Genomic DNA, 57,671 nt, shown 5'->3' on the forward strand with positions numbered 1-57,671 from the left:
TGTCAATGGTTCAACGGACGGCACGGCTTCAATTGTAAATGACTTAAATTGTAAAGTAATATCTTTTGAACAGCCTCTTGGTTACGATTGTGGGCGGGCGATTGGTGCTTATCATGCAAAAGGGGATGTTTTGTTATTTGTTGATGGAGACATCACAATAGCTAGTAATGAACTTCAGTCTTTTGTAGCTTCGATAAAAAATGGTGCCGATTTCGCTATAAATGATTTAAGGTGGACAATTGAACGAAAAATTAGGCCGCACCCTTCAGCTATTGCAAAGAAAGCAATTAATGACCTTTGTAGTCGAGATGATTTATCAGTAAATTCAATGGTTGCAATCCCTCATGCAATGAGTAAAAATGCATTAGAAAAAATTGGATGGTGGAACTTGGCTGACCCACCGGTAGCTTTTGTAAAGGCAATAAAAGAAGAATTGTTAATTACAGCACCAGAAAGTGTCAATGTAATTAATAGTAATAAATTTCGCCCTATCCATTCCACGAAAGATCATTTTTCCCCATTCCCTTTTCCTACAGCATCTATTATTGGCGTTCATTTAAAAGCAATAAAAGAGGAGTTAGTTCATAGTGGTGATCGTGGCAATTATATAGATAAACGTAACCGTAATTTAGTCGCGAAATACACGCCTTTCTTATGGAAAAGAAAAGTGAAACGCAGCGCAATTATTTGTGCAGAAACGAAAGTAGCTTACATTAATCATCACATAAAAGTCCTGAAAGACATTGTCGATGAAATCATTGTCGTTACAAATGGAGAAAGTAAACAAATTAATAAGTTGGCTGAACAAAAATTATGTAGAAACATAGTAGTAAAACAGCCATTAGGTCCTTTTACACAACGATCTATAGGAGCTAATTATGCAAGGGGCAAGGTTCTGCTTTTTATAGATTGTAAGACAAAGCATTCAAAAAGTAATTTATTACAATATATTCAAGAAGTAGAACGTTCTAATGGTATTGCCTTAAATAATATTGAATATATCATCGATAAAGTGCAACCGATTGATACTTTCAATACCTTGCAAATGTTTTTAAATATCGCTCTCCACCAACCAGATTTAGTCAATGCCTCAATGTATACGTATCCCCTAGTTATTCATAAAGATGCCCTAGATATTATTGGAAGAGAGCCATTAATGGTTCCTGCGCTAGCTCAAGTAATAGCAGTACTAAATGGAATTCCTATAGCTACTTCTTGTTCCACGCCTTTAGAAAAAGATGTTTTGACTGAACTTAAAAGGAATACACATTATAACTACCGAAGTGAATTAAAGAAAATTATTTTAGGAGATTTCTTAGAAGGTTTCTCATATTTGTTTCGTGAAAGAGGAACTCTAGCACAGTTTAATGATGGCAACAAAAACAGAAAACTACTAGAGGAATATAAAAAGAGGGAGCGCTAAATTTGCAGGGAATTCTTTTTCTATGTGGAATTAGTTGGAGTCATCTTTATTTTTACTGAAAGAGGAGATTATTGTGACCAAACCGATTCAAATGTTCCGCGGAGATTATTTAGAAAGTGCTCATGATATTCATGTCGCAGTCGTCGACAACACTGGGAAGCTACTTTATTCATATGGAGACCCAAATAGATTAACGTTTCCACGTTCTTCAATGAAACCCTTCCAAACTGTGCCAGTCATTGAAACAGGAACAGCACGGAAGTACCAATTCGGAGCAAAGGAGTTAGCGCTTTTTTGTGCGTCGCATGCAGGTGAAGATTATCATCGTCGGGCAGTTTTAGAGGTATTAAAGAAGGTAGATCTAAAAGAAAGTGATTTACAATGTGGCTATCACATTCCTTTTCATCATGCTAGTTATGTTGAGTTACTTAAAAGTGGTAAAGACCTTTCAGAAAGATATAGTAATTGTTCAGGCAAACATTCAGGGATGCTGGCAACGGTTGTTCATATGAAGGAAGACATTGAGACTTACCGTCTACCAGAGCATCCTGTCCAAAAACGAATCCTCCAATCTATTTCGGATATTTGTAATGTTGATATGGAAAAGATTGAACTTAGTGTTGATGGTTGTGGTGTTCCTGTGCATCGTGTTCCACTTTATAATGCTGCATTAGGTTACGCTAAGTTAGTGAAGCCAGAAGGGACAGTCTCTTCTAAGCGAGCACAGTCCTTAAAAACAATCCGTGATGCGATGATGCAACTTCCAGAAATGGTTGCTGGAACGGACCGTTTTGATACAGATGTGATGAGGTCATCCAAAGGTAACATCGTTTCAAAGGTTGGTGCGGAAGCGGTCCAATGTGTTGGTGTTCTCGATAGAGGGATAGGTATTGCAGTGAAAATAGAAGATGGCTCACAACGTGCTGAAACTGTGGCAATGATGGAAGTCTTGAAGCAACTCGGCATTGGTGATGAAACGTTTTATGCAAAAATGAGAAACTATACGTTGGCTCCAGTTTTAAACATGCGAAAAGAAAAAATAGGCGTTGTGAAAGCAAACTTCACATTAAAAAAGCATCTATAGATAAAGAAATATTTCGCTATATCATTTAGAATTGAGTTTACAGTATTTATTGAATGTTTAAACATTTCATCGCCTTTTCCTATTGATTCAGGAATCCATGATATAAGTGAGAAAAGTTGCAATAATATTCATTGACTTAGCGTAAGATAGATTGTTAGAATGGGTTTTATAATTTCATAACATAAATATATTTTCCTTCGTATATCCTCGATAATATGGTTCGAGAGTCTCTACCGGGTCACCGAAAATGACCTGACTATGAAGGCGGATGTTCTATACATTTTTTTAGTTACCTTAAGAATGCTAGAATTCTGCCTTTATGGCACAATTCTAGCATTTTTTCGTTTTATTAATGAATAAGGGGTGTCTTATATGACAGTAATGACAGATGAAATGATTTTAGTTTTAGATTTTGGTAGTCAATACAATCAATTAATTACGAGGCGTATTCGCGAGTTTGGTGTATATAGTGAACTTCATCCACATACAATTTCTGCCGATGAAGTTAAGGAACTGAATCCAAAGGGGATTATTCTTTCAGGTGGACCAAATAGCGTTTATAGTGATGATGCTTTTTCTTGTGATGAAGAAATTTTTGAGTTAGGCATTCCTATTTTAGGGATTTGTTATGGAATGCAGCTGATGACAAAACATTTCGGTGGGATTGTCAAAAGAGCAGATCATCGTGAATACGGGAAAGCGACAATTTCAGTTGAACATCAGTCTCCTTTATATACTAGGCTTCCTGAAGAACAAGTCGTATGGATGAGCCATGGTGATAAAGTCGTTGGTTTGCCGGAAGGTTTTACGATAGATGCGACGAGTAAGTCTTGTCCAATCGCGGCAATGAGCAATGTTGAAAAGAACTTTTATGGCGTGCAGTTTCACCCAGAAGTTCGTCATTCTGTACATGGCAATGACTTGTTAAAAAACTTTGTGTTTGTAGTGGCTGGCTGCAAGGAAGCTTGGTCAATGGAAAACTTTATTGAAATGGAAATTGAAAAAATTAGAGAGCAAGTTGGCGATAAGAAAGTGTTGTGTGCTTTAAGTGGTGGTGTCGACTCTTCTGTAGTAGCTGTTTTAATACATAAAGCAATTGGCGATCAGCTTACATGTATTTTTGTCGATAATGGCTTACTTCGCAAAGGAGAAGCTGAAGGTGTCATGAAAACATTCTCCGAAGGATTCAATATGAATGTTATTAAAGTTGATGCAAAAGAGCGTTTCTTGAGCAAGCTTGCAGGCGTTAGTGATCCAGAGAAAAAGCGAAAAATTATCGGGAATGAATTCATTTATGTATTCGATGATGAAGCAAGTAAACTGGAAGGTATTGACTTTTTAGCGCAAGGGACGCTTTACACAGATATCATCGAAAGCGGAACGGCAACTGCGCAAACAATTAAGTCTCACCATAATGTTGGTGGATTACCAGAAGATATGGCGTTTACGTTAATTGAACCATTAAATACACTTTTCAAAGATGAAGTTAGAGCATTAGGAACGGAGCTAGGCATGCCAGATGCAGTAGTTTGGCGTCAACCGTTTCCTGGTCCTGGACTTGGTATTCGCGTGTTAGGGGAAATAACGGAAGAAAAGCTAGAAATAGTTCGCGCATCAGATGCGATTTTAAGAGAAGAAATTAAGAATGCAGGTTTAAATCGTGACATTTGGCAATATTTCACCGTCCTTCCTGATATTCGAAGTGTAGGTGTGATGGGTGACGCGCGGACTTATGATTATACGATTGGCATTCGCGCAGTAACGTCCATTGATGGAATGACATCCGATTGGGCGCGCATCCCGTGGGATGTACTAGAGACAATTTCCACAAGAATTGTAAATGAAGTAGCTCATATAAACCGAGTTGTTTATGACATTACGAGCAAGCCGCCAGCAACGATCGAGTGGGAGTAAGCGTTTAATAGATAAAATACTAATATAAGAAAAGGGGTAGGAAGAGATGTGGGAACAGAAATTTGCTAAAGAAGGTCTAACTTTTGATGATGTACTTTTAGTCCCTGCAAAATCAAGTGTGTTACCAAAAGAGGTTCAAGTAAAGACGAAGCTAAGCGAAACATTAACGTTGAATATCCCAATTATTAGCGCAGGAATGGATACGGTAACGGAAGCAGAAATGGCAATTGCGATGGCGCGTCAAGGTGGTCTTGGAATCATTCATAAAAATATGACGATTGCCATGCAAGCTGAGCATGTTGATCGAGTGAAACGCTCGGAAAATGGCGTCATTACTAACCCATTCTCATTACAAGCGAGCCACCAAGTTTATGATGCTGAGCACTTAATGAGTAAATATCGCATCTCTGGTGTGCCAATTACAGATGAAGAAAACACGTTAGTTGGCATTTTAACTAACCGTGACTTACGCTTTATTGATGATTATTCGATTGTGATCGCTGAGGTAATGACGTCTGAAAACTTAATTACTGCACCTGTTGGCACGACACTTAAAGAAGCAGCGAGCATTTTACAAAAGCATAAAATTGAAAAGCTACCATTAGTAGATAGTGAGTTTAAGCTTAAAGGATTAATTACAATTAAGGATATTGAAAAAGCAATTCAATTTCCAAATGCCGCTAAAGATAGCAATGGAAGGTTAGTAGCTGGTGCAGCGGTAGGTGTTTCAAATGATACTGATGAACGTGTAGCTGCTTTAGTTGAATCAGGAGTTGATGTTGTCGTAATTGATACAGCGCACGGTCATTCGCAAGGTGTATTAAATACCGTTCGTCGTATTCGCAGCACGTATCCTAGTTTAAATATCATTGCAGGAAATGTCGCTACTGGCGAGGCAACGAGAGATTTAATTGAAGCAGGAGCTAACATTATTAAAGTAGGTATCGGCCCAGGTTCTATTTGTACAACGAGAATTGTAGCTGGAATTGGTGTACCACAAGTAACGGCAGTTTACGATTGCGCAACAGTTGCCAGAGAATATAACATTCCAGTTATTGCTGATGGTGGAATTAAATATTCTGGAGAAATTCCAAAGGCGATTGCAGCTGGAGCACATGCTGTAATGCTTGGAAGTTTGCTTGCTGGTGTGACAGAAAGTCCTGGTGAGTTTGAAATATTCCAAGGTCGCCGTTTTAAAGCATATCGTGGCATGGGTTCAATGGGGGCAATGCAAGCTGGAAGTAAAGATCGCTATTTCCAGGAAAATGAACAAAAGCTAGTACCTGAAGGAATTGAAGGAAGAATTCCTTATAAAGGTCCATTAGCTGATTCGTTGCATCAATTAATTGGTGGGCTACGTGCAGGTATGGGCTATTGCGGAACGGCAACTCTTGATGAACTAAGGAACGAAGGGAAATTCGTCCGCATTACAGGTGCTGGCTTAAAAGAGTCGCATCCACATGATGTGCAAATAACGAAGGAAGCACCTAACTATTCGTTAACATAATGGCAAAGAAAACCCGTTATTAAAAACAACGGGTTTTCTTTATTTTAGCTGAGGGCTCCATGGTGCAATTTCGAGAGACTGATATTTTAAGGGAATGTCTTGTCTAACTAGACCAGCCTTTTTAGCATAATAATCGAGCATGGGAAAAACAGTATGGCGATGAAAACTAGCATGAATATATTGAGGTTCGTTACGTCTACCCCAAACTATTCCGCGTAAAAAGATGTTTACACTATTTTCAAACTCTGTTCCATGCTCATTTAAGACAACATTAAAGTTAATGAATTCATTATAGCCGTCTGCAATTGCGATAACCGTTACTACTCCCAAGTCTTTATTTGGGAAGCGAGGGTCTCGTGGTACTGAAAAATTTGAAACAGCTTTTCCTTCGTTGTCCGTTAGAACATTACCGACGATTTTACCTAAGGAGTCTATAATAAGAATACGCGCTCCTTTAATAGGCGGTCGATATAAGTCATGCATGTTATATTCTTTCCAAGCCTTAACATTAATAAGTAATGTACCTGAGACATTTTTTTCTTTTTCAGCTAAAGCAAAGGAGTTAAAAATGAATACCAAAATGGTCGATAGTAGTAAAATTTTCTTCATTAGAGAACACTTCCTGCATGTTGAAGATATTCTCTATCATTTGTTTATTATATATTTCTCATGCACTATTTTGTTTTATTTATTCACTTACCGGTACTACTGCACCTTTGTATTCTTTTAAGATAAAGTCTTGGATTTCTTTTGAACGAAGTACTTCAAGTAAAGCTTTAATATCCTCACGTTTTTCATCGCCATTTCTTACTGTAATGATATTGACGTAAGGAGATTCAGCACCTTCAACTAAGATTGCATCTTCTAATGGGTTTAACCCTGCATCGATTGCGTAGTTCGTATTAATTAAGACAGCATCACCTTCGCCATTTTTGTAAACTTGCGGAAGAAGTCCTGCTTCAACATCATATTTAAAAACGAACCCTTTAGGATTGCTAGCAATGTCATCTGTTGTAGCCTTCGTTGTATCAATTCCTTCTTTTAAAGTAATTAAGCCAACATTTTGTAAAAGTGTTAAAATTCGACCGTGATCAGCAATAGAGTTACTCATAATAATTGTTGCACCTTTTGGAAGGTCTTCAATGCTATCGTATTTAGTAGAATAAACACCAATTGGTTCGATATGAACGCCACCTGCATTGACAAAGTCATAACCATGATCTGCAATTTGTGAAGCTAAATAAGGTACATGTTGAAAATAGTTAGCATCAAGTTCTTTACCTTCTAATGCTTGGTTTGGTAATACATAATCTTGGAATGTAACGATTTCTAATTCAATGCCTTGCTCAGCTAAGATAGGTTTTACTTGTTCTAAAATTTCTGCATGAGGTACGTTAGACGCACCAACAACTAATTTGTTCTCGTTATTTGAACAACCAGCGAAAGCGAAGATTACAATAATTGATAAGAATGATACTAATAATAATTTTTTCATGTTTAATTATCCCCTTTTATTTTTTATCTTTTATCTATTTTTAAAGTGACTTTGTCACCGATAAACTGAATGATGAAAACGATGAATAATATTAATATAGTTGCGACGATCGTTACGTCATTATGACTTCGTTGAAAGCCTTCTAAATATGCTAAGTTACCAAGTCCTCCAGCACCGACAACTCCGGCCATTGCGGTATAACCTACTAGTGCAATTGCTGTAACTGTAATACCGGATACTAAAGCGGGCATTGCTTCGGGAAGTAAAACTTTAAAAATAATATCCTTAAATGATGCTCCCATTGCTAGTGAAGCTTCAATTACTCCTTTGTCAATTTCACGTAGAGCAAGTTCGACCATGCGAGCGTAAAATGGTGCGGCTCCGATAATTAAAGCAGGTAATGCAGCATTTGCCCCCAGCATTGTTCCTACTAAAATCTTTGTGAGTGGAATTAGCAATATAATTAAAATGATAAATGGTATTGATCGAAAAATATTAACGAATGAAGCAATGATTCGGTGAATCGAAGCATTCTCCAATAAATTTCCCTTCGATGTTAAGAAGAGCAATAACCCTAATATGACGCCGAAGATAAATGTTGCAAGAACAGAAACTGCTGTCATGTAAAGTGTTTCAATGGTTGCATCAATTACTTTTTCCCACTTTACATGTGGAATGATGTTGCTAATCATTTGCTAATAACCTCCAGTTCAGTTCCTTTAACAAAGCTTTTAGTAGCTTGATGACGTGGCTGATGGAAGATTTGTTGGACGTTACCTTGTTCTACGATGCTTCCATTTTCCATAACAGCTACCTTTTTACATATTTTGCGAATGACATCAAACTCATGTGTAATGAGGACAATTGTTAAGCCAAGTCGCTTATTAATATCAAGTAACAACTGCAAAATGGAGTCCGTTGTTTTCGGGTCTAATGCCGATGTTGCTTCGTCACATAATAGGATACTAGGGTTGTTTGCTAATGCTCTTGCAATGCCAACACGTTGCTTTTGACCTCCGCTTAGTTGAGCTGGATAAGCATCTTCTCTACCTTCAAGTCCGACTAGTTTAATCAGTTCGGCTACTTTTGCATCGCGTTCAGCCTTTGGTACATTGGCAACTTCGAGTGGTAAGGAAATGTTTTCAGCAGCAGTTCTTGACCAAAGTAGGTTGAAGTGCTGAAAAATCATTCCAATTTTTTGTCTTGCTTGTCGTAATTGTTTCCCTCGAAGAGTAGTAAAGTCTACATTGCCTACAGTGACAGTTCCACTTGTCGGTTTTTCTAATTGATTGATCATCCGCAACAAGGTGCTTTTCCCGGCGCCACTATAACCAATGATGCCAAATATTTCTCCTTTTTCGATCGTTAAGTTAATGTTTGAAACAGCTGTTACAGCTGGGCGTTTTTTTCTGCGAAATACTTTTTCAACAGCGTTTAATTTGATCAATTTTTTAATCCCTTCTTTCTTTTTTAGTAATTTTATAGGTTTAGTCAGGATTGTAAATATGATGGTGCGACTTAAGGCCCTAAGGAAACAATAAAAAACCCTTTCCGCAAACAAGCAGAAAGGGTTATATGTAGGGTCCTTTCTCTCATCTGCCAAAGCAAAAAGCTTTGTAGGAATTGGCACCATTTCAACAAAAATCGTTGACGGTTGCCGGGTTTCATCGGGCCCAGTCCCTCCACCTCTCATGATAAGAGTTCAATCTATTTAATTGTTATTTTAGTGAATTAATACTTTAGCTCAATAAAGTTAGTGAACTATGAAAGTAACTATAGCATGGTTGTAAAAAAAGCGTCAAGCATTTTTTTAAAAACTTTTTTCGAAGTAATTTCTAGCTCTTTTTTTCAAGCATGAGATAAATAATACAACTATTTTTACGAAGTGACAACTGTTTTTATGCAGGAATTATAATTTTTTTTGCGAATACAATTTAGATACAAATATATGACAGGATGTGTGATTTATTTGATAAAGCCAAGCATAGCAAAAGAGCGAATCGATGCGATAGATATCGTCAGGGGGTTTGCGTTATTCGGCATTTTTTTAGTGAATATGCCAGCTTTCTTTTTACCATTTTTATATATTGACCAACAAAAAGCAGCAGAAACATTCTGGGATAAGGCAGTCGTTATTTTTATCGACATTGTTGCTCAGGCAAATTTTTACACGCTTTTTTCCTTTTTATTCGGGTTCGGGACTATTTTCTTTTATGAAAGATTAAAAGAAAAAGAGCTTCGTCCATTACCGTTTTTGTTGAGAAGGTTTACTTTTTTACTAGTACTTGGACTAATTCATGCAATCTTAATTTGGCATGGAGATATTTTAATTACATACGCTATTACGGCAATTATTTTAATTTTATTTTTAAGTGCTAGAGGGAAGTCACTGTTAATTCATTCCATTGCTATGATTGCTATTCCATACTTGGCGATTGGCTTGTTATTACTTATGTCTGGAACAGGTTCTCTTACTGAAAAACCGACATCAGCAAATGATATTGAAAATGTGTATCAAAGTGGTTCTTATGTTGAAATTACAATGCAAAGAATTTCAGATTATCTTTATGTACACGGCGGTTTTGGTATGGTTTTCGTTGTCATATCATTGCTACCAATGTTTTTATTAGGCGCTTATTTTGCAAAGGAAAAGCTCTTTCATCAAGCAAGCGAGCATAAGGAGAAATTAAAAAAGATTGCTATTATTACATTAGCGATCGGGATACCACTTAAAGTGCTGCCATATTTTACAGACAATCTTATCGCTTCCATGTACCAAGACGGTGTTGGCGGACCACTTATGGCGATTGGTTATGCAACGTCAATTGTCTTACTCGTTGAAGCAAAAATAGGACTTAAGGTATTAGCGCCATTACGATACATTGGACGGTTATCATTAAGTAATTATATTCTTCAGTCTGTTATTTGCACATTATTGTTTTACAGCTATGGCTTCGGATTGTATGGTTCTGTCACGAATAAAGTTGGCTTGTTGTTAACGGTAGTTATATTTATCATGCAAATTTTCATTAGTAAATGGTGGTTAGCACGTTATCAATATGGACCGTTAGAATGGCTTTGGCGGACAGTGACGTATAAAAATGTGTTAGCGATAAAAAAGAAAGTAGGATTGCAAAATAAGATAGAAGCTTAGTCTTGTATTTTATGGTAAAATATAACAAACTATAAAATTTACAATAAATAACTAATAGAGACTTAGAATAGGAGCGATGTATATGAAAAATGCAATATGGTCGGCTATTACCATTAGTATCATCATATTTATTAATTATGGAATAACTAAATCGTTGGGAGTGAGCTATTGGGACTATGCACTAATCACGGGTATAGGTATTTCAGTCGCAATATGGTTCTTAACTTCATCTGGTGGTGTACTCTCAGATTCTGTTAGATATAACACACAGTCTACGACAGGACTGAAAGTGGATAGGGAAAAAAAAGAGTTCAGTCCAAGCGTTGTATTTTATAGTTCCTTATTTTACAATGTAATCGCATTAATAGTAACTGCATATCTTTATAAAGATTATTTCTAAAGCGAAGTCTAAGTCCTCTATGATTAATTACGCTTATTTATATCAGAAACACCTATCAAATCTGATTACAACTTGATAGGTGTTTTTTTTATTTCAACTCACTCTTAGAAACGACAAGTAAAGAATGTGTGTAGTTTCATATATCCGTAAATAAGATCTGCATGACGTCCTTCAACTGTATAAGGATTAACTAGAGGTCGTAATTGTTGTATGAAAACCTGGTCACAATAGCATTTATCTCCGTAATATTGATAACATTCATCATGCATTTTGCAAGCTGCATCAACACGATTAATGGGAGCGCCAGGTCCACTACAGCCAGGACCACACCATTTATAGCCTGGGAAAATGCAGAATCTAAACATGCCTTTTACACTCCTTATAGTAAAGCAAACTTTCTATATACTATGCAGAAGCTGAAAAATGGCAAGTCCATTTGCCTAGACAATGCCTTAGAGTGAGCATCATTCATAGAAAACAAGGTTAATTATGATAAGATAGTTTTAGAATTTTGCGAATTTTGATAGGCAGAAAAGTTGGGGGCATCATTATGTTGAAAGTATTATCATTTTTAAAACCATATAAAATTCACGTGAGTGTCGCGTTATTTTTTATGTTAACTGAACTTGCAGTGGAGTTGTCACAGCCGTTACTAATGGCAAAAATAATTGATGATGGAATAGTACAAAGAGATATGAACACTGTCATTGTTTGGGGTAGTGTAATGGTTGGTATCTCACTTATTGCCTTTGCCTCGGGGATCATTAATTCTTTTTATGCCGCTCATGTAAGCCAAGGGTTAGGCTATGACTTACGAGTTAGATTATATGAAAAAATTCAGTCGTTTGCGTTTGCAAACTTTAATACATACCCAACATCTTCTTTAATTACGAGAATGACGAATGACGTCATGCAAATCCAGCAAACAATGTTCATGAGTTTACGTATTATGATGCGTGCACCACTCTTAATTATCGGTGGATTAGTTATGGCCCTACTAGTAAACAGTAAGCTTGCTATAAGTATTTTAATATCTGTCCCGCTGTTATTTTTCTTTTTAATATGGGTGCTTAGAAAAGGTAGTAAATTATATACAAGCGTGCAAAAAAGATTAGATAAAGTGAATAGTGTGATGCGTGAAAACTTGTTTGCCATTCGCCTCATAAAAGCACTTGTGACAAGAAAACATGAAGGTAAGCGATTTAACAGAGCGAATGAAGACTTAAAAGAAAAAACAGTCCGTGCCCTGCGCTTAATGGAAGCAACAACGCCGATTTTAATGGTCGTTATGAACTTCAGTATTATTGTCATTTTATGGTTTGGTAATTTTGGAGTGACAAATGGATCAATCCAAGTAGGTGAAGTAGTCGCTATCATAAATTATACGACTAGAATTACAGCGGCAATGTCCATTTTTTCATGGATTATTATGGCCTTCTCGAGAGCAAAAGCATCTTCAGCTAGAATAGTTGAAGTGATAGATGAAGAAGTCCATTTAGTAGATAAAAAATATGCAAATGATAAGTGGCAAGTTCGACACGGGAAGGTTGAATTTAGAAATGTTACCTTCCAGTATCCACAAGCTGATTCTGCGGCAATAGAAAAGTTGTCTTTTGTTGCAGAGCCTTTGCACACGGTAGCAATTTTAGGAGCGACAGGATCAGGGAAAACGTCTCTGATGCAATTAATACCACGTTTATATGATGTAAATAGTGGGGCAATTTTCATCGATGATACTTCAATAGATCGATACAAATTAAAGCATTTACGGAGCAAAGTCGGTGTTGTTCCTCAAGAAGCGATGCTCTTTTCGGGGACAATTAAAGAAAATATTGCAATGGGTAAAGAACATGCAACGTTCGAAGAAATTAGAGCAGCAGCGAAAAGTGCCCAAATACATGAAACAATTGAAAAGTTTCCGAATGGCTATGAAACAGTTCTTGGCCAAAAAGGTGTTAACTTATCAGGTGGTCAAAAGCAAAGGCTTTCGATTGCAAGAGCGCTTGTCCGTAAACCAAAAATTCTTCTACTTGATGATAGTACGAGTGCTTTAGATTTGAAAACAGAGGGAAAACTTCTCGAGGCAGTGAAGCAATACGAATGTACAACAATCATTGTTACGCAAAAAATTAGCACAGCAATGGAAGCAGATACGATTCTTCTTTTAGAAGACGGGAAATTATTAACTAGTGGTAGTCACGATGTATTAATTAGGAACTCTGAGTTATATCAGAAAATATATGCTTCACAATTTGGAGAGGAGGAATTACAACGTGCGCAAACAACTACGTGAACCTTTCCAATATGAAAAAATTCCTTTAAGTGAGATTAAATCACCAAAGAAAAAGAAGAAAAAAGCTAAAGACACGCTCGGTACTTTAAAGCGTATATGGAACTACTTATCATATAAAAAAGCTAAGTTATTTCTAGTACTTGCCATGGTAATTGTAAGTTCTGTCTTAGGTTTATTAGGCCCATTGTTAATTGGCTCAGCAATCGATAATTATATTGTTCCACAAAAAACAGATGGATTACTTTTCATCCTTTTGCTATTGGCAGGTGTTTATGTTTTTTTCGGTGTATTTGTATTACTGCAAAACTTTGTCATGATTGGCGTTGCCCAAGAGACAATTTATCGAATGCGCCGTGACTTATTTTCGCATTTACAAAAGCTATCTTTACCATTTTTTGATAAAAGGCAACATGGCGAGTTAATGAGCAGGGTAACAAATGATATTGATAACATTAGCTCGACGTTAAATAGCTCTGTAATACAAATTTTTTCTAGCATTTTGACGTTAATTGGAACAGTTTCAATTATGTTTTGGTTAAGTCCTCTGTTAACGCTAATTACTATGACTATTGTCCCGTTAATTTTTGTCGGTATAAAATGGATTACACGAAGAACACAATATATCTTTAAACAAACACAAGGCCATCTTGGAGACTTAAATGGGTTTATTGAAGAAAGTATATCTGGACAAAAAGTAATTAAGTCTTTTTCACAAGAAGAGCAAGTGATTACAACGTTTAAAGATAAAAGCAATAACTTAAAGAAAACAGCTTTTTGGGCACAAACATATTCTGGCTTTATTCCAAAAGTAATGAACTTCTTAAATAATATGAGCTTTACCATCATTGCGGCAATTGGGGGATTATTAGCAATAAAAGGTTTTGTGTCAATTGGGACGATGGTTATTTTTACTGAGTATTCACGCCAATTTACAAGGCCAATCAATGATTTAGCAAATCAGTTCAATACGCTCCTTTCCGCAGTAGCAGGGGCAGAGCGAGTATTTGATGTTCTAGATGAAAAGTGTGAGGAAGAAAAAGATGTGGCAAATGAGATACATGAACTTAAAGGTGAAGTTCACTTTCAAAATGCTTCATTCTCCTATGAAAATGGCGAAAAAACAATAAAAAATGTTAGTTTTCATGTTGCTGAAGGGGAAACAGTAGCACTTGTTGGCCCAACTGGAGCTGGGAAAACGACAATTATTAACTTACTAGCACGTTTTTATGATTTAGAAAATGGGAAAATAACCCTTGATGGTACTAATATTGTGGAATTAAAGCGTGAAAGCCTTCGTCAGCAAATGGGCTTCGTCTTACAAGAGTCATTCTTGTTTGAAGGAACAATCCGCGAAAATATTCGCTATGGGAAATTCGACGCATCGGATGAGGAGGTAATTTCCGCTGCAAAAGATGCTAATGCACATTCGTTTATTATGAAATTACCTGACAAATATGACACGATATTAAAACAAGATGGAAGTGGAATTAGCCAAGGGCAAAAGCAGCTGCTTTCCATTGCGCGGGCAATATTAGCTAATCCGTCACTACTTTTGTTGGATGAAGCAACAAGTAGTATTGATACAGTGACGGAAGTAAAGATACAAGAAGCACTAGCTCGATTAATGGAAGGGAGAACAAGCTTTGTCATTGCTCATCGCTTAAATACTGTTAGAAATGCCGACCAAATTCTCGTACTAAATAGTGGGGAAGTTATTGAGCAGGGAGCACATGATGTACTAATAAAAAATCGTGGTTTTTATGCGGATCTTTATGAAAGTCAATTTAAGAAGGAAAGGTTCGTGTAACAAAAGTGGTCATGGGTTGGAAGCAATAACATGAATATTACTTAAACAAAATAAGAGGTTAGGACAAAACAAGAAGCCTGGCACCTCACGCTACAATGAGGAGCCAGGCACTTGTGTCCCAGCCTCTTATTTTTAATACTATCCGAAAAATTTAGAATTAACGTCTGCCGCGACCACTTTGCTCACGGCGGCTTTTCCCGTCAAACTTTGGTTTGTTACGTTGCTTTTTATCGCTAATTTTTTCCTTGCCATGCGTATTGTCTTTCGGTAGTAAACTTTGATCGATTTCTCGCTTTTCCAACTCCATTTCAATACCTTCTTCGATAAGTGTCATATAATGACGGTCTTTATCTGTGAGAAATGTAATTGCTAAACCATGGTCACCAGCTCTACCCGTTCGGCCAATTCGGTGGATGTAGCTTTCGGCATCTTCAGGAATGTCATAGTTAAAGACATGCGTTACCCCTTCAACATCAAGTCCGCGAGCGGCAACATCGGTTGCAATTAAATATTGTAGATCGGCTTTACGGAAACGCTTCATCACTTGTTCACGTTTCGCTTGCGATAAATCACCGTGTAAGACGTCACAATTATAGCCAGCCGCTTTTAAAGCATCATTTAGCTTGATTGCTCTTACAATTGTTCGGCAAAAGATAACTGCTAGAAATGGATTATGTTGTTCAAGGATATGAACAAGACTTCTTTGTTTAGCTCGATCAGTCGTCTCATAGACATATTGTTCAATATCTTTCAAAGTAATGTTTTCTGTTTTCATTTTTATAACTACAGGATTTGTTAAATATCGTTTAGCAAGTGACTGTACTTGTTGCGAAAGAGTTGCAGAGAATAACATTGTTTGTCGATTTGGTCCTGTTTCAGCAAGAATGTTTTCAACATCAGGTAAAAAACCGATGTGTAGCATTTGGTCAGCTTCATCTAATACGAACATAGAAACTTGTTTTAATTGAAGCGTACCTCGTCTTAAATGATCGAGCATTCTCCCTGGTGTAGCTACGACGATATGCACGCCTCCGCTTAGCTTCTTTATTTGTCTTTCGACATCTTGACCGCCATAGATAGCAAGAACATTAATATCGTCATCTTTTATCTTTTTTAACTCGGCTGTAATTTGGATTGCAAGCTCTCTTGTAGGAGTAACGATTACTGCTTGGACAAAGCTTTCTTCTACATTTATTTTCTCAACGATTGGAAGCAAAAAAGCTAATGTTTTTCCAGTACCCGTTTGTGATTGTGCAATAACATCTTTTCCTTCTAGGATTAAGGGAATAGTTTGTTCTTGAATCGGTGTAGGTGTCACAAAGCCATTGCTTTTCATTTTATTAGTTAGTTTTTCATTAATACCTAAATGTTTAAATGTTGTCATGATGGTCCTTCTTTCTATACTTTCATTTCATTCATTATACATGATGAACGTACACAATAAAAAAAGCTCAACCAGAAGATACGGTTAAGCAATTGATTATACACTAGGGAAGGTCACTTTGACTAATGTCCCTACGCCTTTTTCACTATGAAAAGAAATTGTTCCATTATATTTTTTGATGATGTTAAAACAAATCATTAAACCAAGACCGGTTCCTTTACTTTTCAAAGAGTAAAATGGCGTGCCTAGCGCTTTTAATTCTGATTTAGTCATACCTTCACCTGTGTCTTTTATAACAATTTTTATATTCTTATGTTGCTTGCGAACTCTTATTTTTATTGTATCGCCCTGGTTTGAAGCTTCAATTGCATTCTTTAATAAGTTAATAAATACTTGCTTGAATTCAATTAAAGTACTTGAAATATAAAAATCATCATCAATATCCAATACTATCTCTACCGTATCCATTAGTGCGTATGAGTTTAATAAATCAATGACATTTAATAAAGCAGATTTCACATTCAGCAATTCTTTTTCAGCTTCACTCGGTTTAGCTAATGATAAAAAATCTGATATAACTGTTTCCGCTGTTTCAAGTTCGTTTAACATTAACGGGAAATGTTCTTTTTTCTTATCGGCAAACTCATCACCTTCATTATGAAGATGTAGTAGTCCTTTTACTACGGTAATCGGATTTCTTATTTCATGGGCTACTGCCGCAGCGAGTTCTCCGGTTGTTTTTAGACGCTCAGCTTGCTGCATTTGTTGATAGTACATTTTTTGTTGCTCAATTCTATTTTGCGAAAAGTAAAAGATAAAATAAAGCATTGATTGGCTTCCGAGAAAGTTGAAAATGGCCCCAATGATGTCATCATAAATGTATGGATATAGCGTTCCTTTATCGGTTACATATATGTAAGCAAGTAATAAGTGAAACAATACGATGTTGAACCCTAATAACCAATAAAACAATCCACGATGGTAGAATAAGATAGCAAGACCTGGAATTAAGCAGATAAAAATAAATGTTGTAAAAGTTTCGGGATAAAAAATAAAAAGCATATAAAAATAGAAAGATGAAAAAGAAACTAATGAAATTCGAACTAGTCTTGTTTCATACTTCGGGAAAATAACGAGCAAAACAGCAATTGCAAAAATAACAATAGTATGAAGAATATAAGGAAAACTTATTGTTTCTATACGTGTTGACGCAAGTATCCACCCAAGGAAAACTAAGGTTATAACAATACTAATTACAAAGTAATAACTTTTTAATTTTGGTACTTGATTAAAGTCTCTCATATTAAAATCCTTTAGTAGTCTTTTTTGTTTTTGGTGCAATTCGATATATTATTAATGATAAATTGTATTTTACAGTAAGTCTAGACAAGATTTAGGAAATTAAGAGAGGAAATAATTTGCTATAAATGGTATAATTAGAAAGTATTTTGTAACTTTGAAGGGTGATAATTGTGGATAAAAGTCAAATAATGCGTTTTTTTATAGTTGTTATAAGTATCGCAGTGGCTATCCTCTTTATATTTTCGCACCTTTCAAATGAGGAAAGAAAAATTCCGAAAGCAAAACTTGGTGTCCTAGACTTAGCCGAATGGTCATTTGCAGAAGATGGTCCAATTAATTTATACGGCGAGTGGAGCTTTTATTGGAAACAACACGTAAACCCTAATACAATAAATTCCCACATTGACAGCGCAAACTACATAGAAGTACCGAGCCAATGGTCGGCGCAAGAAATGCATGAATCGAAAGGGTATGCAACGTATCAGCTTATTGTTGAAAGTATACCCCAGTCTACTCGCTACGGTCTGAAAATTTACAATATTCCTTCTTCTTTCGAGGTATATATAAATGGAAATAAAGTAGGGGGAAATGGGGAAGTTGGCAGAAATAAATATGATGAAAAGCCAGCTTATGGACCTAAATATTTCTTTTTTCAGCTAGATAGCTATGATTCAGCTGAGATTGTGATACATACTTCAAATTTCCATTACCGTTCAGGTGGTATAAGAGGTGTAGTCCAATTTGGAACAACTGATCAATTATTAGCTTTGAAAGAAGATCGCTTAAGTTTTCAACTAATTATGATTGGTGGTTTATTTTTGCTCGGATTATATCATTTAAGTATCTTTATTTATCGGAGAAAAGAGATTACCTCGTTATTTTTTGGATTCTTTTGTTTATGTATGGCATTAAGAGCTTTACTAGTTGGAGAAGCATACTTTGTTAAAGTTTTTCCTAATGTTCCATATGTCTTACATATAAAAATAATATATTTATCTTTATATGCAGCAGTACCTTTACTGATTTGGTTTTTTTATTACTTGATTAAAGGGTATGTATCTTTACTTTATACTCACATTCTATCTACTATTTCATTATTCTTTTGCCTTATTGTTGTCTTTATGCCAATTGAAATATTTACAAGAAGCATAAAATTCTTTTATTTTTTTATTTTGCTTATCATTGTTTATTATTTATATCAAATTATCAAGGCTGTAGCGAAAGGAAAACCTGGGTTTGTTTTTCTTTCTTTAAGCGCTGTTTTCCTTTCATATGCTACTGTGCGAGATATCATCTATTATCGAAAAGAAATACAAGATGTTGAGTTAACATCATTAGGAATTTTTATTTTCGTCATTGGTTTAGCTTTCGTAACTTCTGGACGTTTGGCACAAACTTTTACTACTATTGAACAAGCACAAATTCAGTTGCAACAAGGAAAAGAACAGCTAGAAAAAAAGGTGGAAGAAAGAACTAAGGAATTAAGGATTGCTAATCAACAGCTAGAAAAATTATCGTTCGTCGATGGCTTAACAAATATTCCAAATAGACGATTTTTTGATAATACGCTTGAAAAGAAGTGGCGCGAAGCTGATAGTTCCAATAAAGCTTTATCACTTTTAATGGTTGATATCGATAACTTTAAACAAATAAATGATACATATGGTCACTTATTTGGAGATGAATGCTTAAAGAAAATAGCGAAATTACTTGAAACGGAAACGGATGCTATTGGTAAATTTATAGCACGATATGGCGGAGAAGAATTCGCAATAATATTAGATGATTTTACAGATAGTGAAGCTGAGCGTTTTGCTAAGCGATGTTTAAAGGTCGTTCAAAATGTAAATATATCAAATATAGACAATTTCACTTTAACAATTAGTATCGGTGTGGCTACCTTAATTCCACACAAAGGAAATAAAAAAGAGTTAATTGCAATGGCCGATGAAGCATTATACAGTGCTAAACATTTAGGTAAAAATCGTCTAGTCGTGTTCGGTAACGACCAATTACTTCAAAGAAAAGGAGATGATCAATAATGAATGATATGACATATATATTAATTGCAGTATTATTAATCTTTTTCTTTTTTTGTATCATCTTCTTTTTAGAGAAATTATTTTATCAGCAAAATAAAGAAAAGCTTTACCGTTTTTCTACTGCTGTTTTAGCAACCTGTATATTGTGGTTTATTTATATATCCATACTATCAAGTATAAATATTGCGCAATGGGAAGATTTCTTAAGCTATAAGATGCTTTTATACTTTGTTGGCTCTTGTATGGTTTTATATATAACAATAGAGAAAGTCGGCAAAATTGAAAGAGATATGAATACGATAAAACTATTAAAGTTAAGTTTATTTATGAGTGTAACGTTTTTAGGAATAAGTTACTTACCTTTAATCGATATCCTTCAAATTGAAGAACACTTAGGTCTTTCCATTGCCTTTGCACTTGTACTCATGGTGACGACTATTTTCTTAGTTATGCGAGTCATTCAACAAATGAAAATAGACATGGTTATTAATAAAAGAAAACTACCATTAATTTTTCAATTATTTATTGCTTTATTAAGTGGATTAGCTATTATCGGTTGGTATTATACCTTTTTATATTTATTTGTAGAATTTAATAGTAGTTTCTTTATCGTTGCTGAATTTATTTCTATCTTTTTATTAATAGCAACAACAATTATATATGCCGAAGATCAGTACAAATTTAAAGAAGAACAATTGAAAAGAAATAATAAGAGATTATCATATTTGGCATATCATGATCAGATGACTAATCTTCCAAACCGTGTAAAAATAAACGAAATTATTGCTAGTTTAATAGAAAAAAATGAAAAATTTGCACTGCTGTTCATTGATTTAGATGACTTTAAATTTGTTAATGATTTATTAAGTCATAAAGTTGGAGACATCTTATTAGTGAGAATAACACAAAGGCTTAAGAGTCTAGCTAGTGAGAAGGATAGTGTCGGTAGAATTGGTGGAGACGAATTTGTTTTAATTAAACGTGATTATAAAAGTAGAGAAGAGTTAGAACAATTTATCAATGACGTACAAAATTATGTAACTAAAACGGTAACAATCGATAACTACCCAATCAATATTACGCCAAGTATCGGAATTGTAGAATATCCTGATAATGGAGAGAAGGTAAGTGATCTATTAAAAAGTGGAGATATTGCCTTACTTCAAGCGAAGTCAAAAGGCCGAAATGCAAAACATTATTTCTCCAATACAAAGGATCAAAAGACGATCGACCTAATTAGTTTAAGAGAAGACTTAAAACTTGCACTAGAACGCAATCAACTTGAAGTTTACTACCAACCGCAAATAGATTTAAAGAAAGATAAAGTAAAAGGGTTTGAGGCGTTGCTACGTTGGCATCATCCGAAAAAAGGGATTGTCTCACCAGCTACATTTATTCCAATTGCTGAGGAGACTGGTATTATTGCCCCAATTGGAGAATGGGTATTACGGGAAGCGTGCAAGCAAGTAGCAAAATGGAATAAAGAATATAACATGGAATATCGAATATCAGTAAACTTGTCATTAAAACAACTTTATAAAAGTGATTTTGTCGCGGTTGTCGAAGAAATACTAAAAGAAACACAGCTACCTCATTCATTATTAGAGCTTGAAATTACTGAAAGTGTAGCGATGGCAGACGTCAATAGAACAAAATTAATTTTTAAAAGATTTCATGAAATTGGTGTGCGACTAAGTTTAGATGATTTTGGAACGGGATATAGCTCATTAAGTTTTATTCAACAATTTAAAATCTCACGAATTAAAATTGATAAGTCATTCTTAAAAGAAATTACAGTTGACAGTGATGATTATAAAATTGTTTCCGGAATTTTATCAATGGCACTTCAATTAAACTTATTAGTTACAGCTGAGGGAATTGAAACTATTGAACAACTAGATTATATTCGTGAAAATAACTGTCATGAAGCACAAGGTTTCTACTTTAGTAAGCCAATGCCGCCAGCAGAAATTGAAAAAAAAATAATGAATATATAGCGAATATATGCTCCACATCATCAATGAGATGTGGAGTATCTTTATTTTTCTTTTGCTCGCTTAATCAGAAAAGTTAAAGATGTTGCACGAGTTGAATAAGCACTCAAACTTATTTTCAATTTCATTTATTTTGCTATTGGTTTGAAGTTAGTAGGTTTAAAAGGTGAATGGTTCGATGCAAATCCGGCCTTAAGCAATATTATCTGACATTTATGAGACGAGTTTTAGACCTATTGCAGCAAATAAAACCATAGCTATGAAAACTAGTCTTTTCCAGTCTTTTGATTCGCCATATAAAAGCATTCCTAATATAGTACCGCCAGACGCACCAATTCCTGTCCAAATTGAATAAGCTGTTCCCATAGGTAATGATTTCATTGCATAAGCAAGAAATAGAAAGCTTGCTCCAAAACCGAGAATTAATAGAACTAATGATAGCCAATTACGGTCCTTGTGCAATTTATTTATCATAACAACACCAAACACTTCACATAAACCCGCAAAGATTAAAGAAATCCATGCCATTAGGATTCAAACCCCTTTTGAACATTACCTTTTGTAACTATTTTCAAGCCAACTACGCCTGTTAATAAAAGTAAAATCAAGAGTGCCTTTTCCACTTTAAATGGCTCGCCAAAGAATAGAGTTTCAGAAAGGACAGTTCCTGCTGTACCTAATCCAACAAAAATTGCATATACAGTTCCCACAGGGAGTTTCCGTCCTGCCATAATCATTACATAAAAGCTGATAATAATAGAAATAACTGTTCCAGTCCAAGACCAAAAGTCATCAGAATGTTTTAAGCCAATAACCCACAAAACTTCAAAGAAAGCAGCAACAAATACTTTAATCCAGTTTATATTCATTTAAGCAACACCTCCAAAATTATTGTTAACAAAAACAAAATGCCTAAAAGTAAACTGTTAAACAGCTTCTCCCAGGCTTTTAACCTTAAATCTTAGTCAATTTTGTAATAATAAGTATAATAATTTTTGCGAAATTAATGGGATTTGAGTTGCTACTTACTACCCATCAACCGAACCTGATACTAATCATAGACATGTTTTTTCTTATTTTTGCCATTCAATTAGTTTTTTATCAGTTGGTAACAACCATGTCAGTATACCGATTAAAGGTAAGAAGGCGACGGCAATCATAGTGAACGTTAGTCCAAGGCTATCAATAATTGAGCCTAATGCCACAGAGCCAATTGCCCCCATTCCAAACGCTAACCCAACAATTAGTCCTGACATCGTTCCGATTTTCCCTGGTAATAGCTCCTGCGCATAGACGACAGTAACAGAGAAACTAGACATTAAAATTACTCCAAGTAAAGCGAGAACTGCAAACGCTACATACGGCCCAACAAACGGCAATGCTATTGCCAATGGAGAAGCGAGTAACATTGATAGTAGAATGACGTTCCGCTTTCCAAAGTAATCTGCGAGAGGCCCTCCAGCGAACGTACCAACAGCCCCCATTAGTAAGAATGTGAATAAATACCACTGAGCACGCGCGATTGAAACCCCATATGCATCCATGACATAAAACGTATAAAAGTTAGAAATAGCACTTCCGTACCAAGAACGTGCAAAAACAAGGAATACTAACACGAAAAGAGCGATCTTAATTGCCCTTGAATACGAAGGGTCCAACTGCATCTTCACTTTTTTATTTTTCATTTGCTGCTTAGAAATGGTTGCTAAACGGTGGGCATACCATCTTGCAATATTAATTAAAAAGTAAACAGCTAAAGCGGCAACGAGAGTAAACCATATAGCCCCAAATTGCCCTAAAGGAACAAGGACTAAGGCTGTAATTACAGGTGCAAGTGCTTGACCTGAATTTCCTCCAACTTGATAGATGGATTGTGCTAAACCGCGGCGATTTCCAGCTGCCATATAAGCAACACGAGAACCTTCTGGGTGAAAGACGGCAGATCCAAAACCGATAAAAATAACGCTAAGAATTATTGTCCAAAAAGATGGAGCTAAAGCAATTCCTAAAATTCCAAGCAAACTACTAGTAAGACCGATTGGAAGTGCATATGGCATAGGTCGTTTATCAGAGTACCAGCCGACAACGGGTTGCATAACGGAAGAAATCATATTTAATGCAAAGGCAATAAAGCCAAGCTGTGTAAATGTTAAACCCATTGATGCTTCAAGAATTGGAAACATCGCAGGAACAACAGACTGTAAAGTATCATTTAATAAATGACAAATACCAATAATATACAAAATGTTATAGACAGGTTTGTTTGCTGATTGAGATGTAGACAATGCTGTGGCCATTTAAAACTTCCTTTCAAAAAAGGGTAATTAACTGTATCCATTATAAAAGCATAGTCGCAAGAAAAATAGAAAAATGCTTAGCAAATTTTTCAAAAAAAGTTTTTATTGAACAATTTTTCCACTTACGTTATAGTTAATTTAATACATTAACACTTTACCTTGTTAAAGTGATAAAATGAGTTTTCTTCAACTAGATAAATAGATTAATTCAAGATTTAAGGAGGAGCAAATGGACTTTTTAACAATTAATGATGAACTTGCCTTTTTGAAGAGTAAAAACAAATTAAAAAAAGAATTACAAGAGTTATTTTCCCAAGCTGGTTTTCTAGAAGTTGAGCCTTCCTTTATTGAGGATTATGACAGGTTTGCTGAAGTAAATAAACGTGTAAAGCTAAAGTCCATGGTAAAAGTTTTAAATGGCAATGGAACTATTTCGATCCTTCGGCCAGATATAACTTCTGTCATCATTAAAAATTACATTCCAAAGTGGGAAGTAGGCACAAAATTAAAATTGTTTTATCAATCAACAGTATTTGAAAACAATGGAAGTAGCGGAATTAATGAATGGAAACAAGCTGGAGTGGAGTATTTGGGCGAGGATTCGCAAGTTGCAGACCAAAGTATTTTGAAGCTCGCACTTTCCATCTTAAATACATATAATACTACCTTTTTATTTGAGATAGGTAACAGTAAATATTTAAATGGTCTTTTTAAAGAATTAGCACTTACACCGACCAGTGAAAAGAAAGTAAAAGAGTTCATCTATCATAAAGATGAATTTGGGTTAAAAAAATATTTGAAAGATTTAGAGATTAATGAAAAAAGCAAAGGCCTACTTAGTGACCTTTTATCTTTCCAAGGAACAATCGAGGAAGTATGTGAAAAATCACATAGCTACTTTATGAATGGAGAGATGGAAGAGGCAATATCAGAATTAAAAGATATTGCAATCTTACTTAGGGGTTTAGGGTATAGCAGAAAAACAGTTTTTGATTTAGCGATGGTGACAACATTTGATTATTACGAAGGACTTATCTTTAAAGGGTATTATCCAACCATTTATCAGCCGATTATTAGCGGTGGGAGATACGATAGTTTAACAGAAAAATATGGTAAACGAGTGTCAGCAGTTGGATTTAAAGTTGACTTTTCCAGCTTATTAGCAGCAATCAATAGAGAGGGAGAGTACAGTGAATGAATTAACTATTGCTTTAGCAAAAGGTAGGTTAGCAGAAGATGCCTATAACGTTTTTAAAGGGGTAAACCTAGCAAACAATGTAGACTTAAAGTCTCGCAAACTAATTTTTGAAGATAAGGATCAACGATTGCGCTTCATCATCGTGAAGCCATCAGACGTAATTACATATGTGGAACAAGGCGTAGCAGACATCGGTGTTGTTGGCAAAGACACGATTTTAGAGCAAGGTGGAAACATTTACGAACTGTTAGATTTGCCGTTTGGTGAATGTCGATTTGCAGTTGCTGGTTATAAAGGAAAAAAAATAAACCGAAAAGATGAAGTGCTAAAAGTAGCAACGAAATATCCAAAGATCACCGTCGATTATTTTGCAGAAAAAGGTCAACGTATTCAAACGATCAAATTAAATGGCTCAGTAGAACTAGCCCCGTTAGTAGGTTTATCGGACGTCATTGTCGATATTGTGGAAACAGGAAATACGTTAAAGGCAAACGGACTTGAAGTGTTAGAAGAAATGTTTGAAGTAAGAGCAAAACTAATCGCCAATCGCGTCAGCTACCGATTTAAAGCGAAGGAAATAAATGCAATCCAAACATTGTTAAGAGATGGGAGGGAGAACTTTGATACAGTATATTCGCAATCAAAATAAGTCAGATGTTGTAAAAATGTTAAGTAGAAATGTGGATGATAGTAATGAAGCTTCTCTTGTTGCCAAAGCTATTATTGAAGATGTGAAAGCAAGAGGGGATATTGCAGTAAATGCATATACCAAAAAATTTGATGGGGCAACCATAGATGATCTCCAAGTGTCGCAAAGTGAAATTGATGAAGCAATGCAAGTTGTTTCTGTCGACTTAAAAGAAGCATTACAAGAAGCAGCAAACAATATTCGTAAATACCATGAACAACAAGGAAGCAATAGTTATTTTATCAATGAAAAAGATTATAGGCTTGGACAAATCGTAAAGCCAATCGCTAATGTTGGTATGTATGTGCCTGGAGGAAGAGCTGCCTACCCTTCAACAGTATTAATGACAGCTATACCTGCAAAAATTGCTGGGGTAAAAGAATTGGTTATGATTACTCCGCCAAAAGCAGATGGCACCATTCAACCTTCTCTTTTAGTAGCTGCAGCATTTGCAGGTGTTGATAAGATATACAAAGTTGGAGGTGCACAAGGTATTGCTGCATTAACGTATGGGACAGAGACAATAAGTAAAGTAGCAAAAATTGTAGGACCAGGAAACAGTTATGTAGCCGCGGCTAAAAAGATAGTTTCTTCTGTAGTTGGTATTGATATGGTCGCCGGCCCAAGTGAAATTGCCATTATCGCTGACAAGGAAGCAAATCCAGCTTTCATTGCTGCAGATTTAATGTCACAAGCTGAACATGATGAAGATGCAGCAGCAATCTTACTAACGGATAGTGAAGCGCTAGCAGAAGCAGTAAAAATGGAACTTGCAAAACAGGTAGAACAATTGTCTAGGAAGTCTATTATTTTAGAAGCACTTTCCAAAAATGGCGCAATCGTCATTACAAATTCAATTGATGAAGCGATAGATATTACTAATGAACTGGCTCCAGAGCACTTAGAAATCTTAACAACAAATGCGGTCGATGTATATGGAAGAATTGAAAGTGCAGGTGCAATTTTTATAGGGGAGTATAGCCCAGAGCCTGTCGGAGATTATTTTGCTGGTCCAAATCACACGTTACCGACAAATGGCACAGCCAAATTTGCTTCCCCCCTTTCTGTTACGGATTTTCAAAAGAAAACATCATTAGTTTATTACAGTAAGGAAGCGCTTGAAATGAGGAAAGATGCAATTGAGTTAATTGCTGAAGAAGAAGGACTAACAGCACATGCAAATGCCATTTCCATCAGATTTAAGAGGTGAAGAGATGATGAAGACGTTTGTTCGTGAAACAATCTTAAACTTAAAAGGGTATGAAACAAAAAATACCCCGTATGTCTATAAACTCGATGCAAATGAAGGGAAGACGCTCTTTTTCTCAGATCAAGCAACATCAGAAAGAGAAGATTTTAACCGGTATCCTGATAATGAAGCTACTGTCCTTTGCGAAGTAATGGGGAAATTTCTTGGTGTTCCAACAGAAAATATAGTAGCAGGTAACGGATCGAGTGAAATGATTGAATTGATTATGAAAACGTTTATTGATACTGGAGATGGAGTGCTTAGTTTTACCCCGAGCTTTAGTATGTATGAAGTTTTCACTAACATTTATAGTGGAAGGTTTTTCAGCGTTCCGAGTAGACGCGACTTTTCTCTCGATGTCGATGCATTGATTGCAAAGGCTAATGAAATTAAACCGAAAGTAATTCTTCTATGTAACCCGAACAATCCAACTGGAGCCTTTCTAACGGAAGCTGAGATTAAAAAAGTAATAGAGGAAACAAACGCAATTATAGTAGTTGATGAAGCATACATCGAATTTTCCGATGGTTCCTTTGTTAATCAAGTCAATCAATACGAAAATGTTATTGTGCTTCGAACGGTGTCCAAAGCATTTGGTCTTGCTAGTATTCGTTTAGGTTTTATGGTCGCAAATAAAGAAGTTATCAATATTATCAAAAAGGTGAAGCCGCCATACAATCTTAATTCACTTTCACAAAAATATGGCATAGAAGCATTGCAAAAGACAGAAAAGATGAGCAGGTACGTACTAGAAATAAAACAGGAAAGAGAGAAACTGTATCAAGAAATGAAGAAGCTAAACATAGAGGTATACCCGTCGCAAGCAAATTTTTTGTTTTTTAAAAGTACTTTAGTCGATTTAGCAGAAAGACTACAGGAAAAGGGAATATTAATACGCCAATTTTCCGGAGACCTAGCTTGGTATTACCGCGTTACCATAGGAGAAAAAGAGGAAAATAGTGCGTTCTTAAACGGAGTAAAGGAGATGGTTAGTCATGCGAGTAGCTGAAATTAACAGAGAAACGTTAGAAACAAAAGTGGCGGTAAAGCTTACTGTTGATGGTACAGGAAAAAGTTCTATTCAAACTGGGGTAGGATTTTTAGATCATATGTTAACGCTCCTTGCTTTTCATAGTGGGATGGATATCAATGTTGTTTGTGAAGGTGACCTCTATGTAGACGACCATCATTCCGTTGAAGATATTGGTTTGGCGCTAGGCCAAGCGTTGAAGAATGCACTAGGTGACAAAAAAGGTATTAAACGCTATTCGTCACTATTCATTCCTATGGACGAAAGCTTATGCAGAATTGCCTTAGATATTAGTAATAGACCGACGTTTGTATATAATGTCCCATTTACGCGCGAAAAAATAGGAAACATAGATACGCAAAATTTCAAAGAATTTTTGAAGAGTTTTGTTAATGAAGCGAGGATTACACTTCACATTGACGTACTTTATGGAGAAAATGACCATCATAAAATTGAGGCTGTTTTTAAAGCGTTAGCACGTGCAATAAAAGAAGCTGTAACAGTGACTTCTAATAAACTTCCATCTTCTAAAGGAGTTTTATAGATGAATATCATACTAGATTATGGCCTAGGTAATTTAGGGTCCGTTGAAACGGCATTCCTTCGAGCAGGTATTGCCTCAAAGGTAACGAGTAATGTGCAAGAAATAGAAGCTTGCACATCACTTGTTATTCCGGGAGTTGGGGCATTTCGCGATGGTATTGAAGCACTACATTTGTCAGGTGCTATTCCATATATTCATAAACACGTAGCAAGTGGTAAACCATTACTTGGAATTTGTTTAGGCATGCAACTTCTATATGAACTAAGTTATGAAAATGGTAAATATGCAGGTCTTGGATTTTTAGAAGGAACTGTTGAAAAGCTGGATGTCCCTTATAAGATTCCACATATGGGTTGGAACGCATTGAAGTTACAAAAAGAAGATGAAGTGATGAAGTACATAGCTGAAGGAGACTTTGTTTATTTCGTCCACTCATACTATGTTAATTCTTCAAACGAAGAAGTGCTTGCTTACGCAGACTATGGGGTGAAAGTACCAGCAATTGTTCGCAAGGGAAATGTGATTGGCATGCAGTTTCACCCAGAAAAAAGTGCTACAGTTGGAGCGAATTTAATAAAAGCATATGGGGAGTTGATTTCGTGATTATTTTTCCTGCAATAGATATTAAAGACAATGAATGTGTTCGATTAACACAAGGCGATTATCGACAGAAAATAGTTTACTCTAATCAACCAGAAGAAGTGGCAGTGAGATGGGAAAAGGAAGGTGCCCCTTTTTTACATTTAGTTGATTTAGACGGAGCAAAAGATGGGTATTTATACAATAAAAGTACGATTGAAAAAATAGTCAAAAGTGTATCAATACCTGTCCAACTTGGTGGAGGAATACGTGATGAAGCTACCGCTAGTGAGCTGTTAGCACTTGGCATTAATCGCGTTATTTTAGGGACAGTTGCAGTAGAAAATCTTAGTTTAGTAAAACAACTCGTAGAAAAATATGGAGCGGAAAAAATCGTTGTTTCGATTGATGCAACGAACGGAAAAGTAGCTACAAGAGGTTGGAAAAATATAAGTGAAGTTGATGCCCTGACACTTTGTCAAACGTTAGAAGAAGTAGGTATTACAACAATCGTATATACGGATATATTGCGTGATGGGATGCTCCAAGGACCTAATCTAGAAATCTATAAAGAATTAGCAGAAAAAACGAACTTACAAGTGATTGCCTCTGGTGGAATTGGTAGCTTAAAAGATATTAAAGAGCTAGCCTCCATTGGCCTTTATGGAACAATCGTCGGTAAAGCATTGTATGAAGAAAAGGTTGATTTAAAGGAGGTCCTTTCATGCTTACAAAAAGGATCATCCCGTGCTTAGATGTTCGTAATGGGAGAGTGGTGAAAGGGAAAAAGTTTAAAGACATAGTTGATGTCGATTCCCCAGAAGTGTTAGGCGCGTTTTACAGTGAAACAGGAGCAGATGAACTAGTTTTTTACGATATTACTGCGACCCATGAAGAAAGACAGACATCGTTAGAATTTGTAAGGAAAGTCGCGGAAACGATACATATTCCTTTCTCCGTCGGCGGTGGTGTTAATACATTAGCTGACTTTGCGAATGTCCTTCGACTCGGAGCAGATAAAGTTTCTATTAACTCAGCGGCAGTAAAAAATCCGTCACTCATCAAGGAAGCGGCATTAAAGTATGGATCACAATGTGTTGTCTTATCCATCGATGCTAAGCAGAAAGAAAGTGGAAAATGGTCTGTCTATGTTAATGGTGGAAGAGTAGATACAGGACTAGATGCGATTGAATGGGCAAAAAAAGGAGTATCACTTGGTGCTGGAGAGATTGTCATAAATAGTATAGATTCAGATGGAGTAAAAAATGGCTATGACATCGCATTGTTAAAAGCAATTACAGATGTCGTTCAAGTTCCCGTCATTGCCTCAGGCGGGGCAGGAACAAAAGAGCACTTTTATGAAGCGGTTGATGAAGCAAATGTTGATGGCATATTAGCTGCATCTGTTTTCCATTTTGGTGAGATTCCCATTATAGATTTGAAAGTATATTTAAAAGAGCGAGGAATAGAAGTTCGGTTATAGAAGGGAGCAAAGGAGATGGCGATCGATAGAAATATTCTTGAAAGAATCACGTTCGATGATCAAGGGTTAGTGCCGGCAATCGTTCAAGATGTAAAGACTAAAGAAGTACTGATGCTTGCATATATGAATAATGAAGCAATCATGACTACGTTGGAAACAAAAAGAGGCGTTTATTATAGTCGAAGTCGCCAAGAACTATGGGTAAAAGGATCGACTTCAGGAAATACCCAACATGTAGTAGGCCTTTCCTACGACTGTGATGGGGATACGATTTTACTACAAGTGGAACAAACAGGTGTCGCTTGTCATACTGGCGAAAAAAGCTGCTTTTTTACGAACGTCATCCAAGCGCCCAAAAAACAAGATGTCATAAATGAACTTTATGCATTGATTAGAGAACGTAAAGAAAGCATGACAGATGGTTCTTATACGTCTTATTTGTTTGAGTCAGGTCTCGATAAAATACTGAAGAAAATCGGAGAAGAAGCAAGTGAAGTAATTATTGCAGCTAAAAATGAAGATAAAGATGAATTGATTTATGAATCTAGTGATCTTGTCTACCACTTGCTCGTACTACTTGTTAATACAGGTATTTCTATTGAGGAGATAAAAAAAGAGTTGGAGAAAAGGAGAAATAGTAGTGTTAAATAAAATCATTGATCACCACGTACATACAGACTTCTCTCCTGATTGTAAAACTAGTATGGAAAGTACTATCGCACGTGCAAAACAATTAGGTTTACTTGGCTTACTTTTTACAGACCATGTTGATTTTGATAGTCCCGATCCTCTTTTTCAAGACTATATCGATTATAACGTTTATATGAAAAAACTTGAGGAAGTGCGTAAGAAGAATCCTGAATTACAATTTTTAATGGGTGTAGAAATAGGATACCAACCACATATTCATGACAGACTCAACAAGTTTCTTGGAGAGTTTCCATTTGATTTTGTCATTTGCTCGATGCACGTTTGTGATAAGTTAGATTTTTATAATGGCGATTTTTTTATCGGTAAGACGCAGAAAGAGAGCTACTTAGCTTACTTTGATGCGGTGAGAAAATCAGTCGAGGAATATGACAATTTTGATGTGTATGGTCACCTTGATTACATCATTCGTTACGGTCCATTTGAACAAAAAGTGCTAAATTATGAGCAATATAAAGAAGCGATAGATTCGGTTCTATTAGCAATTATTGAAAAGGGAAAAGGTATTGAATTGAACACGTCCGGTCTACGCTATAATCTCGGTACGATGCATCCGAAAATTGATATATTGAAAAGTTACAAGCAACTAGGCGGAGAGATTATTACATTAGGATCTGATGCACATAAAGCGGAGCATTTGCAGGCTGATTTTGATATGGGCTTAGAATTAATAAAAGAGGCAGGGTTTGATTATCTTGCACAGTTTAAAAATCGCAAACCTTCGTTAATAAAAATATCTTAAATGAAAAACATTTAGACATTTGTCTATTTACAAACTTTAACAATAATTATATAATTAGATAAACTTCTAAATAAAGAGGTTTATTTTTTACACAATAGTTAGATGTTTATCTAATTAACTAACCAACTGAAAGAGGTGAAGATATGTCATTTAACGAAGCCTTTAAAGCACTATCTGACCAGACTAGAAGACAGATCTTAACGCTATTAAAGGAAAAAGATTTAACCGCTGGGGAGATCGCTTCGCACTTTGATATGAAAAAGCCGAGTGTTTCCCATCATTTAAAAATTTTAAAGCATGCTGATTTAATTAGTGATGAAAGAGATGGGCAGCACATTTACTATTCATTAAACACAACAGTTTTTCAAGATGTAACGAAATGGTTTTTCCATTTCTTAAATAAAGAGGAGGATGAAAAATGAGAAAGCATTTATTACCTTTAAGTATTATTGCACTTACATTTCTTTTTAGTATTATTGTATACCCTTCCTTACCAAATGAAGTAGCTTCACACTGGGGAACAAATGGAGAAGTAGATGGTTATATGTCTAAGCTGTGGGGGGCATTCTTTTTACCAATTTTATTATTAGGATTGTATTTTCTCCTTACGTTCCTACCAAATATTGATCCGAAAAAAGAGAACTATAAAAAATTTGCTGGAACATACAACTTAATTATTTTGTTATTTGTAATCTTTTTAGCAATGCTCCATGTCGGAGTCCTTTTATTTAATTTAGGTATGAATATTAACATTGCGATGATTGTTCCTATCGCTGTTGGCGTTCTTTTCATCATATTAGGAAATTACATGCCAAAGTTTAAGCATAATTATTTTGTTGGCATTAAAACACCTTGGACATTGGCGAATGAAAAGGTATGGGCAAAAACGCATCGTTTCGGAGGAAAAGTATTTATCGTCATGGGTCTTATCTTAATTTTTTCAGCATTCTTTAATGGAACTGCTCAATTTATAGTGTTATTGTCGGTTACCTTTGGTGGAGTATTTTTATTATTTCTAATGTCGTATATATATTTTAAAAAGGAAACGAAATAAGGAAATAAAGGTGGGGCTGTCTGATTAGTTCCTAAAATTACACAAGACCAAGTAGAATTTTTCATTTAACTTGGTCTTGTTTTTGTTGGTTCTTCGAAAAATTGCAACAGGAATATTCAGATGAAATTCACGAAACTCCTGCGGTAAAAGCGAGCCAGGCAAGACCCCACAGCTCGGAAACGAGTGAGGAGGCTTGCGGTTCGCCCGCGGAAAGGGAGTGGATTTCAAGAATACCAATATAATTTAATAATATACCTTTTTAAAAATAATATTTTCACCATCCACATAATAATATGGACATGGGGTGTAAATTTTGAAGAAGAGAATTATGCTACTGTCCAGCCTAATATTTTTACTCGGATGTGAAGAGGAAAATAAAGGCTCATTTATAGAAGAAACAAAGGAAATAAATAGAACTAACTACAATATGATGTCAGAGGTAAGAGTAGACCTTGACGGAAATGGTGTTGAAGAACTTATTACATTGTATTTAGGACCAGTAAAGAAAAGTGAAGCAAATATGGCTGTCATAAAAACGGATGATGCAAATTGGAATTTAGTTGTCCAAGATGGTGATAAAGTTTATTCTTTATTTGATCAAAAAGTAAAGCATGGTAATGTAAAGTTCTGGTTTGAGAATAAAGGAGAGATAACGGAATTAGTAGTATTTATGAACGGTGAGCAAAAAGAAATTATTACTTACCAATATGACCGGGGAAATTCCCGTTTCATAAAAGAAACGCATTATAAAAACAAAGGAACCATTTATGAACCGTATCTGCGCTATTGAATTTTCAACCAAATAATAACTTAAAAATGAGACAGGCGACCGCTAATTATAGCGGTCATTTTTATTTGTTTCTCAATATCGGTATAATACTTTATAATGTAGAAACAAACGATCGATAGACTTTGTAAAGAAGAAGGGAAATAATAATGGAAAACAATACAGTAGAACAATGGCAAGCACTGACTAAAGTGAAGCCTTATTTACAAAAAGCATGGGAAACGTCTGGATTTAAAAAACCGACTTCCATTCAAGAGAAAACAATTGAACCTTTACTTGAAGGAAAAGATATTATTTTTGAATCGCCAACAGGAACAGGAAAAACAGTAGCGTATGTGTTGCCGATGTTAAATAACCTTGATGAAAATAGCAAGAGCATGCAAGCTGTTTTTATCGCACCAACAAAGGAATTAGCAATGCAAATTTTTGAAGAAATTCAAAAGTGGACAAAAGAAAGTGAACTTTCTGTTGCTTCGTTCATTGGTGGGGCTAATATTAAAAGACAATTAGATAAGCTCAAAAAGCGCCCACAAATTGCCGTTGGTACGATTGACCGCATGAAAGAGCTAATTGAAATGAAAAAGCTAAAAATGCATGAAGTAAAAAGTATTACAGTTGATGAAGTGGACCAAATTATCGCTAATAAACATGTTAATGGCTTAAAAGCGATTATCAATTCGGCAGTGCGTGATCGTCAACTCGTCTTTACTTCAGCAACGATTTCAGAGCAAGCTGAACAAGTTGGTAAAGAACTGATGAACGTTCCAGAAACAATTCGTGTGTCAGAAGGTGGTATGAAATCGGAAAGCCTAGAACACGCATACATTGTTTGTGAGCGTCGCGATAAAATCGATGTTTTAAGAAGAATTATTCATACAGGCGAATTTAAAGCTTTAGCTTTCGTAAATGACCTTGAGAAAATTGATGAAGTTGCAGAAAAGCTGCGCTTTAAAAAAGTGAAATTAGAAGTTCTTGAAGGGCAATCTTCAAAAATTGATCGGAAAAAAGCAATTAGTTCATTCCGTGCTGGCAAAGTTCCGCTTCTTTTAGCTACAGATGTGGCTTCACGTGGATTGGATATTGAAGGGTTAACGCATGTCGTTCAGTTTGATTTCCCTAAAGATGCAGCTTCTTATACACACCGTGCTGGCCGTACAGGAAGAATGGGACGAACAGGAACAGTAATCTCAATTGTTACTCCTGGAGAAGAAAAGTCATTAATGAAGTTAGCAAAACAACTAGGCATCTTTGCACAAAAGAAAGAACTAACTCGTGGTAAATTAATCGATGCAAAATAATACAGTAACTCCTTTTTCCAATGTGAAAGAGGAGTTTTCTGTGTGCATTTTTCCCTAGCGGTATTAACTGGTTTACTATAGTGGTATATATTGGCATACACATCGTAAGACACACGATATGAAAAATTATTGGGGGGTTAAGTAGAGAAATGGACATAAGAAAACCAAATGAGTTAGAGATGGAAAAGGTATTAGCCCTTTCACCACAAGCAATATTTGAGGGCACTTTAGGTGAAGTAAACCCAACGATTGAAAAAGCAGAACAACTAGTGCTACCCCTTCTAAAAAAGGGGAGTTATTATCTAATATCAACAGAAAATAATGAATTAACTGGATGGATTCTTATAGGAGGTAGTAAAGATCAGTTTTCTAATAAGACAATCGGTTTTATATATGAATTATATGTTTTAGAAGAGTTTAGAGGTAACGGTATTGCAAAGCAATTGATTAAAACGGGTGTTAATCAACTTAATCAATTAGGATACTCCGAAGTTCGTTTAAGTGTATTTGCTGGAAATGAAGCAATTAAAATATATCAAAGTCTAGGGTTTAAAAACAGAACAGTTACTATGAGTATTTCAATGTAAGATGTCTTGTTTCATAAACATGGGCAGTAGTAAAAAAAGAATATATAACAAAGGCTTAGAGATGATATGTTTCTAAGCTTTTCTTGTTTATTTTCAGCTTTTTAATGGTTGTAATTTAACATTTTGCATCTGACATTTGAGCCAGTTTTCCTTTCTTGCGTGTGTTCCAGTTTTTTCTCACATACTAAGGACAGAAACATTTTACATAAAGGTTGCGAAATGAAAATGGAAAGCATATAATATTATTAACAATTAACTAAGTGTTAATTAATAAAGGCGGGTGATATTTTATGAGCAGTAATAAAGAAGCAATGAAGAAATACAATAGCAAAGATTATATTACTCCTGATGGTTACACAAGTGATATTGCTGTTTTTACAATTATTTCTGAAGACGTCGGATCATATAAGCCTCCAAGAAAAACATTGAAACTGATGCTCATTAAACGAGCAATGACAAATACAGAAGGTGCACCTAACATAGAAGCAGGAAAGTGGGCACTACCTGGTGGATTTATTCAACCTGATGAAACGGCCTATGATGCGGCACTTAGAGAACTTGAGGAAGAAACGAATGTAGCAGGATTTAAAATAAAGCATTTTGGTACATATGATCAGCCGGGAAGAGATCCTCGTGGCTGGATTATTTCTAATGCCCATTACGCAATTGTTCCTGAAAGCGAGCTAAAAAAACGAAAAGCCGCTGATGATGCCGCTGATGTAGAACTGTTTAGTATTGAAGAAATTGCGAAGCTTGAGCTAGCATTCGATCATGAAAAAATAATTAATGATGCCTTATGGTTTATTAAAAAAGATATGGCACTGACTACATTAGCAAGAAACTTTCTTCCAGAAGAATTTGTGCTGTCGGAACTTCAACGGGTTCTTCTTACTGTATTAAATGACCCATGGATTAGACTTGATGCGCAATTTTATCGCAAAGCTCCTGCACTACCATTCATCGAAAAAGTGATGGTTGATGGCACAGCTAAAAAATCTAATGCCTATTCAAAAATTCCTGCGCAAGTATATACCTTTAATGAATACGAACCATTTGTATCTATTTACAATGCAAAGTATTAACGAACTATAATCTTTACACTTAGGAGGACTAAGATGAAATATAAAGATGATAGCTACACACTCCATACAGATTTATACCAAATTAATATGACAGAAAGTTATTGGAAAGACGGAAAGCACGAACGGAAAGCCATTTTTGATTTATATTTTCGTAAACTACCATTTGGTAATGGCTATGCCGTCTTTGCAGGTCTTGCACGTATCATCGACTTTCTTAACAAATTCCAATTTAGCGAAAGTGATTTGGCGTATCTACAAAAGGAAGTAGGTTATTCCGAAGAATTTATTTCCTATTTAAAATCAATCCGCTTTACTGGGTGTGTGCGAGCTATGAAAGAAGGAGAGCTTGTCTTTGCAAATGAACCTATTGTCCGAATTGAAGCACCGTTAGCAGAGGCGCAGCTCATTGAAACAGCTTTGCTTAATATTGTTAATTATCAAACGTTAATTGCAACAAAGGCTTCTCGCGTAAAACAAGTAATAGGTAAGGGCAAAGCGATGGAATTTGGCACTAGAAGAGCCCATGAATTTGATGCGGCGATATGGGGAACAAGAGCGGCATATATTGGTGGTTTTGATGCAACAAGTAATGTAAGAGCAGGAAAGTTATTTGGGATACCTGTAGCAGGGACGCATGCACATGCGATGGTTCAAGCATACCGAAGTGAATATGATGCATTTCACGCTTATGCAAAAGCGCATAAAGATTGTGTCTTCCTAGTCGACACGTATGACACGTTAAAATCAGGAGTGCCGACAGCAATCAAGGTTGCGAAAGAGTTAGGAGACAGAATTAACTTTGTAGGTATTCGTTTAGACAGTGGCGATTTAGCGTACCTTTCAAAAGAAGCGAGAAAAATGTTAGATGAAGCAGGGTTTTCGGATACGCAAATTATTGCTTCAAATGATTTAGATGAATACACGATAATGAACTTAAAAGCGCAAGGAGCAAAAATCAATGCATGGGGTGTTGGTACCAAACTAATTACCGCATATGATCAAGCAGCACTTGGAGCTGTTTATAAATTAGTTGCAATTGAAGATGAAAATGGCGAGCTAGTTGATACGATAAAAATATCTGGTAACCCTGAAAAGGTTACAACACCTGGATTGAAGAAAGTATATCGCATTATTAATAATGGTAATGGTAAGGCAGAAGGTGATTATATCGCCATGAATGACGAGTCTCCGCAACAAGAAGAACGTCTAAAAATGTTTCATCCTGTTCATACGTATATTAGTAAGTTTGTCACAAATTTTGAAGCGAGAGAGCTCCACCATGATATATATAAAGATGGCAAGCTTGTTTATGAAGTGCCTTCTTTACAAGAAGTGCAAGCTTACGCAAGTGATAGCTTAGATTTGCTGTGGGAAGAATATAAACGGACAATGAATCCAGAAGAATACCCGGTAGATCTTAGTCAGAAGTGTTGGGATAACAAAATGAGACAAATAGCAGAAGTACAAAAAAAGGTAAACAGCCTTTCTTAAATGCAACAATTACAGTAATAAGTAATGGATATGTAAAGGAGATAAAATTTTTATGAGTGAAATGCAGAAGGAAATTGGAAAAGAGATGAAAGTAAAGCCAACAATTGATGCAAAAGAAGAGATTCGCAAAAGCATTGATTTTCTAAAAGGATATATGCAAAAGCACCCTTTTCTTGAGTCATTTGTTTTAGGACTATCTTTAGGGCAAGATTCAACGTTAACGGGCAAACTTGCGCAAATGGCTGTAAATGAATTGAATGAAGAAGTAGGGGAGAAAAAATATCGTTTCATTGGTGTGCGCTTGCCTTATGGGAAGCAAAAGGATGAAGAAGATGCACCATATGTGATGGATTTTATTCAGCCTGATCAATTACTAACTGTAAATATAAAAGGCGCAGTAGATGCAAGTGTTGCAGCAATTGAAGCTGCCGGTGTTCAAATTTCTGACTTCGTAAAAGGAAATAATAAAGCACGTGAACGAATGAAAGTGCAATTTGATATTGCTGCGATGAATAAAGGAGTCGTATTAGGAACAGATCACTCTGCTGAGGCTGTTACTGGATTTTATACGAAGTTCGGTGATGGTGCTGCCGATTTAGTTCCGATTTTCCGTTTGAATAAACGACAAGGAAAAATGCTTCTAAAAGAGTTAGGCTGTCCAGAACGCCTTTACTTAAAAGCGCCAACTGCAGATTTAGAAGACGATAAGCCGCTCCTTCCAGATGAAGTTGCTTTAGGTTTCTCTTATGATGAATTAGATGATTATCTTGAAGGAAAACAAGTAAGGCCTGAGGTTGCTGAAAAGATAGAAGATCGTTATGTAAAAACAATGCATAAACGGATGCCTCCTATCTCAGTATTTGAAGATTGGTGGAAATAAAAAGTAGTGAATGAGAAATTGAAAAAGACATATTAGATTGTTAGCTAATTGAAGAACGGGAGAGGAGTATGCTCTGGTGGGAATTAGTATAAAGAATCCTAAAGTGGATGAATTTTTGAGTGGGGCCACAAAGTGGAAGGACGAGTACGAGAAGTTGAGAAATATTGTTCTTGACTGTGGGCTGACAGAAGAATTTAAGTGGATGCATCCTTGTTACACGTTTGAAAACAAAAATATCGTTTTAATACATGGATTTAAGGAATATTGTGCACTACTATTTCACAAAGGTGCCTTGTTACAGGATACAGATCGAATTTTAATCCAACAAACGGAGAATGTACAAGCGGCACGCCAAATTCGCTTTACTAATGTTCAAGAAATAGTGGAAATGGAAACGAGCTTGAAAGCGTATATTAATGAAGCGATTGAAGTTGAAAAAGCAGGTTTAAAAGTGAATTTTAAAGAGAATACAGACTTCATTATTCCTGAAGAACTTCAACAAAAGTTTGATGAAATGCCTGCCTTGAAAACTGCTTTTGAAGGTTTAACACCAGGACGACAAAGAGCATACATTCTTTATATTTCTAAAGCGAAACAATCGAAAACTAGAGAGTCTCGAGTTGAAAAATATATACAACAAATTCTCGATGGAAAAGGCATGAATGATTAGTGTATCAGGCCCAGGCTTGCTCATTATTAGCATAAAAGAAAGCAGAGGCTTTATCGCCTCTGCTTTCTTGAATTCTATTTTCTTTAATTAACTTTCAATATATTATCACTTTTCTTTTTTTATACGGCCTGCCTTTTTAGATGATTCTCGAAGTAAATATTCAATGTGACTATTTACACTTCTAAATTCATCTGCTGCCCACTTTTGTAATACTTCATAAAGTTCTGGATCTATGCGTAATGGAAAACTCTTTTTCTTGGGCATCGATACCACGCTTTAGTATAACGTTCCTGCATTAATAACAGGTTGCGTAGATTTTTCTGAAACAATTGCGACAAGAAGATTATTGACCATTTGAACTTTACGTTCATCATCTAATTCAAGCGTTTTATCTTTTTCTAATTGTTGAATTGCCATTTGCGCCATTCCAACAGCACCTTCAACAATTTTTTGGCGGGCAGATATGATTGCAGACGCTTGTTGTCTTTGTAACATTGCTTGGGCGATTTCCGTTGAGTAAGCCAAGTGAGTTAATCTTGCTTCAATAACTTTTACACCAGCAACATCTAAGCGATCTTGTAATTCTGCTGCTAATTCATTTGAAACTTCTTCCGCATTTCCACGCAATGTTAATTCTATATTTTCAAATGTATCATACGGATACTTCGTAGCGACATGACGGATTGCTGTTTCACTTTGAATTTCAACAAATTCTTCATAATGATCAACATCAAACACTGCTTTTGCGGAGTCTACCACTTTAAATACGATTACTGCGGCTATTTCAATTGGGTTACCATCGACATCATTTACTTTTAAGCGTTTACTGTTAAAGTTACGAACTCGTAAAGAAACTTTTTGTCTAATCGTTAGAGGGACAGTTAAATATAGCCCACTTTCACGTATTGTTCCTACATACTTACCAAAAAAAGTGACAACAGCTGCTTGATTTGGCTGAATCATCGTAATGCCAGTGCAAAAAATTGTAGCAATTATAATAATTGGAACTGCTAATATGAGAGCCTCATTTAATAAAAGGAAAACAGAAATAATACTTAATGCAACAATGATTAGAATTCCAAGAAAACCGTTAATATGAAATAGATTTTTTTCTTTCATTTAATCGCCTCCTAATAATATGAAAATCATATTAATATGATATTACTTTTGTATAAATATGTAAATATTATGAAAAATAAAAAGCTAATATAAAGGAAGTGGAAATCCATTATATTAGCTTCATTTAAATTTATTTTATTAAAATACTTTCGTCGTCCAAGATTCACAATTCCACGTTTCTGTAACGACATCATTGTAAAATTCAGGCTCATGGGAGATTAATAAGATGCTCCCTTTATAATCTTGTAGCGCACGTTTTAGCTCGGCCTTTGCATCGACATCTAAATGGTTTGTTGGCTCATCAAGTACTAACAAGTTTGTTTCATTGTTAATTAGCTTACATAAACGTACTTTAGCGTTTTCTCCACCGCTTAATACTTTTACTTTACTTTCAATATGCTTTGTCGTTAATCCGCATTTTGCAAGTGCTGAACGAATTTCATATTGCGTAAAGTGAGGGAACTCTTCCCAAACTTCTTCAATACAAGTATTGTTATTTTGTTCTTTTACTTCTTGCTCAAAATAGCCAATGTGTAAAAATTCACCTTTTGTTACAGTACCACTTACTGGCTTTATTTCTCCTAAAATACTTTTTAGTAATGTCGTTTTACCGATACCATTAGCTCCGACTAAAGCGATCTTTTGTCCACGTTCCATTCGTAAGTTCAATGGACGTGATAAAGGCTCATCATACCCGATAACTAAATCCTTCGTTTCGAAAATCATTTTCCCAGAAGTTCGAGCTGGCTTAAAGCGGAATTCCGGTTTTGGTCTTTCAGAAGCAAGCTCAATAATATCCATTTTGTCTAATTTCTTTTGACGTGACATTGCCATATTACGAGTCGCTACACGTGCTTTATTACGAGCTACGAAGTCTTCAAGTTCTGCACGTTCTTTTTGTTGTTTTTTATAAGCAGCTTCTAGTTGCTGCTTTTTCATTTCATGTACTTTTAAGAAGTTATCATAATCGCCAACATAACGATTTAATTCTTGGTTTTCCATGTGATAAATAAGGTTAATTACACTATTTAAAAATGGAATATCATGTGAGATTAAGATAAAGGCATTTTCATACTCTTGTAAGTAGCGTTTTAACCAAACGATATGTTGTTCATCTAAATAGTTTGTCGGCTCATCTAGTAGAAGGATGTCCGGCTTCTCTAGTAATAACTTTGCAAGTAGAACTTTTGTACGTTGTCCACCACTTAAATCTTGTACATCTTTTTCAAGACCAACATCTTCAAGTCCTAACCCACGAGCAATTTCCTCTACTTTTGAGTCAATTACATAAAAGTCGTTGTTTGTTAATAAATCTTGAATCGTTCCGACTTCTTCCATTAATTGCTCGAGTTCTTCTGGGGTGGCTTCTCCCATTTTTTCATAAATGCCATTCATTTGTGTTTCTAAATCAAATAAATATTTGAAAGCGCCCTTTAACACGTCGCGAATCGTCATACCTTTTTCTAATGCAGTATGTTGGTCTAAATAACCAACACGAACGTTTCTCGCCCATTCTACTTTTCCATCGTCAGGCTGCAATTGTCCTGTAATGATGTTCATAAATGTTGATTTTCCTTCTCCATTTGCACCGATTAATCCGATATGTTCACCTTTAAGTAAACGAAAGGAAACATCGTTGAAAATAGCTCTGTCACCAAAGCCATGTGTAAGATTTCTTACAGATAAAATACTCATATATAAAAACACCTTTCTAACGTGTAATGGTTAAAAAATAGCATAAGTCTTGTTGTAATGTTCCTACTCGATTATATATGAGATTGGACAACTTATGAAACAATTAATTTCTTCCTTTGTAGAATGTGTAAACAGAACACTGTTATAAAACGATCACTTTACTTGCTATAGGCATTATGATGTAGTTCATCTAATGAATTTTGATTAAGTTAGTAGATAAAAAGATACTCCTTTTTCTTATCGTTTTTATAATCTTTGTATTATTTATCCAAAGTAACTCGTGCTTTATAGTTATAAGCAGGGACAACAAGATTTAATATTTTCTAAATATTTCGTTAATAAAAACAAACTTATTTTGTAGGAGGGTATTTAATGAGAAAAGTCACAAGTATGTTAACTAGCATCGTAATGCTTCTATCTTTACTTGCATTTGCAATCCAGCCAAGTAAAGTTGCTGCAACTTCACTAAGTGTGAATGGTAATTATGAAGCGGCAATTGGACCTGTATTAAAAGAAAAGATGGGATTAACTATCCAACCGTTAGAAGTAATTGTCACGTTCCATAAAGACGGTGGACCAGGGCAAGCAGAGTTTGATCTATTAAACTCGCTAGGTATTACAACAGGTATTGGTTTTCAATCATTACCGATTGCAGGTGTATTAGCAACGCCAGATCAAATTGAAGAATTAGCAAAAAATCCGAAAGTCCGTTCAATTTACTTTAACAGCGAACTTCAGTATGAAAACTATGAATCTACACACTTAACTGGGGCAAAGAAAGTTTTAAGAGATGATGCATTCCGTAAAGCAAATGGTGGATTACCTGTTTCAGGTAAAGATGTCACAGTATTAGTTAATGATACTGGAATCGATGGTACACATAAAGATTTAAAGTTTGGACCTAAAGTAATTCAAAACGTAGCAGCTCAAACAAATTTAAATGGAATCGTTTCAGGATTAATTCCAATTACGTATACAGAAGACGTTCCTAATACGGATACGGGCGGACATGGTACACATGTTGGTGGAATTGTTGGTGGAACTGGCGACATGTCAGGTGGTACGCATGAAGGTGTTGCTCCAGGAGTAAACTTAATTGGCTATGGTTCAGGTGCAGCCCTTTTCATCTTAGATACATTAGGTGGATTTGATTATGCATTAACGCATAGTGAAAAATATAACATTCGCGTTATTACAAATTCATTCGGAAGCACAGGTGATGTAGGAACTGACTTTGATCCTAATCATCCTACGAACGTAGCGACAAAAGCATTATATGACAATGACATCGTTGTAGTATTCTCTGCAGGAAACTCGGGACCAGCTGAAAGTACGATGACTGGTAACTTTAAGAAAGCGCCTTGGGTAATTTCTGTTGCTGCAGGTGATAAATTCGGACGTTTAGCTGAGTTTTCATCACGTGGAGTTGAAGGTAAAGGTGGAACAGTTGTAGTTGATGGAAAGACGTATACATGGGAAGACCGCCCAACTGTAACAGCACCAGGAGTAGATATTATTTCAACGAGAGCTTGGGATGTCCTTTCTCCATTAGGTCTTGAAGCTGATATTGCTGCAATGAAACCAGGAGAAGTACCTTATTATACAATGAACAGTGGAACTTCAATGTCTGCTCCACACGTAGCAGGGGTTGTAGCACTAATGTTAGATGCAAATCCTAACTTAAAACCTGATGACGTAAAGGCAATTTTACAAAAAACAGCAACGAACATGCCTGGCGAAAAAGCATGGGAAGTTGGTGCAGGTTATGTGAATGCATACGCTGCAGTTGACGCCTCCTTTAATAGAGAAAAAGAATACGGAAAAACGTTAAAAATGAACCGTGACTTTAATGGTTCAGTTAATTTAGACGTACAAAGAGAAGATATTACTATTGACTTTACACCAGGTGTGGAAAGTTATAAACCATTTGAAGTGGAAGAAGGATTAACGGAATTAGCAGTTACTGTTTATGGTAAAGGTGTAGAAGAAACGGGTAACCCAATTAATCTAGTATTAGTTGACCCAGATGGAGAAGAGTATAGCTCAGGAATCTCCCTATTATTTGCCCTTTACTATGATCGTACAGTAATTGTTAACTCACCAAAAGCGGGAACATGGAAAATTGAAATTCGCGGATTGAGAGGAAATACGTTAAATCCAATGGGAATAGCCGCACCTGAGCAAGTAGAAGGTGTTGTCACAACGAAGAAAGAAAATGGCTATACAGGATTAGATGATATTAATGGTCACAACGCAAAAGATGATATATTAGTAGCTGTATACAATCAATTAGTAGACAGTTATGCGGATGGAAATTTCAAACCCAATTTATACCTTACAAAGTATGAGTTAGCAGAGTACTTACTGTTAGGTGGAGCTATTCGTCAAACGTTACCAGATAATATTGTAGCATACGATAAATGGTTACCATATACTTCAGCGGTGTTAGCTAAAGGTGGAGCGTTAAAGGATTGGAAGCAAATGCAAAATGCTGTAATGATGGAAGATGCGTTTTCTTATCGTTCATATAAATATGTCACACGATCAGAACTAGCTTACTCAGTAGTGCAAACATTAGGATTACAAGAGGAAGCTGGAACGATAGCAACAGAAGAAATTACAGTACCATATAAAGATACACGAATTGTAATTGAAGATGCAGATCAAATTCCAGAACATTTACGTGGTCATGTGCAAGTTGCACTAGATAAGCAATTACTTAATGCTTATTTTAAAGTGGAATTAGTGATGAACGAATATACGTTAGAGCCAGAAGTAAAAATTACAGCTACTTTTGCTCCTAGCAAGAACGTAACAAGAGCAGATTATGCAGTAGCTGCAAACAGAATGTATAATGCTTATATGACATTAGAAAGATAATACTAAAGGAAAACTACCCATTCATTGGGTAGTTTTTTTTGTTCGTTTTTCTTTTTATTTTTTGTTTGTTATAATAGAAGAAATTTTTAAATAATTTCGCATTAAAGGAGGTGGGAAGGAAATGACTAATTGTTCTAACGTAAGCCACGGTCAATTTTTATCTTATATTTACATTTGCCGTGCAATTTTTCATGATGGGATTGCTCAAGGGATACGTATGTCCTTTTTTAGCAATTTCATATGGAAAATAGAGCGATGACATTTCTTTACCCACTGGAAATATATAATTTGTAAGCCATGGGAAGGTTTCATTTCTCATGGTTTTTTTATTCACAATGAACTCACCATGGGTAAGGAAAAAATGCTTATACATGGAAAGGGAGAAAATAACATGATCGTTTGTAGTGTACAAAAAGTAAGTAAAACATATGGTGGAAATACAATATTTGAGGATATCTCATTAGAAGTTCATGAAGGAGATCGCATTGGTTTTGTTGGCCGAAATGGTGGAGGGAAAACGACATTATTAAAGCTGATGGCTGGAATCGAAAGTTACGATAACGGTGCAATACATTGGCGTAAAGGTAGTGAAATTGGTTACTTAGCACAATTGCCGTCATATGCAGAAGGAACTAAAGTGTTAGATGCTTTAAAAAGTGCATTCCAACACTTAATAAGTATAGAAGAAAAGATGAAAAAACTCGAAGTAGAAATGAGCAAGATGGAGCAGGAAAAAAAGTTTCAAGCTATTTTACGAGAATATGGAGAATTACAGGAACAATTTACGGTAAAAGGTGGCTATGAAATTGCTGCAAATATTGAACGAATTGCAAATGGATTAGGGATAAGTTCATTGCTTAATAAGGAATTTGCCTTGTTAAGTGGTGGAGAAAAGACTAAAGTTGGACTAGGAATTATCTTATTAAAGCATCCGGACTTTCTATTACTGGATGAACCAACAAATCACCTTGACCTTCACGCGGTGGAATGGCTCGGTCATTTTTTAAAGGAGTATGAAGGGACAGTTGTTGTCATTTCCCATGATCGTTATTTCTTAGACGAAATTGCTACAAAAATTATTGACTTAGAAGATGGTGAATTACATACCTACCATGGAAATTATTCTTCTTTTGTCAAAGAAAAAGAAGACCGCTTGCTAAAAGAATTTCAAGCGTATCAAGAACAACAAAAGAAAATAAAAAAGATGAAAGAAGCGATTAAGCGATTACGAGAGTGGGCGAATCAAGCGAATCCACCCAATGAAGCATTGCATAAAAGGGCACGAAATATGGAGCGGGCGCTAGAACGGATGGAAAAAATAAATAGGCCAATCTTAAACCATAAAAAAATGAACTTATCCCTTGATGCAGGCAAGCGAAGTGGAAAGGATGTTTTTCACTTAAAAGATGTTTCAAAAAGTTATGATGAACGAGTATTATTTCAAGATGTAAATATGCATATGCAATTTAAAGAGCATGCCGCTATCGTCGGTGAAAACGGAGCGGGAAAGTCTACCCTTTTAAAGCTAATCTTAAAACAAGAAGAGCCAACATCTGGTGAAGTAAAAGTTGGGAGTAATGTGAAAGTCGGTTACTTGTCTCAACACGTTTATGATAATGAAGCTGATGAAACGCTCATTGATGCTTTTCGTAATGAGGTCCATGTTTCAGAAGGTGATGCAAGGCATATTTTAGCGAAGTTTTTATTTTATGGTTACTCTGTATTTAAGAATGTAAAGCAATTAAGTGGTGGGGAGCGGATGAGATTGCGCCTGGCGCAATTAATGTATCAAAATATTAATTTCTTAGTCCTTGATGAGCCGACGAACCATTTAGATATTGAATCACGTGAAGTGCTTGAAGATGCTCTTGATGACTATCAAGGGACTATTCTTGCCGTCTCCCATGATCGTTACTTTCTTAATAAATTATTTGAAAAAATATATTGGATTGAAAATAACAAAGTCCAATCATTTGCTGGAAATTACAGCTGGGCAAACGAAAAAATGAAAGAAAATAGAATTAGAATAGAAAATAAAGTTGAAAAAGCAAAAAAACAAGAGCAAGCTAAACCTAATCATAATGATAAATTTCCAAATAAGACGAATGATAAGATTGAAAAACAAATGCAGAAACTAGAAGCTGACATTGAAAAATTAGAAAAGGAAGTACTAAGTTTTGATCGTAAAATGAATGAAGAGACAGACGTAACTATTTTACAACAATTACATTCAGATAAAGAAAAGGTAAATGAACAACTTATAAAGCTCTATGACGAACTAGAAGATCTTCTATAAACAAGCTTGAAAATAGAATATAGCTAAAACGAACATATTAAAGCTATATAATATTTGAACTTTTGGAGGCTGTTTACATATGACCCGTAATTTCGTTAAGCCGAATGTCGTAGTTAGTAAATGTTTAGAATTTGATGAGTGTCGCTATAATGGCGAAGTCCTACCAGATGCAACTGTTAGAAACTTGTTACCATTTGTAACTTTTACTCCTATATGTCCGGAAGTTGAAATTGGTTTAGGTACACCTAGGGAAGTTATTCGAATTGTTCGTGAAGGAGAAGACGATAAGCTAGTTCAGCCTTCCACTAATGAAGATTTAACAGATAAGATGGTCAATTTTACGAAGACATACTTAGAATCTCTAAATGAGGAAGTGGATGGCTTCCTATTAAAGGGAAGATCGCCAAGTTGTGGTATTCGTGATGTGAAAATTTATGGTGGGATGGAAAAAGCACCGACAGTTGCTAAAGGGAGTGGATTATTTGCGAGAGGTGTAAATGATCAATACCCTAATTTAGCAATTGAAGAAGAAGGAAGATTAAAGAATTTCACTATACGGGAGCATTATTTTACAAAACTATTCACTTTAGCAGAATATCGCACATTAAAAAATGCTGAAAAAATTAGTCAGTTACAACAATTTCATGCCAAAAATAAATATTTATTTATGGCATACAATCAGCTTCGCTTAAAGAAACTAGGTAGAATTTTAGCAAATAATGAAAAAGGACCATATGAAGAAGTATATAACAATTATAAAGAAGAATTAGGGATGTTATTTGCAAAAGCACCGAGATATACTTCAAATATAAATGTTTGTGAACATATCTTTGGCTATTTTTCAAAACAGTTAACTAGTAATGAAAAACAATATTTTTTAGATTTGTTAGAAAAATATCGTGAAAGAAAAATACCATTGAGTAGTTTAACAGGTGTTTTAAAGTCTTGGGTTATCCGTTTTGAAGATGAGTATTTATTAATGCAAACTTATTTTGAGCCATACCCTGAGGAACTAATTGCAATAAGTGACTCTGGAAAAGGCAGAAGTTATAGCTAAGCATACAAGCGATCTAATCGTTTGTATGCTTTTTTTTAGGTAATCTGTACCTCCTTTGCCCATTTTGAATAGCATACAAAGAGGAGGAGTGTTGATAAAAATGATATGGAATGGTTTAAAAAAGAATTCAAAAGGTCAATCGACAATAATATTTGCGATTACATTACCGATATTTTTCGCAGCTATTGCCCTTGCAATAGATTTAGGATGGGTAACGTACCATATGTCAAAAGCGCAGGATGCCGCAGATTTAGCTGTTCTAAGTGGTGTGCAAAGCTTACCGTTAAATCCAGTTGAGGCGGAAAACACTACGCGCGAAGTATTTATAGATAATTATGGTAAAGGCGAATCAATCAAAAATATTCTCGTTATAAAAGGCACTAACAGCGTTAAATTAGACTATGTAGATGAGGTAAAGTTATTTTTCTTACCAATCGTTGGAAAAGACACTATAAAAATAAAGGGATCTGCAGAAGCGATTATTGAACCATTAGCTAAACCACATACAATTATACCAATGGCTATGAGTAATAAGACGCCATTCGTTATAGGTGAGGAAATTTTGTTATTCGGCCAATTAATCGACCCAGCTAGTGGTAATTTTGGTATAGTCGACCCCACGAATGATAACAGTTTGAGTCCGAACGATTTTGCAGACTTAATAGCCGAAGATTATAAAGGGGAAAAAGGGATGCCAGCTGCAGGCGATGAAATATGGACCCGAACTGGTGAACTTGGGTTACGAGTCAAAGAAGGGTTATTGCGCCGCATGGCTAACGGTAATTACTATATTATTTGTCCAGTTGTTGATTTTAATGTGATAAATGGTAAGTCAAAAGTGAAAATATTAGGTTATGTACGCTTTAAATTATCCTCTGTACTTTCAACAAGCGGCAGACATGTTGAAATTAAGGGGAAGTTTGTTGAATTTATCGAACCAAAAGGAGAGGGTAATGGAAATGCATTTGATTTTGGAACAAGAGCAATCAGATTAAAAAAGTAAAGGGTGATAGTGATGAAGTGGCTGAAAAATGATGAGCGCGGGCAATCCCTTGTTCTTATGGCATTCGGACTAACTTTATTTTTGGGGTTTGTAGCATTTTCAATAGATTTAGGATGGGTCATTTATCATCAAGTGAAGCTTGATGATGCAGCTGATTTAGCAGTTCTAAGCGGCGCCCAATCTTTGCCTGAAAACCCAGTAGTTGCTGAATTATCAGCGCGTGAAGTCTTTACTGAAAATTACAGCACTGATACACCAATCCAAAACCTTCTCCTTATAAATGGTGGAAATGGTGTAAAGATTGTTTATGAATATAAAGTAAATTTATTTTTCCTGCCATTATTAGGAAAAAGTGATGTTACTTTAAGTGGAGAATCAGAAGCTGTTGTCGAACCTGTTGCCATGCCAGGTCATATTGTCCCAATAGCAATTAATTCGATTACGCCAATGATTCCAAATGTCCCTATTGAACTAGTAGGTGATCTAAACGATCCGTCAAAAGGCAACTTTGGCTTAGTCGATCCGACAAGTGACAATAGTTTAGGTCCGAATGATTTTGAATACTATATTGCTAATGACTATAAAGGCGAAAAAGGCATGCCGCAAGCGTCCGAATATATTATGACAAAAACTGGTTCCCTCGGCCAACATATAAAAAAAGGCTTAGACACGAGGCTCGCGCAAGGAAAAAACTATATTTTATGTCCGGTCGTTGATTTTTCATTAGTTAATGGGAAAACCGAAGTGGAAATATTAGGTTATGCAAGATTTAAAGCACTTGTCGTTACAGACTTGAATGGAAGACATGTAACGATTACTGGTGAATTCGATGAGTTTATCGATACTAAGGCGTATGCGAATTCAATTGCAAACTATTATGGAGTAAAATCGGTCAAATTAATAAAATAAAAAAAATTCACTTTTTTTGTGTCACTCTGGGCGAATGCACATAGTATAACATCAGGAGGTGACCAAATAATGAATTTCTTAGAAAAAACAAAAGGGTTAATGAAGTCATTATGGAAAGATGAAGCTGGTCAAGGATTGGTGGAATACGGTTTAATTTTAGCATTAGTAGCAGTAGGGTTAGTAGTAGTTTTAGGGTTAATGAAAGATGAATTAGTAACATTATTTACTGATATTAACACAGAGTTAGCAAAACGTCCTTAGTATACTTTTATTTACTTATGAAATCAAAACATGAAAATTTTTCGGAATATTGAAAGTGATGGAAAGTGCTCTTTGGTAGGTTAAAAGCTGATTAAGTTTTTAACACTTTGGGCGGCCCATCATACTATAAAATCAGGAGGTGACCCTCTAATGAATTTATTAGAGAAAACAAAAGGGTTAATGAAATCATTATGGAAAGATGAAGCAGGTCAAGGATTGGTAGAATACGGATTAATCTTAGCATTAGTAGCAGTAGGGTTAGTAGTAGTACTAGGATTAATGAAAGATGAATTAGTAACATTATTTACAGATATTAATACTGAATTAGCGAAGCGACCTACAACAGGACCATAAGAAAAAATATAATTTAATGAAAATTTGATAGGGGACCAGTGGTCCTCTATCTTCACTTAAGGGGGATTATTATGGAAATACAAATTTCTACAGTAGTACTTACTCTCTTATTTTTAATCGTGTTTATTTTAGACTACAAATATCGCATTATTCCAAATTGGTTAACAGTTAGCACCATCTTAGTCGCTTGGATGACAGCTCTAATCCTTGGTGGCTTTTCACTGTTTTTAACTAGTTTACTAGGAACACTAGTAGGTTTCCTAATACTTTTTATCCCATTTGCTCTTGGCGGAGTTGGTGGAGGAGATGTGAAATTTTTAGCAGCAGTAGGAAGTTTAACTAGCTTACCGTTCCTGTTGAAAATTGTCCTATTCGGGTTAATTGTCGGTGGGTTAACTTCCATTTTTGTTATGCTGAAAAATAGTGAAATTAAAGGGTTTAAACAGTTTATATACGCATTATTTTTACGAAAATATTTACCAAACAATCTAGTGAAAGGTCATGCAATTCCATTAGGATCCTGTATTAGTTTAGCAGGGTTAATTCTAATTGGATTTCAATTATTAAGGTGATAATATGCAAAAATATCAAAAACTTTTAATCGTATTCGCTTTTCTATTTGCCGTGTTAACGACATTCATTGGTTACAAACTATTTTTATCAATGACTTTAACGGAAGAAGTTAAACAAGAACAATTAATTAAAGTCCCAATTGCAGCAGAAAATTTAAGCGCAATTACAGAGATTGATGAGAGCCATATTATTTATGTTGAATTACCAGAAGAATATGTAAAGAAATTTTCAATCATAACAGATGAAAGTTTAATAGTTGGGAAGGTCTTATTGTCGCCAATTGATAAAAATAGTCCATTCTCGAAAAGTGATTTATTAGATGAAGAGAATAATATCCCATTTATTCTACCGGAAAACTATCGAGCAATCACAATTGACTTAACACCTGTAATCGGTGTCGCAGGTTATTTAACTGAAGGAATGTATGTGGATATCATATGGACTTATGAAGTAAATGATGTTGTTTTCACATCGGTTCCATTGGAAAACGTAAAAATACTCGCAGTTGGATCGGCTGATTTTGGTGGACAAATAGCGGCATCTGAAAGCGCAGATACAATAACACTAATGCTACGTCCTGAAGATGCACAGAAGTTAACATATATGACTAGTACAGGAGAGGTAAAATTAATGTTAAGGTCTTCGCCTATAATTCCGAATGAATATTTACCTACTATTAATTTATTAAATGTAGGTAGTAATGGAGGAGGAGAAGATAATGGAGAAAATTAGAATCTACCATATAGACCAAAATGAAGATGCACTAAAATTAATCAAGCAATTTTCACAGCGTGCACCGAGGTTGCACATTATAAGTAGCTCGACATCACTTGAAGAAGGCTTTGAAGAAATACAGAGAATATTTCCAGATATCGTATTAATCGATGAAAATGTAGCTGGAGGAAACCTTGCACCGATTATTCAAAAAATCATATTACACTCACCTTATTTAGGTGTTATTGTAACGTGTACGGAATATAGCAAAGGGAAAATTCGTCAATATATGAATGCTGGTGCAAGAGATTGTCTCGTCAAACCATTTACAGCAACGGATCTAGCTCAATCGGTTATGAAAGTAAATAAGTATAATCAAGAACTAAAAAATCATATTGTTAGAAGCACAACGAGAATTTTGACTCGTGCGCCAAAAATGATCTCCATTTTTAGCACGAAAGGAGGCGTAGGAAAGTCTACGGTTTCCACTTTGTTAGCTGCAGGCCTTGCCAGCCTTTATAAAGAGGACACAGCAATAATTGACTTAGATCTACAGTTTGGCGATGTATCCTTACTACTCGATTTGAAACCTCAAAAAACAATAACGAATGCAATAGAAAGCATTGGCCAACTATCATCAAGTGATTTAAGAAGTATTATGACAAGGCATCACATTGGCCTTCATGTTTTACCTTCCCCTCTCAATCCCGAAGAAGAAGACTTTATTACAGAAGAAGCTACATTGAAAATGTTTAAATTAGCGAAAGAAGAATTTGATTATGTCATCATTGATGGGCCACCAGGGTTCAATACGCAAAATATTATTGCTTTAGAACAAAGTGATTTAGTGTTATTAATCACTTCTCCAGAATTAATGGCATTAAAAAATACAAAGAATGGCTTAAGGACATTAACAGAATTAGGAATTGATCAAGACCAAATTAAAGTAGTAGTTAATCGATATTCGAAAAAATCGAACATCTCCATCTCTTTAATTGAAGATGTTTTAGGCTTAGAAGTATTTGCAACAATATCCAATGACTATCCAAGCGTCATTAAATTTTTAAATCAAGGGGAACCGCAACTTATTTATGATGGTAATGGAAAAATATCAAAGGACTTAAGAGCGATTATTGAAGGATTACGAACGTACCATACTGTTCCGGCTCAAAAAGGGAAAGCAAATCTCTTTCAATGGCTAATGCAGAAAGTCCAAAAATAAGGAGGGGGAGATTTTGTCATTATATGATCGAATAAAATCAAAAAAAGATAACCCTGAACAAAATGATCAACGAGAGCTTGAAATCGTTAATCTCATTCAAAGCATACGTGCAGATTTACTATTTGAAGCACAAACACAAAATATTGATGGGCAAACAAAAGAGAACTTAGAAAAAAATGTTAAACAACTGCTGGAAAACTACTTGCGAAAATCGGAAAGATTTCTTCCGAAAGAGGAAAAACAAGGTTTAATAGAGCAAATTGTACAAGACATTTCAGGGTTAGGACCGTTACAACCATTACTAGATAATGAAGATATTTCAGAGATAATGATTAACGGTCCGAAGCAAGTTTTTATAGAAAAGAAAGGTAAGCTCACGCTTTCGAGCACAAAATTTATTAATGACAGCCATGTGATGAACGTCATTGATAAAATTATTGCACCACTAGGTAGAAGGTTGGATGAAAGTAGCCCGAAAGTTGATGCTAGATTACCAGATGGTTCCCGTATAAACGCAATTATTCCACCATTAGCATTAAATGGACCGACGGTTACGATTCGAAAATTCCAAAAAGATCGCCTTACAATTAATCATCTCATTCAGTATAAGTCTCTTAATCGAGAAATGGCTAATTTCCTCCATACTGCTGTTCGTGGCAGAATGAATGTACTTGTCGCAGGAGGAACTGGTAGTGGTAAAACAACGTTGTTAAACATCTTAAGTTCATTTATCCCTAAAGATGAACGAATTGTAACAATTGAGGATGCGGCCGAATTAACTTTGAACCAGCCACATGTTGTTTCTCTAGAAACGCGACCACCTAACATTGAAGGTAAAGGTGAAATAACGATCAGAGATCTTGTTATTAATTCACTTCGTATGCGACCCGACAGAATAATTGTTGGGGAGGTACGTGGTGGGGAAGCATTAGATATGCTGCAAGCGATGAACACAGGCCATGATGGCTCTTTGTCAACAATTCATGCAAACACACCGCGTGACGTCATATCTAGATTAGAGACATTAATCTTAATGTCAGGGTATGATTTACCAATGAAAGCTATCCGGCAACAAATTGCTTCTGCAGTGGATCTAATAGTATTACAAAAGCGTTTTTCTGATGGCAGTAGAAAAATTACGCATGTTACGTTAGTAGAAGGAATGGAAAACGAGACAATTACGTTGCAAGACTTATTCGTATTTGAAGAGGTTACCACATACAAAAATAGTAAAGTAAGTGGTCGATATGTGAAGGTCGGCGCACCACCGAAAATAAACGGGCATGGGTGGGAATAGTATGGAATGGGCTTTTATTATTTGTGTATTTTTAACAGTGCTTATTCTTACAATATTTTTTGGAACTTTTATAGTACAAAAAATAAATTATAAATTGCGTATCCGCTATATAATGAAAGAAAATATAATAACTAAAAAAAATAAAAAGAAAAAAGTTCCACGGAAAGATAATACAATTGGGAAGTTCATGCAGAAACTAGAAATGAATATTGATGCTGCAGCTATCCCGTTAAGTCCGAAAGAGTTTATAGTCATTCTTTTAGTTATTAACGTATTAATAATAATTTTCACAACATTTCTTCTCAGTATTGTGAAGTCATTCATTATTTGCATCATGCTGGATGGTTTAATTTTCTTCATTCTTCCTAAGTTCCACCAAAGGCGAAAAAATAAAATGGTTGCCCAACTCCCTGATGTTTTAGACTTAATTTCCAATGCACTAAAAACGGGATATTCAATAGTTCAAACATTAGACCTTGTTTCAAAGGAGAATTTCTCACCGCTATCTGAGGAATTTGGCAAACTAGTTCAAGCGTTAAAATTTGGAGAATCCTTTGAAGTAGCCTTTAATGATTTAGCAAAGCGGCTTGATATTAGAGAAATACAAACTGTAGTAGATACAATATTAATTACAAGAGAAACAGGTGGCAACATGACACATGTGATTGAAGGGCTTTTAGAAATTATGAGGGAAAACCAAAGACTACAAGGTGAAGTGAAAGCACTAACAGCTCAAGGAAGAATTTCGTCATTGGTCATTGGTTCGATGCCTATCTTTTTATTTGCAGTCTTAATGATGATAAGTCCAGATTACATGATGCTTTTGTTTAGTCATCCACTTGGAATAATCATGGTTATTATTGCAGTAGTTTCACAAATTATTGGTTATGTAATCATGCATAAGTTAATACAGCTTAAAGTGAGGTGATATAGTGTTTCTTTTTATTATAACGTTATTTATTGCATGCTTTTGCTTTATTGTATTGTTACTTCAACTATTGATGTTAGGGCCAAAGCAACGATTGAAAATAAGAATAGCCGAGCATATACCTAAAGATCACTTAACGAAGTATGATAAACCTCTAATTGTTCGTATACTAGATCCAGTCATTCATTGGTTAAGTAAATTAATCATCAACATTACACCGATAAGTTATAAACAACATTTAGATATAAAAATTCGAAGAGTCGAATCAAAATATACGTTAAATGATATTTTGATTATTAAACTATATTTAATCTTTATACTGTTTTTAAGCTTTACAGCTTATGCTTGGTTTATTAAGTTTCCTAATTTTTTCCTCATTATTTTTTCACTGCTTATTGCTTACTTCCTACCTGACCTTATTCTAAACTCTGTCGTAAAGAAAAGACGAACTGAAATATTAATGGAACTTCCTGTGTTTATTGACTTACTGTCAGTAATTTTAGAAGGTGGAGTTTCCTTTGACAATGCTATTAGGAAAATTTGTGGAAGAAAAAAAGGTCCCATTTATAGCGAATTTAATAAATATATCGAGGAAGTCAATTTAGGCACTAGCCGTGAAAATGCTCTGAAATCACTGGCTAAACGAGTCCAATTAGCTGAACTTGATTCGTTAGTCCGCTCCATTTTTCAAGGGGAAAAGATGGGTGTAAGTATTTTAAAAACGATTCAAATACAAGCGAAGCAGCTACGTGTGAAGCGTTCGCAAAATATTCAAGAACAAGCGATGAAGATACCTATTAAAATATTATTTCCGTTAATCTTATTTATCTTCCCACCAATATTCATTATCATTTTAGGCCCTGGGGCCATTCAAATACTGCAAAACTTTGTCGCTAGATAATAATGAGAGGTGAATGAAGTTGGAATTATCGAAAAATCGAAAGAAAACATTTGCAAGTAATAAAGCTTTACCTCATTGTACCTTTGTCATTGTGACAAGGAACAATGAATCTGAATTGAAAAATATCTTACATCACTTAAGTACACATTCATTATTTTCAAGTGATTTTGGGAATGTAATTATTGTCGACTTTTATTCCTTTGATAAAACAGTAGAAGTAGCAAAGCAATTTCAAATGGAGTTTCCAGAAAAGATTCGCTTAATACAAAAAAATCCGCAAAAAACATTTGTAGAGC

Annotated in this window: 56 protein-coding genes, 1 pseudogene and 2 riboswitches (2 of these 59 cut by a window edge); of the genes and pseudogenes, 44 read left to right on the top strand and 13 right to left on the bottom strand. The window is 35.4% G+C overall.

The features are described 5' to 3' along the window. The 4 genes from CIB95_RS09370 to guaB all read left to right on the top strand — a co-directional run. Window positions 1-1,423: the end of a glycosyltransferase family 2 protein gene (locus CIB95_RS09370; protein WP_094924501.1), read on the top strand. 1,565 nt of this gene lie to the left of the window's left edge; 1,423 of the gene's 2,988 nt are visible here — the last part of the coding sequence; its start codon lies beyond the left edge, outside the window; the stop codon is at window positions 1,421-1,423. Between the two features lie 73 nt (window positions 1,424-1,496). Beyond that, complete coding sequence (locus CIB95_RS09375; protein WP_094924503.1) at window positions 1,497-2,507, top strand: asparaginase; 1,011 nt, start codon at window positions 1,497-1,499, stop codon at window positions 2,505-2,507. A 177-nt stretch (window positions 2,508-2,684) separates the two neighbouring features. After that, window positions 2,685-2,786, top strand: a riboswitch (purine riboswitch). Window positions 2,787-2,879: 93 nt separating this feature from the next. Further along, complete coding sequence (gene guaA, locus CIB95_RS09380; protein WP_094924505.1) at window positions 2,880-4,421, top strand: glutamine-hydrolyzing GMP synthase; 1,542 nt, start codon at window positions 2,880-2,882, stop codon at window positions 4,419-4,421. A 46-nt stretch (window positions 4,422-4,467) separates the two neighbouring features. After that, complete coding sequence (gene guaB / locus CIB95_RS09385; protein WP_094924507.1) at window positions 4,468-5,928, top strand: IMP dehydrogenase; 1,461 nt, start codon at window positions 4,468-4,470, stop codon at window positions 5,926-5,928. 39 nt (window positions 5,929-5,967) lie between these two features. Here guaB and CIB95_RS09390 read toward each other — a convergent pair whose 3' ends face one another. From CIB95_RS09390 to CIB95_RS09405, 4 genes and pseudogenes are all read right to left on the bottom strand, one after another. Beyond that, on the bottom strand, window positions 5,968-6,537 hold the full coding sequence (locus tag CIB95_RS09390; RefSeq protein ID WP_094924509.1) for a hypothetical protein: 570 nt from the start codon (window positions 6,535-6,537) through the stop codon (window positions 5,968-5,970). Between the two features lie 79 nt (window positions 6,538-6,616). Beyond that, a complete protein-coding gene (locus tag CIB95_RS09395; protein ID WP_094924511.1) occupies window positions 6,617-7,423 on the bottom strand; it encodes a MetQ/NlpA family ABC transporter substrate-binding protein in 807 nt (268 codons plus the stop codon). Between the two features lie 23 nt (window positions 7,424-7,446). After that, complete coding sequence (locus CIB95_RS09400; RefSeq protein ID WP_094924513.1) at window positions 7,447-8,115, bottom strand: methionine ABC transporter permease; 669 nt, start codon at window positions 8,113-8,115, stop codon at window positions 7,447-7,449. A 26-nt stretch (window positions 8,116-8,141) separates the two neighbouring features. Then, window positions 8,142-8,870, bottom strand: a pseudogene (locus tag CIB95_RS09405) (methionine ABC transporter ATP-binding protein); the annotation flags it as partial. Between the two features lie 142 nt (window positions 8,871-9,012). Then, a riboswitch (SAM riboswitch) is annotated at window positions 9,013-9,124 on the bottom strand. A 268-nt stretch (window positions 9,125-9,392) separates the two neighbouring features. Between CIB95_RS09405 and CIB95_RS09410 the strand changes: the two are divergent. Beyond that, window positions 9,393-10,577, top strand: a complete 1,185-nt coding sequence (locus CIB95_RS09410) for a DUF418 domain-containing protein (RefSeq protein ID WP_158217601.1) — start codon at window positions 9,393-9,395, stop codon at window positions 10,575-10,577. A 76-nt stretch (window positions 10,578-10,653) separates the two neighbouring features. Beyond that, window positions 10,654-10,977, top strand: coding sequence for a hypothetical protein (locus CIB95_RS16200; protein ID WP_158217602.1), 324 nt, complete (start codon window positions 10,654-10,656; stop codon window positions 10,975-10,977). A gap of 104 nt (window positions 10,978-11,081) precedes the next feature. On the opposite strand, the gene CIB95_RS09420 is transcribed toward CIB95_RS16200, so the two are convergent. Beyond that, window positions 11,082-11,342: a phospholipase gene (locus CIB95_RS09420; protein WP_094924518.1), complete on the bottom strand. Its 261-nt coding sequence runs from the start codon at window positions 11,340-11,342 to the stop codon at window positions 11,082-11,084. A 185-nt stretch (window positions 11,343-11,527) separates the two neighbouring features. Between CIB95_RS09420 and CIB95_RS09425 the strand changes: the two genes are divergently transcribed. Both CIB95_RS09425 and CIB95_RS09430 read left to right on the top strand, forming a co-directional pair. After that, window positions 11,528-13,270 (top strand): ABC transporter ATP-binding protein, encoded by a 1,743-nt coding sequence (locus CIB95_RS09425; RefSeq protein WP_094924520.1) that lies wholly within the window; start codon window positions 11,528-11,530, stop codon window positions 13,268-13,270. Next, window positions 13,251-15,077 carry an ABC transporter ATP-binding protein gene (locus tag CIB95_RS09430; protein ID WP_094924522.1) on the top strand — a complete coding sequence of 609 codons (1,827 nt, stop codon included), beginning with the start codon at window positions 13,251-13,253 and terminating at the stop codon, window positions 15,075-15,077. The genes CIB95_RS09425 and CIB95_RS09430 overlap by 20 nt, the downstream gene beginning before the upstream one ends. A gap of 157 nt (window positions 15,078-15,234) precedes the next feature. Here CIB95_RS09430 and CIB95_RS09435 read toward each other — a convergent pair whose 3' ends face one another. After that, on the bottom strand, window positions 15,235-16,461 hold the full coding sequence (locus CIB95_RS09435; RefSeq protein WP_094924524.1) for a DEAD/DEAH box helicase: 1,227 nt from the start codon (window positions 16,459-16,461) through the stop codon (window positions 15,235-15,237). A gap of 96 nt (window positions 16,462-16,557) precedes the next feature. Then, window positions 16,558-17,763, bottom strand: coding sequence for a sensor histidine kinase (locus CIB95_RS09440; RefSeq protein WP_094924525.1), 1,206 nt, complete (start codon window positions 17,761-17,763; stop codon window positions 16,558-16,560). A gap of 170 nt (window positions 17,764-17,933) precedes the next feature. On the opposite strand from CIB95_RS09440, the gene CIB95_RS09445 reads away from it, so the two are divergent. Both CIB95_RS09445 and CIB95_RS09450 read left to right on the top strand, forming a co-directional pair. Further along, window positions 17,934-19,805 carry a sensor domain-containing diguanylate cyclase gene (locus CIB95_RS09445; protein ID WP_094924527.1) on the top strand — a complete coding sequence of 624 codons (1,872 nt, stop codon included), beginning with the start codon at window positions 17,934-17,936 and terminating at the stop codon, window positions 19,803-19,805. Then, window positions 19,805-21,802, top strand: coding sequence for a putative bifunctional diguanylate cyclase/phosphodiesterase (locus tag CIB95_RS09450; RefSeq protein WP_094924529.1), 1,998 nt, complete (start codon window positions 19,805-19,807; stop codon window positions 21,800-21,802). The genes CIB95_RS09445 and CIB95_RS09450 overlap by 1 nt, the downstream gene beginning before the upstream one ends. A 210-nt stretch (window positions 21,803-22,012) precedes the next feature. Here the strand turns inward: CIB95_RS09450 and CIB95_RS09455 are convergent, their stop codons facing one another. The 3 genes from CIB95_RS09455 to CIB95_RS09465 all read right to left on the bottom strand — a co-directional run bounded on the left by CIB95_RS09455 (window position 22,013) and on the right by CIB95_RS09465 (window position 24,096). Beyond that, window positions 22,013-22,327: a DMT family transporter gene (locus CIB95_RS09455; RefSeq protein WP_094924531.1), complete on the bottom strand. Its 315-nt coding sequence runs from the start codon at window positions 22,325-22,327 to the stop codon at window positions 22,013-22,015. After that, window positions 22,327-22,668 (bottom strand): DMT family transporter, encoded by a 342-nt coding sequence (locus tag CIB95_RS09460; RefSeq protein ID WP_094924533.1) that lies wholly within the window; start codon window positions 22,666-22,668, stop codon window positions 22,327-22,329. Before CIB95_RS09460 ends, CIB95_RS09455 begins: the two co-directional genes overlap by 1 nt. Before the next feature lie 204 nt (window positions 22,669-22,872). Beyond that, entirely contained in the window at window positions 22,873-24,096 is a 1,224-nt protein-coding gene (locus tag CIB95_RS09465) for an MFS transporter (protein WP_094924534.1), read from the bottom strand. 229 nt (window positions 24,097-24,325) lie between these two features. On the opposite strand from CIB95_RS09465, the gene CIB95_RS09470 reads away from it, so the two are divergent. The 19 genes from CIB95_RS09470 (at window position 24,326) to CIB95_RS09560 (ending at window position 40,166) form a co-directional block, all read left to right on the top strand. Further along, on the top strand, window positions 24,326-25,294 hold the full coding sequence (locus CIB95_RS09470) for an ATP phosphoribosyltransferase regulatory subunit (protein ID WP_094924536.1): 969 nt from the start codon (window positions 24,326-24,328) through the stop codon (window positions 25,292-25,294). Continuing rightward, window positions 25,287-25,943 carry an ATP phosphoribosyltransferase gene (hisG, locus tag CIB95_RS09475; RefSeq protein ID WP_094924538.1) on the top strand — a complete coding sequence of 219 codons (657 nt, stop codon included), beginning with the start codon at window positions 25,287-25,289 and terminating at the stop codon, window positions 25,941-25,943. Before CIB95_RS09470 ends, hisG begins: the two co-directional genes overlap by 8 nt. 16 nt (window positions 25,944-25,959) lie before the next feature. After that, window positions 25,960-27,192 carry a histidinol dehydrogenase gene (hisD, locus tag CIB95_RS09480; RefSeq protein ID WP_408607218.1) on the top strand — a complete coding sequence of 411 codons (1,233 nt, stop codon included), beginning with the start codon at window positions 25,960-25,962 and terminating at the stop codon, window positions 27,190-27,192. 4 nt (window positions 27,193-27,196) lie between these two features. After that, entirely contained in the window at window positions 27,197-28,240 is a 1,044-nt protein-coding gene (hisC, locus tag CIB95_RS09485; protein ID WP_158217603.1) for a histidinol-phosphate transaminase, read from the top strand. After that, a complete protein-coding gene (gene hisB, locus CIB95_RS09490; RefSeq protein WP_094924543.1) occupies window positions 28,227-28,805 on the top strand; it encodes an imidazoleglycerol-phosphate dehydratase HisB in 579 nt (192 codons plus the stop codon). The genes hisC and hisB overlap by 14 nt, the downstream gene beginning before the upstream one ends. Then, complete coding sequence (hisH, locus tag CIB95_RS09495; RefSeq protein ID WP_094924544.1) at window positions 28,806-29,408, top strand: imidazole glycerol phosphate synthase subunit HisH; 603 nt, start codon at window positions 28,806-28,808, stop codon at window positions 29,406-29,408. Beyond that, window positions 29,405-30,139 (top strand): 1-(5-phosphoribosyl)-5-[(5-phosphoribosylamino)methylideneamino]imidazole-4-carboxamide isomerase, encoded by a 735-nt coding sequence (hisA, locus tag CIB95_RS09500; protein ID WP_094924546.1) that lies wholly within the window; start codon window positions 29,405-29,407, stop codon window positions 30,137-30,139. Before hisH ends, hisA begins: the two co-directional genes overlap by 4 nt. Then, a complete protein-coding gene (hisF, locus tag CIB95_RS09505) occupies window positions 30,109-30,867 on the top strand; it encodes an imidazole glycerol phosphate synthase subunit HisF (protein ID WP_094924547.1) in 759 nt (252 codons plus the stop codon). Before hisA ends, hisF begins: the two co-directional genes overlap by 31 nt. A 15-nt stretch (window positions 30,868-30,882) precedes the next feature. Beyond that, on the top strand, window positions 30,883-31,518 hold the full coding sequence (gene hisIE / locus CIB95_RS09510) for a bifunctional phosphoribosyl-AMP cyclohydrolase/phosphoribosyl-ATP diphosphatase HisIE (protein WP_094924548.1): 636 nt from the start codon (window positions 30,883-30,885) through the stop codon (window positions 31,516-31,518). Continuing rightward, complete coding sequence (locus tag CIB95_RS09515) at window positions 31,508-32,317, top strand: histidinol-phosphatase HisJ family protein (RefSeq protein ID WP_158217604.1); 810 nt, start codon at window positions 31,508-31,510, stop codon at window positions 32,315-32,317. Before hisIE ends, CIB95_RS09515 begins: the two co-directional genes overlap by 11 nt. Before the next feature lie 143 nt (window positions 32,318-32,460). Then, window positions 32,461-32,739, top strand: coding sequence for an autorepressor SdpR family transcription factor (locus CIB95_RS09520; protein WP_094924551.1), 279 nt, complete (start codon window positions 32,461-32,463; stop codon window positions 32,737-32,739). Continuing rightward, a complete protein-coding gene (locus CIB95_RS09525; RefSeq protein WP_094924553.1) occupies window positions 32,736-33,371 on the top strand; it encodes an SdpI family protein in 636 nt (211 codons plus the stop codon). The genes CIB95_RS09520 and CIB95_RS09525 overlap by 4 nt, the downstream gene beginning before the upstream one ends. 313 nt (window positions 33,372-33,684) lie before the next feature. Next, window positions 33,685-34,161: a hypothetical protein gene (locus tag CIB95_RS09530; protein ID WP_094924555.1), complete on the top strand. Its 477-nt coding sequence runs from the start codon at window positions 33,685-33,687 to the stop codon at window positions 34,159-34,161. Between the two features lie 146 nt (window positions 34,162-34,307). Next, a complete protein-coding gene (locus CIB95_RS09535; protein ID WP_094924556.1) occupies window positions 34,308-35,456 on the top strand; it encodes a DEAD/DEAH box helicase in 1,149 nt (382 codons plus the stop codon). A gap of 149 nt (window positions 35,457-35,605) precedes the next feature. Then, window positions 35,606-36,043, top strand: coding sequence for a GNAT family N-acetyltransferase (locus CIB95_RS09540; protein WP_094924558.1), 438 nt, complete (start codon window positions 35,606-35,608; stop codon window positions 36,041-36,043). Between the two features lie 290 nt (window positions 36,044-36,333). Next, complete coding sequence (locus tag CIB95_RS09545; RefSeq protein ID WP_094924560.1) at window positions 36,334-37,125, top strand: NUDIX domain-containing protein; 792 nt, start codon at window positions 36,334-36,336, stop codon at window positions 37,123-37,125. A 33-nt stretch (window positions 37,126-37,158) separates the two neighbouring features. Then, entirely contained in the window at window positions 37,159-38,616 is a 1,458-nt protein-coding gene (locus CIB95_RS09550; RefSeq protein ID WP_094924561.1) for a nicotinate phosphoribosyltransferase, read from the top strand. 52 nt (window positions 38,617-38,668) lie between these two features. After that, window positions 38,669-39,496, top strand: coding sequence for an ammonia-dependent NAD(+) synthetase (gene nadE, locus CIB95_RS09555; RefSeq protein WP_094924563.1), 828 nt, complete (start codon window positions 38,669-38,671; stop codon window positions 39,494-39,496). A 76-nt stretch (window positions 39,497-39,572) separates the two neighbouring features. After that, a complete protein-coding gene (locus tag CIB95_RS09560; protein ID WP_094924565.1) occupies window positions 39,573-40,166 on the top strand; it encodes a YdeI/OmpD-associated family protein in 594 nt (197 codons plus the stop codon). A 105-nt stretch (window positions 40,167-40,271) separates the two neighbouring features. Here the strand turns inward: CIB95_RS09560 and CIB95_RS09565 are convergent, their stop codons facing one another. The 3 genes from CIB95_RS09565 to CIB95_RS09575 all read right to left on the bottom strand — a co-directional run bounded on the left by CIB95_RS09565 (window position 40,272) and on the right by CIB95_RS09575 (window position 42,980). Further along, a complete protein-coding gene (locus CIB95_RS09565; RefSeq protein ID WP_094924567.1) occupies window positions 40,272-40,430 on the bottom strand; it encodes an Arc family DNA-binding protein in 159 nt (52 codons plus the stop codon). A 12-nt stretch (window positions 40,431-40,442) separates the two neighbouring features. Next, the gene (locus tag CIB95_RS09570) at window positions 40,443-41,285 is read right to left on the bottom strand and encodes an SPFH domain-containing protein (protein ID WP_094924569.1); all 843 of its coding nucleotides are present in this window, start codon (window positions 41,283-41,285) and stop codon (window positions 40,443-40,445) included. 138 nt (window positions 41,286-41,423) lie between these two features. After that, complete coding sequence (locus tag CIB95_RS09575; protein ID WP_094924594.1) at window positions 41,424-42,980, bottom strand: ABC-F family ATP-binding cassette domain-containing protein; 1,557 nt, start codon at window positions 42,978-42,980, stop codon at window positions 41,424-41,426. A 372-nt stretch (window positions 42,981-43,352) separates the two neighbouring features. Here CIB95_RS09575 and CIB95_RS16205 point away from each other — a divergent pair, with 372 nt between their 5' ends. The 15 genes from CIB95_RS16205 to CIB95_RS09650 all read left to right on the top strand — a co-directional run. Further along, a complete protein-coding gene (locus CIB95_RS16205) occupies window positions 43,353-45,860 on the top strand; it encodes a S8 family serine peptidase (RefSeq protein WP_158217605.1) in 2,508 nt (835 codons plus the stop codon). A 121-nt stretch (window positions 45,861-45,981) separates the two neighbouring features. Beyond that, window positions 45,982-46,119, top strand: coding sequence for an RAxF-45 family protein (locus tag CIB95_RS16575; RefSeq protein WP_094924596.1), 138 nt, complete (start codon window positions 45,982-45,984; stop codon window positions 46,117-46,119). 132 nt (window positions 46,120-46,251) lie between these two features. Then, window positions 46,252-48,156 (top strand): ribosomal protection-like ABC-F family protein, encoded by a 1,905-nt coding sequence (gene abc-f, locus CIB95_RS09590; protein ID WP_094924598.1) that lies wholly within the window; start codon window positions 46,252-46,254, stop codon window positions 48,154-48,156. A gap of 79 nt (window positions 48,157-48,235) precedes the next feature. Next, the gene (locus CIB95_RS09595; RefSeq protein ID WP_094924599.1) at window positions 48,236-49,213 is read left to right on the top strand and encodes a YbgA family protein; all 978 of its coding nucleotides are present in this window, start codon (window positions 48,236-48,238) and stop codon (window positions 49,211-49,213) included. A 100-nt stretch (window positions 49,214-49,313) separates the two neighbouring features. Further along, window positions 49,314-50,216, top strand: coding sequence for a Tad domain-containing protein (locus CIB95_RS09600; protein WP_094924601.1), 903 nt, complete (start codon window positions 49,314-49,316; stop codon window positions 50,214-50,216). A gap of 12 nt (window positions 50,217-50,228) precedes the next feature. Continuing rightward, window positions 50,229-51,125: a Tad domain-containing protein gene (locus CIB95_RS09605; protein ID WP_094924602.1), complete on the top strand. Its 897-nt coding sequence runs from the start codon at window positions 50,229-50,231 to the stop codon at window positions 51,123-51,125. A 69-nt stretch (window positions 51,126-51,194) separates the two neighbouring features. Next, window positions 51,195-51,386, top strand: a complete 192-nt coding sequence (locus CIB95_RS09610; protein ID WP_094924604.1) for a Flp family type IVb pilin — start codon at window positions 51,195-51,197, stop codon at window positions 51,384-51,386. Window positions 51,387-51,536: 150 nt separating this feature from the next. Continuing rightward, window positions 51,537-51,740 carry a Flp family type IVb pilin gene (locus CIB95_RS09615; protein WP_094924606.1) on the top strand — a complete coding sequence of 68 codons (204 nt, stop codon included), beginning with the start codon at window positions 51,537-51,539 and terminating at the stop codon, window positions 51,738-51,740. Between the two features lie 71 nt (window positions 51,741-51,811). Further along, window positions 51,812-52,312 carry an A24 family peptidase gene (locus tag CIB95_RS09620; RefSeq protein ID WP_094924607.1) on the top strand — a complete coding sequence of 167 codons (501 nt, stop codon included), beginning with the start codon at window positions 51,812-51,814 and terminating at the stop codon, window positions 52,310-52,312. A gap of 4 nt (window positions 52,313-52,316) precedes the next feature. Then, entirely contained in the window at window positions 52,317-53,045 is a 729-nt protein-coding gene (gene cpaB / locus CIB95_RS09625) for a Flp pilus assembly protein CpaB (protein WP_094924608.1), read from the top strand. Beyond that, window positions 53,032-54,249: an AAA family ATPase gene (locus CIB95_RS09630; protein WP_158217606.1), complete on the top strand. Its 1,218-nt coding sequence runs from the start codon at window positions 53,032-53,034 to the stop codon at window positions 54,247-54,249. Before cpaB ends, CIB95_RS09630 begins: the two co-directional genes overlap by 14 nt. 13 nt (window positions 54,250-54,262) lie before the next feature. Further along, complete coding sequence (locus tag CIB95_RS09635; RefSeq protein ID WP_233144103.1) at window positions 54,263-55,546, top strand: CpaF family protein; 1,284 nt, start codon at window positions 54,263-54,265, stop codon at window positions 55,544-55,546. A gap of 1 nt (window position 55,547) precedes the next feature. Next, on the top strand, window positions 55,548-56,474 hold the full coding sequence (locus tag CIB95_RS09640) for a type II secretion system F family protein (protein ID WP_158217607.1): 927 nt from the start codon (window positions 55,548-55,550) through the stop codon (window positions 56,472-56,474). A 4-nt stretch (window positions 56,475-56,478) separates the two neighbouring features. Beyond that, the gene (locus CIB95_RS09645) at window positions 56,479-57,375 is read left to right on the top strand and encodes a type II secretion system F family protein (RefSeq protein ID WP_094924615.1); all 897 of its coding nucleotides are present in this window, start codon (window positions 56,479-56,481) and stop codon (window positions 57,373-57,375) included. 19 nt (window positions 57,376-57,394) lie between these two features. Continuing rightward, window positions 57,395-57,671: the 5' portion of a hypothetical protein gene (locus tag CIB95_RS09650; protein WP_094924617.1), read on the top strand. The gene runs 770 nt beyond the window's last position; only the first 277 of its 1,047 coding nucleotides appear in the window; the start codon lies at window positions 57,395-57,397; its stop codon lies beyond the right edge, outside the window.

Source organism: Lottiidibacillus patelloidae (genome assembly GCF_002262935.1).
Classification (GTDB): Bacteria; Bacillota; Bacilli; order Bacillales; family SA5d-4; genus Lottiidibacillus; species Lottiidibacillus patelloidae.

What these genes read in the sequence shown, in the direction of transcription:
- CIB95_RS09615 (WP_094924606.1), top strand. Translation starts at nt 51,537, where the DNA reads ATGAATTTATTAGAGAAAACAAAAGGGTTAATGAAATCATTATGGAAA.
- CIB95_RS09390 (WP_094924509.1), bottom strand. Translation starts at nt 6,537, where the DNA reads ATGAAGAAAATTTTACTACTATCGACCATTTTGGTATTCATTTTTAAC.
- nadE (WP_094924563.1), top strand. Translation starts at nt 38,669, where the DNA reads ATGAGTGAAATGCAGAAGGAAATTGGAAAAGAGATGAAAGTAAAGCCA.
- CIB95_RS09450 (WP_094924529.1), top strand. Translation starts at nt 19,805, where the DNA reads ATGAATGATATGACATATATATTAATTGCAGTATTATTAATCTTTTTC.
- CIB95_RS09600 (WP_094924601.1), top strand. Translation starts at nt 49,314, where the DNA reads ATGATATGGAATGGTTTAAAAAAGAATTCAAAAGGTCAATCGACAATA.
- CIB95_RS09540 (WP_094924558.1), top strand. Translation starts at nt 35,606, where the DNA reads ATGGACATAAGAAAACCAAATGAGTTAGAGATGGAAAAGGTATTAGCC.
- hisC (WP_158217603.1), top strand. Translation starts at nt 27,197, where the DNA reads ATGATGAAGACGTTTGTTCGTGAAACAATCTTAAACTTAAAAGGGTAT.
- hisB (WP_094924543.1), top strand. Translation starts at nt 28,227, where the DNA reads ATGCGAGTAGCTGAAATTAACAGAGAAACGTTAGAAACAAAAGTGGCG.
- CIB95_RS09440 (WP_094924525.1), bottom strand. Translation starts at nt 17,763, where the DNA reads ATGAGAGACTTTAATCAAGTACCAAAATTAAAAAGTTATTACTTTGTA.
- CIB95_RS09425 (WP_094924520.1), top strand. Translation starts at nt 11,528, where the DNA reads ATGTTGAAAGTATTATCATTTTTAAAACCATATAAAATTCACGTGAGT.
- CIB95_RS09395 (WP_094924511.1), bottom strand. Translation starts at nt 7,423, where the DNA reads ATGAAAAAATTATTATTAGTATCATTCTTATCAATTATTGTAATCTTC.
- CIB95_RS09470 (WP_094924536.1), top strand. Translation starts at nt 24,326, where the DNA reads ATGGACTTTTTAACAATTAATGATGAACTTGCCTTTTTGAAGAGTAAA.
- guaA (WP_094924505.1), top strand. Translation starts at nt 2,880, where the DNA reads ATGACAGTAATGACAGATGAAATGATTTTAGTTTTAGATTTTGGTAGT.
- CIB95_RS09545 (WP_094924560.1), top strand. Translation starts at nt 36,334, where the DNA reads ATGAGCAGTAATAAAGAAGCAATGAAGAAATACAATAGCAAAGATTAT.
- CIB95_RS09520 (WP_094924551.1), top strand. Translation starts at nt 32,461, where the DNA reads ATGTCATTTAACGAAGCCTTTAAAGCACTATCTGACCAGACTAGAAGA.
- hisD (WP_408607218.1), top strand. Translation starts at nt 25,960, where the DNA reads ATGTTAAGTAGAAATGTGGATGATAGTAATGAAGCTTCTCTTGTTGCC.
- CIB95_RS09575 (WP_094924594.1), bottom strand. Translation starts at nt 42,980, where the DNA reads ATGAGTATTTTATCTGTAAGAAATCTTACACATGGCTTTGGTGACAGA.
- CIB95_RS16575 (WP_094924596.1), top strand. Translation starts at nt 45,982, where the DNA reads ATGACTAATTGTTCTAACGTAAGCCACGGTCAATTTTTATCTTATATT.
- CIB95_RS09570 (WP_094924569.1), bottom strand. Translation starts at nt 41,285, where the DNA reads ATGAAAGAAAAAAATCTATTTCATATTAACGGTTTTCTTGGAATTCTA.
- hisF (WP_094924547.1), top strand. Translation starts at nt 30,109, where the DNA reads ATGCTTACAAAAAGGATCATCCCGTGCTTAGATGTTCGTAATGGGAGA.
- CIB95_RS09420 (WP_094924518.1), bottom strand. Translation starts at nt 11,342, where the DNA reads ATGTTTAGATTCTGCATTTTCCCAGGCTATAAATGGTGTGGTCCTGGC.
- CIB95_RS09535 (WP_094924556.1), top strand. Translation starts at nt 34,308, where the DNA reads ATGGAAAACAATACAGTAGAACAATGGCAAGCACTGACTAAAGTGAAG.
- cpaB (WP_094924608.1), top strand. Translation starts at nt 52,317, where the DNA reads ATGCAAAAATATCAAAAACTTTTAATCGTATTCGCTTTTCTATTTGCC.
- hisH (WP_094924544.1), top strand. Translation starts at nt 28,806, where the DNA reads ATGAATATCATACTAGATTATGGCCTAGGTAATTTAGGGTCCGTTGAA.
- CIB95_RS09610 (WP_094924604.1), top strand. Translation starts at nt 51,195, where the DNA reads ATGAATTTCTTAGAAAAAACAAAAGGGTTAATGAAGTCATTATGGAAA.
- CIB95_RS09460 (WP_094924533.1), bottom strand. Translation starts at nt 22,668, where the DNA reads ATGAATATAAACTGGATTAAAGTATTTGTTGCTGCTTTCTTTGAAGTT.
- guaB (WP_094924507.1), top strand. Translation starts at nt 4,468, where the DNA reads ATGTGGGAACAGAAATTTGCTAAAGAAGGTCTAACTTTTGATGATGTA.
- CIB95_RS09595 (WP_094924599.1), top strand. Translation starts at nt 48,236, where the DNA reads ATGACCCGTAATTTCGTTAAGCCGAATGTCGTAGTTAGTAAATGTTTA.
- abc-f (WP_094924598.1), top strand. Translation starts at nt 46,252, where the DNA reads ATGATCGTTTGTAGTGTACAAAAAGTAAGTAAAACATATGGTGGAAAT.
- CIB95_RS09455 (WP_094924531.1), bottom strand. Translation starts at nt 22,327, where the DNA reads ATGGCATGGATTTCTTTAATCTTTGCGGGTTTATGTGAAGTGTTTGGT.
- CIB95_RS09620 (WP_094924607.1), top strand. Translation starts at nt 51,812, where the DNA reads ATGGAAATACAAATTTCTACAGTAGTACTTACTCTCTTATTTTTAATC.
- CIB95_RS09550 (WP_094924561.1), top strand. Translation starts at nt 37,159, where the DNA reads ATGAAATATAAAGATGATAGCTACACACTCCATACAGATTTATACCAA.
- CIB95_RS09605 (WP_094924602.1), top strand. Translation starts at nt 50,229, where the DNA reads ATGAAGTGGCTGAAAAATGATGAGCGCGGGCAATCCCTTGTTCTTATG.
- hisIE (WP_094924548.1), top strand. Translation starts at nt 30,883, where the DNA reads ATGGCGATCGATAGAAATATTCTTGAAAGAATCACGTTCGATGATCAA.
- CIB95_RS16200 (WP_158217602.1), top strand. Translation starts at nt 10,654, where the DNA reads ATGTATATGAAAAATGCAATATGGTCGGCTATTACCATTAGTATCATC.
- CIB95_RS09630 (WP_158217606.1), top strand. Translation starts at nt 53,032, where the DNA reads ATGGAGAAAATTAGAATCTACCATATAGACCAAAATGAAGATGCACTA.
- CIB95_RS09465 (WP_094924534.1), bottom strand. Translation starts at nt 24,096, where the DNA reads ATGGCCACAGCATTGTCTACATCTCAATCAGCAAACAAACCTGTCTAT.
- CIB95_RS09435 (WP_094924524.1), bottom strand. Translation starts at nt 16,461, where the DNA reads ATGACAACATTTAAACATTTAGGTATTAATGAAAAACTAACTAATAAA.
- CIB95_RS09400 (WP_094924513.1), bottom strand. Translation starts at nt 8,115, where the DNA reads ATGATTAGCAACATCATTCCACATGTAAAGTGGGAAAAAGTAATTGAT.
- CIB95_RS09640 (WP_158217607.1), top strand. Translation starts at nt 55,548, where the DNA reads ATGGAATGGGCTTTTATTATTTGTGTATTTTTAACAGTGCTTATTCTT.
- CIB95_RS16205 (WP_158217605.1), top strand. Translation starts at nt 43,353, where the DNA reads ATGAGAAAAGTCACAAGTATGTTAACTAGCATCGTAATGCTTCTATCT.
- CIB95_RS09565 (WP_094924567.1), bottom strand. Translation starts at nt 40,430, where the DNA reads ATGCCCAAGAAAAAGAGTTTTCCATTACGCATAGATCCAGAACTTTAT.
- CIB95_RS09525 (WP_094924553.1), top strand. Translation starts at nt 32,736, where the DNA reads ATGAGAAAGCATTTATTACCTTTAAGTATTATTGCACTTACATTTCTT.